Origin of the sequence: Candidatus Pelagibacter sp. HIMB1709 (assembly GCF_052047635.1) — a bacterium.
Taxonomy (GTDB): domain Bacteria; phylum Pseudomonadota; class Alphaproteobacteria; order Pelagibacterales; family Pelagibacteraceae; genus Pelagibacter.
This window is the reverse complement of record NZ_JBNAJW010000001.1, coordinates 57,672-112,565: the sequence shown is the minus strand read 5'-3', so window position 1 is coordinate 112,565 and position 54,894 is coordinate 57,672. Positions and strand designations below refer to the sequence as shown.

69 protein-coding genes and 5 tRNA genes (2 of these 74 running past the window's edge) are annotated in these 54,894 nt (G+C 30.5%); 17 read left to right on the top strand and 57 right to left on the bottom strand.

Going from position 1 to position 54,894, the window contains the following annotated elements:
• The 4 genes in view from plsY to ACTTAR_RS00645 are tightly spaced (at most 37 nt apart) and all read left to right on the top strand, a layout consistent with a single transcriptional unit that may run on beyond the window.
• Nucleotide 1, top strand: a 1-nt sliver of a protein-coding gene (plsY, locus tag ACTTAR_RS00660; protein WP_440697425.1) for a glycerol-3-phosphate 1-O-acyltransferase PlsY. Its footprint begins 578 nt before the window's first position; just 1 of its 579 coding nucleotides falls inside the window; its start codon lies beyond the left edge, outside the window; the stop codon is cut by the window's left edge — 1 of its three bases falls inside, at nt 1.
• Nucleotides 2-38: 37 nt separating this feature from the next.
• Nucleotides 39-2,624, top strand: a complete 2,586-nt coding sequence (gene topA / locus ACTTAR_RS00655) for a type I DNA topoisomerase (RefSeq protein WP_440697424.1) — start codon at nt 39-41, stop codon at nt 2,622-2,624.
• A complete protein-coding gene (locus ACTTAR_RS00650) occupies nt 2,621-2,908 on the top strand; it encodes a hypothetical protein (RefSeq protein WP_440697423.1) in 288 nt (95 codons plus the stop codon). The genes topA and ACTTAR_RS00650 overlap by 4 nt, the downstream gene beginning before the upstream one ends.
• Nucleotides 2,908-3,369: a RidA family protein gene (locus ACTTAR_RS00645; protein ID WP_440697422.1), complete on the top strand. Its 462-nt coding sequence runs from the start codon at nt 2,908-2,910 to the stop codon at nt 3,367-3,369. The genes ACTTAR_RS00650 and ACTTAR_RS00645 overlap by 1 nt, the downstream gene beginning before the upstream one ends.
• Nucleotide 3,370: 1 nt before the next feature.
• On the opposite strand, the gene ACTTAR_RS00640 is transcribed toward ACTTAR_RS00645, so the two are convergent.
• Both ACTTAR_RS00640 and ACTTAR_RS00635 read right to left on the bottom strand, forming a co-directional pair.
• Nucleotides 3,371-4,669, bottom strand: a complete 1,299-nt coding sequence (locus ACTTAR_RS00640; RefSeq protein ID WP_440697421.1) for a UDP-glucose dehydrogenase family protein — start codon at nt 4,667-4,669, stop codon at nt 3,371-3,373.
• A complete protein-coding gene (locus ACTTAR_RS00635) occupies nt 4,666-5,481 on the bottom strand; it encodes a sugar phosphate nucleotidyltransferase (protein ID WP_440697420.1) in 816 nt (271 codons plus the stop codon). Before ACTTAR_RS00635 ends, ACTTAR_RS00640 begins: the two co-directional genes overlap by 4 nt.
• A gap of 34 nt (nt 5,482-5,515) precedes the next feature.
• Here ACTTAR_RS00635 and ACTTAR_RS00630 point away from each other — a divergent pair, with 34 nt between their 5' ends.
• Nucleotides 5,516-6,331 (top strand): pantoate--beta-alanine ligase, encoded by an 816-nt coding sequence (locus tag ACTTAR_RS00630; RefSeq protein WP_440697419.1) that lies wholly within the window; start codon nt 5,516-5,518, stop codon nt 6,329-6,331.
• Here ACTTAR_RS00630 and mgtE read toward each other — a convergent pair.
• Nucleotides 6,328-7,701, bottom strand: a complete 1,374-nt coding sequence (gene mgtE / locus ACTTAR_RS00625) for a magnesium transporter (protein WP_440618349.1) — start codon at nt 7,699-7,701, stop codon at nt 6,328-6,330. The genes ACTTAR_RS00630 and mgtE overlap by 4 nt on opposite strands.
• A gap of 61 nt (nt 7,702-7,762) precedes the next feature.
• On the opposite strand from mgtE, the gene lipB reads away from it, so the two are divergent.
• Complete coding sequence (lipB, locus tag ACTTAR_RS00620; protein WP_440697418.1) at nt 7,763-8,380, top strand: lipoyl(octanoyl) transferase LipB; 618 nt, start codon at nt 7,763-7,765, stop codon at nt 8,378-8,380.
• On the opposite strand, the gene ACTTAR_RS00615 is transcribed toward lipB, so the two are convergent.
• From ACTTAR_RS00615 to ACTTAR_RS00410, 42 genes are all read right to left on the bottom strand, one after another.
• Nucleotides 8,358-9,275, bottom strand: coding sequence for an RluA family pseudouridine synthase (locus ACTTAR_RS00615; protein WP_440697417.1), 918 nt, complete (start codon nt 9,273-9,275; stop codon nt 8,358-8,360). The two genes, lipB and ACTTAR_RS00615, sit on opposite strands and share 23 nt — an antisense overlap.
• A gap of 10 nt (nt 9,276-9,285) precedes the next feature.
• Entirely contained in the window at nt 9,286-9,729 is a 444-nt protein-coding gene (gene rplQ, locus ACTTAR_RS00610) for a 50S ribosomal protein L17 (protein ID WP_262589113.1), read from the bottom strand.
• A complete protein-coding gene (locus ACTTAR_RS00605) occupies nt 9,729-10,757 on the bottom strand; it encodes a DNA-directed RNA polymerase subunit alpha (RefSeq protein ID WP_075506787.1) in 1,029 nt (342 codons plus the stop codon). The genes rplQ and ACTTAR_RS00605 overlap by 1 nt, the downstream gene beginning before the upstream one ends.
• A complete protein-coding gene (gene rpsK, locus ACTTAR_RS00600; protein WP_440680705.1) occupies nt 10,757-11,206 on the bottom strand; it encodes a 30S ribosomal protein S11 in 450 nt (149 codons plus the stop codon). Before rpsK ends, ACTTAR_RS00605 begins: the two co-directional genes overlap by 1 nt.
• Nucleotides 11,207-11,208: 2 nt before the next feature.
• Nucleotides 11,209-11,592, bottom strand: coding sequence for a 30S ribosomal protein S13 (rpsM, locus tag ACTTAR_RS00595; RefSeq protein ID WP_075506789.1), 384 nt, complete (start codon nt 11,590-11,592; stop codon nt 11,209-11,211).
• Between the two features lie 55 nt (nt 11,593-11,647).
• Nucleotides 11,648-12,211 carry an adenylate kinase gene (locus ACTTAR_RS00590; RefSeq protein ID WP_440656745.1) on the bottom strand — a complete coding sequence of 188 codons (564 nt, stop codon included), beginning with the start codon at nt 12,209-12,211 and terminating at the stop codon, nt 11,648-11,650.
• Complete coding sequence (gene secY, locus ACTTAR_RS00585; protein WP_075506791.1) at nt 12,212-13,492, bottom strand: preprotein translocase subunit SecY; 1,281 nt, start codon at nt 13,490-13,492, stop codon at nt 12,212-12,214.
• Nucleotides 13,493-13,501: 9 nt separating this feature from the next.
• Nucleotides 13,502-13,954 (bottom strand): 50S ribosomal protein L15, encoded by a 453-nt coding sequence (rplO, locus tag ACTTAR_RS00580; RefSeq protein WP_075506792.1) that lies wholly within the window; start codon nt 13,952-13,954, stop codon nt 13,502-13,504.
• Nucleotides 13,954-14,469 (bottom strand): 30S ribosomal protein S5, encoded by a 516-nt coding sequence (gene rpsE, locus ACTTAR_RS00575; RefSeq protein ID WP_075506793.1) that lies wholly within the window; start codon nt 14,467-14,469, stop codon nt 13,954-13,956. Before rpsE ends, rplO begins: the two co-directional genes overlap by 1 nt.
• A gap of 2 nt (nt 14,470-14,471) precedes the next feature.
• On the bottom strand, nt 14,472-14,828 hold the full coding sequence (gene rplR, locus ACTTAR_RS00570) for a 50S ribosomal protein L18 (RefSeq protein WP_262589109.1): 357 nt from the start codon (nt 14,826-14,828) through the stop codon (nt 14,472-14,474).
• On the bottom strand, nt 14,828-15,367 hold the full coding sequence (gene rplF, locus ACTTAR_RS00565; protein WP_262589108.1) for a 50S ribosomal protein L6: 540 nt from the start codon (nt 15,365-15,367) through the stop codon (nt 14,828-14,830). The genes rplR and rplF overlap by 1 nt, the downstream gene beginning before the upstream one ends.
• Nucleotides 15,367-15,762, bottom strand: a complete 396-nt coding sequence (rpsH, locus tag ACTTAR_RS00560; RefSeq protein ID WP_428080012.1) for a 30S ribosomal protein S8 — start codon at nt 15,760-15,762, stop codon at nt 15,367-15,369. Before rpsH ends, rplF begins: the two co-directional genes overlap by 1 nt.
• An 11-nt stretch (nt 15,763-15,773) precedes the next feature.
• Nucleotides 15,774-16,079 carry a 30S ribosomal protein S14 gene (gene rpsN / locus ACTTAR_RS00555; RefSeq protein ID WP_075506797.1) on the bottom strand — a complete coding sequence of 102 codons (306 nt, stop codon included), beginning with the start codon at nt 16,077-16,079 and terminating at the stop codon, nt 15,774-15,776.
• Between the two features lie 2 nt (nt 16,080-16,081).
• Nucleotides 16,082-16,636: a 50S ribosomal protein L5 gene (gene rplE / locus ACTTAR_RS00550; protein ID WP_262589106.1), complete on the bottom strand. Its 555-nt coding sequence runs from the start codon at nt 16,634-16,636 to the stop codon at nt 16,082-16,084.
• Complete coding sequence (gene rplX, locus ACTTAR_RS00545) at nt 16,636-16,881, bottom strand: 50S ribosomal protein L24 (RefSeq protein WP_262589105.1); 246 nt, start codon at nt 16,879-16,881, stop codon at nt 16,636-16,638. Before rplX ends, rplE begins: the two co-directional genes overlap by 1 nt.
• A gap of 1 nt (nt 16,882) precedes the next feature.
• Complete coding sequence (gene rplN / locus ACTTAR_RS00540; RefSeq protein ID WP_008544079.1) at nt 16,883-17,251, bottom strand: 50S ribosomal protein L14; 369 nt, start codon at nt 17,249-17,251, stop codon at nt 16,883-16,885.
• Entirely contained in the window at nt 17,251-17,487 is a 237-nt protein-coding gene (gene rpsQ, locus ACTTAR_RS00535) for a 30S ribosomal protein S17 (RefSeq protein ID WP_428080011.1), read from the bottom strand. The genes rplN and rpsQ overlap by 1 nt, the downstream gene beginning before the upstream one ends.
• The gene (rpmC, locus tag ACTTAR_RS00530; protein WP_440697416.1) at nt 17,480-17,671 is read right to left on the bottom strand and encodes a 50S ribosomal protein L29; all 192 of its coding nucleotides are present in this window, start codon (nt 17,669-17,671) and stop codon (nt 17,480-17,482) included. The genes rpsQ and rpmC overlap by 8 nt, the downstream gene beginning before the upstream one ends.
• On the bottom strand, nt 17,672-18,082 hold the full coding sequence (gene rplP / locus ACTTAR_RS00525; protein ID WP_075506803.1) for a 50S ribosomal protein L16: 411 nt from the start codon (nt 18,080-18,082) through the stop codon (nt 17,672-17,674).
• Nucleotides 18,082-18,762, bottom strand: a complete 681-nt coding sequence (gene rpsC / locus ACTTAR_RS00520; protein ID WP_440697415.1) for a 30S ribosomal protein S3 — start codon at nt 18,760-18,762, stop codon at nt 18,082-18,084. The genes rplP and rpsC overlap by 1 nt, the downstream gene beginning before the upstream one ends.
• Nucleotides 18,746-19,144, bottom strand: a complete 399-nt coding sequence (gene rplV, locus ACTTAR_RS00515) for a 50S ribosomal protein L22 (protein WP_075506805.1) — start codon at nt 19,142-19,144, stop codon at nt 18,746-18,748. Before rplV ends, rpsC begins: the two co-directional genes overlap by 17 nt.
• A 2-nt stretch (nt 19,145-19,146) precedes the next feature.
• The gene (gene rpsS / locus ACTTAR_RS00510) at nt 19,147-19,437 is read right to left on the bottom strand and encodes a 30S ribosomal protein S19 (protein WP_075506806.1); all 291 of its coding nucleotides are present in this window, start codon (nt 19,435-19,437) and stop codon (nt 19,147-19,149) included.
• Nucleotides 19,437-20,276, bottom strand: coding sequence for a 50S ribosomal protein L2 (rplB, locus tag ACTTAR_RS00505; protein ID WP_075506807.1), 840 nt, complete (start codon nt 20,274-20,276; stop codon nt 19,437-19,439). Before rplB ends, rpsS begins: the two co-directional genes overlap by 1 nt.
• A gap of 3 nt (nt 20,277-20,279) precedes the next feature.
• On the bottom strand, nt 20,280-20,573 hold the full coding sequence (rplW, locus tag ACTTAR_RS00500; RefSeq protein ID WP_262589101.1) for a 50S ribosomal protein L23: 294 nt from the start codon (nt 20,571-20,573) through the stop codon (nt 20,280-20,282).
• A 1-nt stretch (nt 20,574) separates the two neighbouring features.
• Nucleotides 20,575-21,198 carry a 50S ribosomal protein L4 gene (gene rplD, locus ACTTAR_RS00495; RefSeq protein WP_262589100.1) on the bottom strand — a complete coding sequence of 208 codons (624 nt, stop codon included), beginning with the start codon at nt 21,196-21,198 and terminating at the stop codon, nt 20,575-20,577.
• Nucleotides 21,198-21,908, bottom strand: coding sequence for a 50S ribosomal protein L3 (gene rplC / locus ACTTAR_RS00490; RefSeq protein ID WP_428080010.1), 711 nt, complete (start codon nt 21,906-21,908; stop codon nt 21,198-21,200). Before rplC ends, rplD begins: the two co-directional genes overlap by 1 nt.
• 2 nt (nt 21,909-21,910) lie before the next feature.
• On the bottom strand, nt 21,911-22,219 hold the full coding sequence (rpsJ, locus tag ACTTAR_RS00485) for a 30S ribosomal protein S10 (protein ID WP_023853699.1): 309 nt from the start codon (nt 22,217-22,219) through the stop codon (nt 21,911-21,913).
• Nucleotides 22,219-24,297, bottom strand: a complete 2,079-nt coding sequence (gene fusA / locus ACTTAR_RS00480) for an elongation factor G (protein WP_440676382.1) — start codon at nt 24,295-24,297, stop codon at nt 22,219-22,221. Before fusA ends, rpsJ begins: the two co-directional genes overlap by 1 nt.
• A gap of 6 nt (nt 24,298-24,303) precedes the next feature.
• Nucleotides 24,304-24,774 (bottom strand): 30S ribosomal protein S7, encoded by a 471-nt coding sequence (rpsG, locus tag ACTTAR_RS00475; protein WP_075506812.1) that lies wholly within the window; start codon nt 24,772-24,774, stop codon nt 24,304-24,306.
• A complete protein-coding gene (rpsL, locus tag ACTTAR_RS00470) occupies nt 24,774-25,145 on the bottom strand; it encodes a 30S ribosomal protein S12 (protein ID WP_075506813.1) in 372 nt (123 codons plus the stop codon). The genes rpsG and rpsL overlap by 1 nt, the downstream gene beginning before the upstream one ends.
• A gap of 169 nt (nt 25,146-25,314) precedes the next feature.
• Nucleotides 25,315-29,487, bottom strand: a complete 4,173-nt coding sequence (rpoC, locus tag ACTTAR_RS00465; protein ID WP_440680704.1) for a DNA-directed RNA polymerase subunit beta' — start codon at nt 29,485-29,487, stop codon at nt 25,315-25,317.
• Nucleotides 29,487-33,572 (bottom strand): DNA-directed RNA polymerase subunit beta, encoded by a 4,086-nt coding sequence (gene rpoB / locus ACTTAR_RS00460; RefSeq protein ID WP_440680703.1) that lies wholly within the window; start codon nt 33,570-33,572, stop codon nt 29,487-29,489. The genes rpoC and rpoB overlap by 1 nt, the downstream gene beginning before the upstream one ends.
• A 57-nt stretch (nt 33,573-33,629) precedes the next feature.
• Nucleotides 33,630-33,995, bottom strand: a complete 366-nt coding sequence (gene rplL / locus ACTTAR_RS00455; protein ID WP_262589092.1) for a 50S ribosomal protein L7/L12 — start codon at nt 33,993-33,995, stop codon at nt 33,630-33,632.
• Nucleotides 33,996-34,000: 5 nt separating this feature from the next.
• Nucleotides 34,001-34,519, bottom strand: a complete 519-nt coding sequence (rplJ, locus tag ACTTAR_RS00450; protein ID WP_440680768.1) for a 50S ribosomal protein L10 — start codon at nt 34,517-34,519, stop codon at nt 34,001-34,003.
• Between the two features lie 5 nt (nt 34,520-34,524).
• Nucleotides 34,525-35,214: a 50S ribosomal protein L1 gene (gene rplA, locus ACTTAR_RS00445; protein WP_440680701.1), complete on the bottom strand. Its 690-nt coding sequence runs from the start codon at nt 35,212-35,214 to the stop codon at nt 34,525-34,527.
• Complete coding sequence (gene rplK / locus ACTTAR_RS00440) at nt 35,214-35,639, bottom strand: 50S ribosomal protein L11 (protein ID WP_440680700.1); 426 nt, start codon at nt 35,637-35,639, stop codon at nt 35,214-35,216. The genes rplA and rplK overlap by 1 nt, the downstream gene beginning before the upstream one ends.
• Entirely contained in the window at nt 35,639-36,169 is a 531-nt protein-coding gene (gene nusG, locus ACTTAR_RS00435; RefSeq protein WP_440680699.1) for a transcription termination/antitermination protein NusG, read from the bottom strand. Before nusG ends, rplK begins: the two co-directional genes overlap by 1 nt.
• The gene (gene secE / locus ACTTAR_RS00430; RefSeq protein ID WP_440680698.1) at nt 36,169-36,360 is read right to left on the bottom strand and encodes a preprotein translocase subunit SecE; all 192 of its coding nucleotides are present in this window, start codon (nt 36,358-36,360) and stop codon (nt 36,169-36,171) included. Before secE ends, nusG begins: the two co-directional genes overlap by 1 nt.
• A gap of 16 nt (nt 36,361-36,376) precedes the next feature.
• A tRNA-Trp gene (locus tag ACTTAR_RS00425) sits at nt 36,377-36,452 on the bottom strand.
• 10 nt (nt 36,453-36,462) lie between these two features.
• Entirely contained in the window at nt 36,463-37,653 is a 1,191-nt protein-coding gene (gene tuf, locus ACTTAR_RS00420; RefSeq protein WP_440697414.1) for an elongation factor Tu, read from the bottom strand.
• A 44-nt stretch (nt 37,654-37,697) separates the two neighbouring features.
• Nucleotides 37,698-37,771, bottom strand: a tRNA-Gly gene (locus tag ACTTAR_RS00415).
• Between the two features lie 46 nt (nt 37,772-37,817).
• Nucleotides 37,818-37,903, bottom strand: a tRNA-Tyr gene (locus tag ACTTAR_RS00410).
• Nucleotides 37,904-38,033: 130 nt separating this feature from the next.
• Here ACTTAR_RS00410 and rlmB point away from each other — a divergent pair.
• Nucleotides 38,034-38,777, top strand: a complete 744-nt coding sequence (rlmB, locus tag ACTTAR_RS00405; protein WP_440697413.1) for a 23S rRNA (guanosine(2251)-2'-O)-methyltransferase RlmB — start codon at nt 38,034-38,036, stop codon at nt 38,775-38,777.
• A 33-nt stretch (nt 38,778-38,810) separates the two neighbouring features.
• Nucleotides 38,811-38,886, top strand: a tRNA-Thr gene (locus ACTTAR_RS00400).
• 9 nt (nt 38,887-38,895) lie between these two features.
• Here ACTTAR_RS00400 and ACTTAR_RS00395 read toward each other — a convergent pair.
• The 6 genes from ACTTAR_RS00395 to ACTTAR_RS00370 form a co-directional block, all read right to left on the bottom strand.
• On the bottom strand, nt 38,896-39,033 hold the full coding sequence (locus ACTTAR_RS00395; RefSeq protein ID WP_440680696.1) for a hypothetical protein: 138 nt from the start codon (nt 39,031-39,033) through the stop codon (nt 38,896-38,898).
• Between the two features lie 5 nt (nt 39,034-39,038).
• Nucleotides 39,039-39,809, bottom strand: a complete 771-nt coding sequence (locus ACTTAR_RS00390) for an NAD kinase (RefSeq protein WP_440697412.1) — start codon at nt 39,807-39,809, stop codon at nt 39,039-39,041.
• A 4-nt stretch (nt 39,810-39,813) separates the two neighbouring features.
• Nucleotides 39,814-39,899: transfer RNA gene (locus tag ACTTAR_RS00385), tRNA-Leu, on the bottom strand.
• 44 nt (nt 39,900-39,943) lie between these two features.
• On the bottom strand, nt 39,944-41,236 hold the full coding sequence (locus tag ACTTAR_RS00380; protein ID WP_440697411.1) for an NAD(P)H-dependent oxidoreductase: 1,293 nt from the start codon (nt 41,234-41,236) through the stop codon (nt 39,944-39,946).
• Between the two features lie 5 nt (nt 41,237-41,241).
• Entirely contained in the window at nt 41,242-41,643 is a 402-nt protein-coding gene (locus ACTTAR_RS00375; RefSeq protein WP_440697410.1) for a gamma-glutamylcyclotransferase family protein, read from the bottom strand.
• Nucleotides 41,643-42,392 (bottom strand): competence/damage-inducible protein A, encoded by a 750-nt coding sequence (locus tag ACTTAR_RS00370; protein WP_440697409.1) that lies wholly within the window; start codon nt 42,390-42,392, stop codon nt 41,643-41,645. Before ACTTAR_RS00370 ends, ACTTAR_RS00375 begins: the two co-directional genes overlap by 1 nt.
• 20 nt (nt 42,393-42,412) lie before the next feature.
• On the opposite strand from ACTTAR_RS00370, the gene sfsA reads away from it, so the two are divergent.
• Genes sfsA through grxD form a run of 9 tightly spaced genes read left to right on the top strand, consistent with a single transcriptional unit; the run spans nt 42,413 to nt 49,632 of the window.
• Entirely contained in the window at nt 42,413-43,111 is a 699-nt protein-coding gene (gene sfsA, locus ACTTAR_RS00365; protein ID WP_440697408.1) for a DNA/RNA nuclease SfsA, read from the top strand.
• A complete protein-coding gene (map, locus tag ACTTAR_RS00360) occupies nt 43,104-43,874 on the top strand; it encodes a type I methionyl aminopeptidase (protein WP_440697407.1) in 771 nt (256 codons plus the stop codon). Before sfsA ends, map begins: the two co-directional genes overlap by 8 nt.
• A 3-nt stretch (nt 43,875-43,877) precedes the next feature.
• Nucleotides 43,878-45,170 carry an adenylosuccinate lyase gene (gene purB / locus ACTTAR_RS00355; protein WP_440697406.1) on the top strand — a complete coding sequence of 431 codons (1,293 nt, stop codon included), beginning with the start codon at nt 43,878-43,880 and terminating at the stop codon, nt 45,168-45,170.
• Nucleotides 45,170-45,955, top strand: coding sequence for a phosphoribosylaminoimidazolesuccinocarboxamide synthase (gene purC, locus ACTTAR_RS00350; RefSeq protein ID WP_440680688.1), 786 nt, complete (start codon nt 45,170-45,172; stop codon nt 45,953-45,955). Before purB ends, purC begins: the two co-directional genes overlap by 1 nt.
• Nucleotides 45,952-46,194, top strand: coding sequence for a phosphoribosylformylglycinamidine synthase subunit PurS (gene purS / locus ACTTAR_RS00345; RefSeq protein WP_435117575.1), 243 nt, complete (start codon nt 45,952-45,954; stop codon nt 46,192-46,194). The genes purC and purS overlap by 4 nt, the downstream gene beginning before the upstream one ends.
• Before the next feature lie 3 nt (nt 46,195-46,197).
• The gene (gene purQ / locus ACTTAR_RS00340; RefSeq protein WP_440697405.1) at nt 46,198-46,881 is read left to right on the top strand and encodes a phosphoribosylformylglycinamidine synthase I; all 684 of its coding nucleotides are present in this window, start codon (nt 46,198-46,200) and stop codon (nt 46,879-46,881) included.
• Nucleotides 46,878-49,070: a phosphoribosylformylglycinamidine synthase subunit PurL gene (gene purL, locus ACTTAR_RS00335; protein ID WP_440697404.1), complete on the top strand. Its 2,193-nt coding sequence runs from the start codon at nt 46,878-46,880 to the stop codon at nt 49,068-49,070. Before purQ ends, purL begins: the two co-directional genes overlap by 4 nt.
• Nucleotides 49,070-49,300 carry a BolA/IbaG family iron-sulfur metabolism protein gene (locus tag ACTTAR_RS00330; protein ID WP_440680685.1) on the top strand — a complete coding sequence of 77 codons (231 nt, stop codon included), beginning with the start codon at nt 49,070-49,072 and terminating at the stop codon, nt 49,298-49,300. Before purL ends, ACTTAR_RS00330 begins: the two co-directional genes overlap by 1 nt.
• The gene (gene grxD, locus ACTTAR_RS00325) at nt 49,300-49,632 is read left to right on the top strand and encodes a Grx4 family monothiol glutaredoxin (protein ID WP_440680683.1); all 333 of its coding nucleotides are present in this window, start codon (nt 49,300-49,302) and stop codon (nt 49,630-49,632) included. Before ACTTAR_RS00330 ends, grxD begins: the two co-directional genes overlap by 1 nt.
• Nucleotides 49,633-49,641: 9 nt before the next feature.
• Here the strand turns inward: grxD and rpsD are convergent, their stop codons facing one another.
• The 6 genes in view from rpsD to nadE are tightly spaced (at most 45 nt apart) and all read right to left on the bottom strand, a layout consistent with a single transcriptional unit that may run on beyond the window.
• Nucleotides 49,642-50,259 carry a 30S ribosomal protein S4 gene (gene rpsD / locus ACTTAR_RS00320; RefSeq protein ID WP_440633469.1) on the bottom strand — a complete coding sequence of 206 codons (618 nt, stop codon included), beginning with the start codon at nt 50,257-50,259 and terminating at the stop codon, nt 49,642-49,644.
• A gap of 40 nt (nt 50,260-50,299) precedes the next feature.
• Entirely contained in the window at nt 50,300-51,013 is a 714-nt protein-coding gene (locus tag ACTTAR_RS00315; protein ID WP_440680682.1) for an RNA methyltransferase, read from the bottom strand.
• Nucleotides 51,013-51,876, bottom strand: coding sequence for an urea carboxylase-associated family protein (locus ACTTAR_RS00310; RefSeq protein ID WP_440697403.1), 864 nt, complete (start codon nt 51,874-51,876; stop codon nt 51,013-51,015). The genes ACTTAR_RS00315 and ACTTAR_RS00310 overlap by 1 nt, the downstream gene beginning before the upstream one ends.
• A 2-nt stretch (nt 51,877-51,878) precedes the next feature.
• Nucleotides 51,879-53,480, bottom strand: coding sequence for a citramalate synthase (cimA, locus tag ACTTAR_RS00305; protein WP_440680680.1), 1,602 nt, complete (start codon nt 53,478-53,480; stop codon nt 51,879-51,881).
• Nucleotides 53,477-54,832: a cysteine--tRNA ligase gene (gene cysS / locus ACTTAR_RS00300; protein ID WP_440697402.1), complete on the bottom strand. Its 1,356-nt coding sequence runs from the start codon at nt 54,830-54,832 to the stop codon at nt 53,477-53,479. The genes cimA and cysS overlap by 4 nt, the downstream gene beginning before the upstream one ends.
• A gap of 45 nt (nt 54,833-54,877) precedes the next feature.
• Nucleotides 54,878-54,894 carry the final stretch of an NAD(+) synthase gene (gene nadE / locus ACTTAR_RS00295; RefSeq protein WP_440680678.1) on the bottom strand. The gene runs 721 nt beyond the window's last position, so only the last 17 of its 738 coding nucleotides appear in the window; its start codon lies beyond the right edge, outside the window; it ends in the stop codon at nt 54,878-54,880.

Below are 54,894 nucleotides of genomic sequence, written 5' to 3'. Positions count from 1 at the left end.
ATTTGACTATCAAACACTTTTAAGTAGTTTGTTAAATTATGAATCTAGTCATAGTTGAAAGTCCTGCAAAAGCTAAAACCATCAACAAATACCTTGGTGATAATTATACTGTTTTAGCTAGTTATGGTCATATAAGAGATCTACCATCAAAAAATGGATCGGTTGACCCTGATCATAATTTTAAAATGGAATGGGAAGTTGATAGTTTTTCAAAAAAATATTTAAAAGAAATAACTGATGTTGCAAAAGAATCCTCTAAAATAATACTTGCGACTGACCCTGACCGTGAAGGTGAAGCTATAGCATGGCATGTTAAAGAATATCTTGATGAAAAAAAACTTTTAAAAGATAAAGAAATTGAAAGAGTTGTTTTTAATGAGATAACAAAAAAAGCCGTAATTCATGGTATTGAAAATCCACGACAAATCGAACCTTTGTTAGTGGATGCCTACATGGCAAGAAGAGCTCTTGATTACTTGGTTGGTTTTAACATTTCTCCTATACTTTGGACTAAACTACCAGGGTCAAAATCAGCTGGAAGAGTTCAGTCTGTAGCTTTAAAATTAATCACTGAAAGAGAGCATGAAATAGAATTATTTAATCCTGAGGAATTTTGGACACTTACTCTTAAATTTGGAGATGATAATAAAAACACTATTACTGCAAGCATCTCACAATTAAATGGTAACAAAATAGAAAAATTTACTTTTAGAGACAAGAATAGCATTGAAAAAGCAATCAAAGAAATAAAAGAGAAAAAATTTCAAATAACAGATATTTCATCAAAAGTTGTAAAAAGAAACCCCTCTGGTCCATTTACAACTTCAACATTACAACAAGTTGCATCTAGTAGATTAGGTTTTGGAGCTTCAAGAACAATGCAAATTGCACAAAAATTATATCAAGGTGTTGAGATTGATGGAGATACTGTTGGATTGATTACTTATATGAGAACTGATGGAACTAACTTATCAGCTGATGCAGTAAATGATTTTAGAAATTTTATTAAAAGTGAGTATGGTAGTGAATATTTGCCTGTATCTGCAAATAATTATTCTGGTAAAAAAGCTAAGAACGCACAAGAAGCTCATGAAGCTATTAGGCCTACAGATATAAATAGAGCACCAGACACTTTAAAAAAATATTTAAGCAATGATCAACAAAAACTATACAATTTAATTTGGTCCAGAGCTTTGTCCTCACAAATGGAAGTTGCCCAATTTGATAGAAATACCATAACAATAGAATCTGAAGATAAACAAACAATATGTAAGGCAAGTGGCTCTGTACTTAAATTTGATGGTTTTTTAAAAGTTTACTCAAATACAAGTAAAGATGATGATGAAGAAATTTTACCAGAAATGTCTAAAGGGCCAGTTAATATTGAAGCATTAATGGATGAACAACATTTTACACAGCCACCTCCAAGGTATTCTGAAGCAAGTTTAGTAAAAAAATTAGAAGAATTGGGAATCGGTAGACCTTCTACTTATGCAAGTATAATTTCAACTATAGCTAATCGTGGTTATGCAGAAATAGTAAATAAAAGGTTTTTTCCAACTGATCGTGGAAAACTTATCTCTGCCTTTTTAGAAAAATTATTTTCTAAATATGTAGATTATAACTTTACTGCAGGTTTGGAAGATCAATTAGATGAAATTACAACTGGTAAAGAAAGCTGGATAAAAGTTTTAGAAATTTTTTGGAAAGATTTTAATAATAACGTTTCTGAGGTTAAAGAGAAAAGAACTAGAGAAGTTTTAGATCTTTTAAATGAAAGTTTAGGTGCTTTAATTTTTGATACTGATAAAGATGGAAACGTTGTTCGAAAGTGCCAACTATGTGATACGGGTTCACTAAGTCTTAAAAATAGTTTTAGAGGTGGAGCTTTTATAGGATGCTCAAATTATCCAGAGTGTAAATTTACTAGACCCTTGTCTAAAGCAAAAGCAGCAGCTCAATCGCAGTTAGCAGAACCTAAATTTTTAGGAAAACATGAAAATGGTAATGATATATATCTGAAAAATGGAAGATTTGGTCCCTATCTTCAATATGAAAAACTTGAGGAAGAAAAATTAGATGAGACAAAAACTAAAAAAAAGAAAAAAACCAAAAAATCTAAACCGGATGTTAATGAATTAATTAAAAATGTTTCTATACCAAAAGGTTTAGAGTTAGAAAATATAGACTTAGAAAAAGCTCAGTTTTTATGTTCTCTTCCAAAATCAATTGGTGTTAACCCTGATAATCAAAAAGAAATAATTTTAAATACTGGAAGATTTGGTCCTTATCTTAAGTGTGAAAACAAATCCGCTAGAATAGAGAACATTGATGAAATTTTCTCTATAGGATTAAATCGAGCAATTACTCTTATTGCTGAAGCAAAACCAGGAAGAATGTCTTCTTCAATTATTAAGGATTTAGGAGAACACCCAGAAGATAAAAAACCAGTTAGAGTTATGAAGGGACAATATGGTCCTTACATTAAATACAAATCTTTAAATGCAACAATTCCTGAAGAAAAAGATCCAACAGATCTTACAATGGAAGAGGCTTTAATCTTAATTGAAAAAAGAAGAGAATACGACAAAAACAAAAAAGGCAAAAATAAAAAGAAAAAATGAGAAAAATATTTATAATTTTTATAATTTTTTTTTTCAAAAGTACCTTTTCATTTGCAGAAGAAAATAAATGTAGTGAATTTAAAAAATTATCTAAAGAGTACTTAGCATGTAATGCAAAAAAATTAAAAGAAGCAAGTTCAAAGAAAGCTAAAGAATTAAAGGATGGAACATCAAAAAAAACTCAAGAATTAAAAAAAGGGACATCTAAAAAAGCCAAAGAACTGAAAGAAAATCTTGTAGAAATTGGAGATAAAGTTAAAAATAAGATAAAAAAAATAGAATAATGAATTTTAATAAAAAAATAGAAGAATTAAAAATAGAACTTCCAGAGGCGAAGGCTCCTGTTGGATCTTATGTAGCAACAAAAAAGTCTGGAAATTTACTTTTTATTTCTGGTCAAATTTCGATTAATGAAAATGGAGAATTAATTAAGGGAAAAGTTGGAAAAGATTTAAGTACAGAACAAGGTTATGAAGCTGCAAAAAGATGTGGATTAAGTTTAGTTGCTCAAGCAAAAGCTGCTTGTGATGGAGATTTGTCTAAAATAAAATCATGTATCAAATTAACTGGATTTGTTAATTCAACAAATGACTTTACTGAACAGCCAAAAGTAATTAATGGAGCTTCAGATTTAGTTGCATCAATATTTGGAGATGCTGGCATGCATACAAGAGCTGCGGTAAGTACTAATAGTTTGCCACTAGGAGTTTCTGTTGAAGTTGATGCAATATTTGAGCTAAACTAGACTATCTTCCAATACCAAAATAATTGATATTTAATTTTTTCATTTTTGAAGGAGAATACATGTTTCTCATGTCATAAATTTTAAAATTTCTCTTTTTTACTAATTTTTTAAAGTTTAATAATTTAAAATCATTCCATTCAGTATGTAAAATTATTAAATCACTATTCAAGCATGCAGCTTTTATATTATTAAAATGCTTAACATTTTTTAATTTTTTAAATTCCTCCTTCTCACCAGTCGGATCAAAGTATCTAATTTTACAGTTTTTTTTGTTAAAATACTTAATCATAGGTATGCTAGAGGCTTCTCTCATATCATCTGTATTTGGTTTAAATGTTACTCCAAGAAATGTAATTGTTTTATTTAAAAGTTTACTATTTAAAATTTTCTCAACTCTTTTTATTGATAAAAATCTACGTTTATCATTCGATGAAACTACAGTTTTAACGATAGACAAATCTGTATTAAATTTTTTACCTGTATCAATTAAAGCTCTGGTATCTTTTGGAAAGCATGATCCTCCATAGGCTGGTCCTGCTCTCAAAAATCTATCACCAATACGCTCATCAGATCCCATACCAAATGAAATATCTTTTACATCTATACCCGCTTTTTCACAAAGATTTGCAATCTCATTAATAAATGAAATTTTTGTAGCTAAAAAAGCATTTGAAGCATATTTTATTAACTCAGCACCTCTTCTAGAGGTATTAAAATATCTACTATTTTTCTTTATTATGGGCATGTAAAGTGACTTTAAAATCTTGTTGGCTTTTTTACTATCAGTTCCAATAACTACTCTATCTGGATAGATAAAATCTCTTATGGCCTCACCTTCTCTTAAAAACTCAGGATTAGAAACGATATCAACTAATTTTCTTTTTTTTAAATTTTTTAAAATATTTTCAATTTTATCACCAGTAGTAACTGGGACTGTAGATTTAGTTATTATTATTTTATAACTTTTAATTATCTTTTTTAATTCTTTTGCAACACTAAAAACATATTTTAAATCAGCTGAATTGCTATTTTTTTTAGTTGGGGTTCCAACACATATAAAAATTATATCTGAACTTGAAACTGCTTTTTTTAAATCTGTAGTAAATTTCAAACGATTTTGTTTATAATTTTTTTTTAACATCTCTTCTAAACCAGGCTCATAAATAGGAACATTGCCTTTATTCAATTCTTCTATTTTTTTTTTATCTTTATCTACACAGTAAACAATATTACCAACATCAGAAAAACAGACACCACTAACCAAACCAACATAACCTGTACCTATCATGCAAAGTTTCATATTTTTCCTATTTCTTTGTTTGAATTAATAAATCCTTGCATCGTCCCACAATCTAAATATTTACCTGAAAAATTATGTGCAATAAATTTTTCACCTTCTTTAATTAAAGTCTGAATAGCATCTGTTATGTGTATTTCACCACCATTACCAGGTTTTTGCTTGGATAGTTTATTAAATATTGTTTTAGGAAGAATATATCGTCCAATTACTGCTTTATTGGAGGGAGCATTTTTAATTGAAGGTTTTTCAACCACTCCATCAATGTAATAATCATTTTTTGATATTTTTTTGTTTAAACTATAGATGCCCCATCTTGAAACTGTTTTGGAATTAACTTTCATACTGGCCATTACAGAAGATTTATGTTCATGATGAACTTTAATCATGTCTTTGGAGCAGTTTCTTTTTATTATCAAATCATCTGGTAGCAACATTAAAAAATATTTATCTTTTATATATTTTCTTGTTTTAAATACAGCGTCACCTGTTCCTTTTGGTATATTTTGATAAACAAATTTTATTAGTTTTTTATATTTTAATATTTTTTTATACTCAGCAATTATTCTAGGATCTTTTTTCTTTTTAATAATTTTTTTATAAAAAGCGTCACTATAAAAATAGTTTTTAATCATTTTTTTTTTATTTGATATGATGAAAACAATTTCTTTTATACCAGCCTCAATGCATTCATCTAAAATATATTCAATTCCTGGCTTTCCATTTATTGGAAGTAGTTCTTTTGCAAAAACACTTGTTAAAGGCAAAAGTCTAGTTCCTTGACCTGCTAGAGGAATAATTGCTTGTTTAATCATATAAATGTTTTACTTATCTAGTTTTCTAATTCAAATGAAAATTTTATTAAATAATAATTCATTATTTAAAGCTTTAAGGCCATTTAATGATATTGGTTTTGTTCCTACAATGGGAAGTATACATGAGGGTCATTTATCACTTATAGAAAGATCAAATCGAACTTGCAAAAAGACAATAGTAAGTATTTTTGTCAACCCCAAACAATTTAACAATAAAAAAGATTTCAAGAACTATCCCACAAATATTAATGAAGATATTAAAATTTTAAAAAAAACTAAAAAAGTAGATTTCTTATACATCCCAAAATTTAAAGACATTTATAATAATAATAAAAAATCAAACATAAAAATCGCAAATAAATACAAAATTTTATGTGCTAAATATAGAAAAGGGCATTTTGAAGGAGTTCTAGATGTAATGGGAAGATTAACTAATTTAATAAATCCAAAAAAAATATTTATGGGTAAAAAAGATTATCAACAATATTTCTTAATAAAAAAATATCTAAAAAATAAATGTAAAGCTTCTATTATTCCATGCAAAACAATCAGAAATAAAAGCAAAATAGCTTTGTCTTCAAGAAATAATCATTTAGATTTAAATGGAATTAAAAAAGCAAGTTTTTTGAGCAAAAATTTAATTAAATTAAAAAGAAATTTAGCAAATAGTAAAAAAATAAAACAAAAATTAAAAATTCAAATGAAATATTTTGAGAAGTTTTTAAAAATTAAAATTGAATACTTGGAATTAAGATCAATTAAAAATCTTAAAATATCTAATGCTGTTAAAGGCTCACGTTTATTTGTTGCTTACTATATTGATAACATAAGATTAATTGATAACTTTTAAAGAAAGTAAGCCCCAACACCTAAAAATGACACAAAACCTATTACATCAGTAATGGTCGTAACAAAAACACTAGATGCAATTGCGGGATCAATATTCATTTTTTTTAATGTAAAAGGAACAAGAATACCAAACAGTCCAGCTATAATCATAGTTAGTACCATTGATATTGAAATAATTATTGAAAGAATACTATCTTGAAACCAAATTTGAACAATTAAAGCACTTATAGCGGCAAATATAATTCCATTTAATATACCAATTGAAAATTCTTTAAAAACATTTGATGAAAAATTATTTTGGGTTAAGTCATTAGTTGCAATTGTTCTGACTGTAACAGCTAATGTTTGCATTCCTGCATTACCGCCCATTGAAGCAACAATTGGCATTAGGAAAGCAAGAACAACCATTTGCTCGATAGTTGCTCCAAACAGACTAATACACCAAGTAGCTAAAAAAGCGGTAAATAAATTCAGTAAAAGCCAGTTAAATCTTCTTTTGGTTTTTGTAACAACACCATCTGTAATTTCCTCATCACCTACACCTGCAAGTCTTAATGCATCTTCCTCAGCCTCTTCTTTTAGGACTGTAAGAACATCATCGTTCATAATCATTCCTACCAATTTATTATTTTTATCAATTACAGCTGCTGAATTTAGATTATAATTTTCAAATAGATTAGCCACCTCCTCTTTGTCCATATCAACAGGAACTAATAGTTGAGACTCTGACATGATGCTTGCCATTTTTGTGTCTCTTGGTGAAGTAAGCACTCTTGATGATGGAACTGTTCCAATAGGTTTAAATTCTTCATTAACAATAAAAATTTCCAAAAATTCTTCAGGCAAATCTTTATTTTCTCTCAAATAGTCAATTGTTTGACCTACAGACCAGTTGCTTGGTATAGCTGTAAACTCACGCTGCATAAGTCTAGCAGCAGTATCTTCTGGATAGCTTAAGCTTTCTAACAGAGCAAATCTGTCTTTAGGCGGTAATGAGCTTAATATAGTATTCTTGTCTTCTTCAGGTACATTTTCTAAAATCGAAATAGCATCATCTGACTCTAAGTTAGTAAGAATAGTTACAATTGAATCTGAAGATAAATATTTAATTATTTCTGTTTGTATAGACTCATTTAATTCTACAAAAACCTCTGCATCAATATTAAAATTATTTAGTTTAATTAAACTTTCTCTATCGCTAATACTTAAGTGTTCAATTATGTCTGCTGCATCAGCAGGGTGCATTTCATTGAATGAATCGTTAATAAATTTTGCATCATTGTCAGCTATTTTAGAGGTAACAACTCTCAAATATTCTTTATTGAATTCAAAATTTACTTTTTTATCTTTAGTTTTTTTAATTAAAGACATAAATGTACCTATAATTTAGTTGTGCACTATTAATACATAATTAAAATATTACAAATTTTAAATGGATATAGAGATCAAAAAGTCAATAAAACCGGTAAATTATTTTGAGGCAATTGATTTATTAGAGTCTAGATTAAAAAATATTACAGCTAATAAAGAAAAAGAATTAATTTGGATTCTAGAGCATCCTGAAATTTTTACCGCAGGTACATCGTATAAAGAAAATGAAATAATTGATAAGTCAATTGATCTATTAAAAACAAACAGAGGTGGAAAAATTACATATCATGGTCCAGGTCAATTAATTTGTTATTTTGTTATTGATCTGAGAGAAAAAAAAGACATTAGAAAATTTATTACAACTATTGAAAATACAATTATTCAAAGTTTAAAAAAATATAATATTGAAACCTTTCCTGATAAAGAAAATATTGGAATATGGTATAAAGACAAAAATGAAATTCAAAAAATTGCTGCGATAGGTATTAGAGTGAGTAAGTGGATTGCATATCATGGATTTGCAATAAATGTTGATAACAACCTAGAAAATTATAAAAAAATAGTACCTTGTGGAATTTTAGATAAAGGTGTGACAAATTTAAAAAAAATTTCAAATCAAGATTATTCTAACTTAAATAATGAAATTATTGAAAATTTTATTTCAAATTTGAAAAACTAAGTCTTTTTGATTTTAACAACTTTTTAAAATATTCTGGCAATAAAGCTGAATAAGTATGCTTCATATCATTTATTTTAAATTTAATTTGATACGAGTGCAGCATAAGATTTTTATTTATACCTTTGTCTGACTTAGATAGTTTGTATTTCGTATCACCAAATATAGGATTTCCAATTGCAAAAAGTTGTTTACGTAACTGATGTTTTCTTCCAGTTATTGGTTTTAACTCTAATAAAGATGCTTCAGAATTTTTATCTATTACCTTGAATATAGTTTTTGCTTTTTCTACTAATTTTTTATCTCCATCATATCTTATTAAGTCATCATCCCAAACACCTGAGTTTTTATTTATTTCTCCTTGGCATATGGCAAGATAAGTTTTATGTACTTTTCGTAATCTAAATAATGATGTTAGTAACTGTGCGCTCTCTCTATTTTTCGCCATTATGAATACACCAGATGTATCTTTGTCTAATCTATGAACAGAATAAGGTTTTGTTCCTTTAAAAATTTCACTCTTTGCGAAAATATCAACTAAGTTTTTTTTAGATTTTGTACCACCTTGTACTGATATTCCTGATGCTTTATTTAATACAACAAAATTATCATTATCATCAATTATTTGATCTTCGTTTGATTTTATTATTTCTTTAGTTGGTAAAAATTTTATTTTTTTTTGTTCTACTCTTTCTTTAAATTCAATATTAAAGATATTTATTTGATCTCCTTTTTTTATTTTGTGAGAACTTTTAACTTTTTTTTTGTTAATTTTAATTTTTCCTGTCCTAAGATATTTTTCAATTAAACCTTGAGGTATTTTTCCAATATTTAATCTCATCCATCTATCAATACGCATATCATTACACGTTGAATCAACGATGTATGACTTGTTCATGACTTAGGATTTAAGCTGTAGCTTGTTTATTTTCTTCTGTTTTTGGAGCTTCTTTTGACGTATCTTTTTTCTTCTTATCTACTCTTTTGGCCTCAACATCTCTATCTACAAATTCTATGATTGCCATTGGAGCATTATCACCATATCTAAAACCCGCTTTAATAATTCTAGTATAGCCACCTTTTCTATTTGAATATCTTTTAGAAAGAGTTTTTTTTACTTTATTAGCTGATTTAATATCCTGCAATTGAGACACAAGCATCTTAGTTGTTTGCAATGTATCTTTTTTACCTAAAGTAATAATTTTGTCAGCTTGAGGTCTTAAAAATTTTGCTTTGGGTAATGTAGTTTTGATCTGTTCATATTTTATCAAAGAATTTAACATATTCTTTAACAGAGCTTTTCTATGCTCAGAAGTTCTATTTAATTTTTTATTGGCTAAGCCGTGTCTCATTAAATTGCTTCCTCTAATTTTTTAGACATTTCTGCAATATTATCTGGTGGCCAGTTAGGTATTTCCATGCCTAAATACAGAGACATTCCAGTTAGAACTTCTTTAATCTCATTTAAAGATTTTCTACCAAAATTTGGTGTTCTTAACATTTCACCCTCAGATTTTTGAACTAAATCACCAATATAAATTATGTTGTCATTTTTTAAGCAATTCATTGATCTTACAGATAGCTCTAGTTCATCAACTTTTCTTAATAAATTCTTATTAAATTCAGGCTCAGATGAAACTTCTTTTACTGGAGCTTCGACAGGTTCATCAAAATTAACAAACATTTTCAACTGGTCTTGAAAAATTCTAGCAGAATACGCAACAGCATCTTCTGCTGAAATTGAACCATTAGTTTCTACTTCCATTGTTAATTTGTCATAATCAAGAGCTTTTCCTTCTCTTGCTGTGCTAACAGAATAAGAAACTTTTTTTACAGGACTATACAAAGAGTCAATGGCAATTAAACCTAATGGTGGCTCCTCTGGTTTATTTAGCTCAGCTGGAACATAACCTTTTCCAGTGTTTACATTCATTTCCATGTGAAAAGTAGTATTTTCATCTAAGTTACAGATTACTAACTCAGGATTTAAAATTTCCACATCAGTCACAGGAGCAATGTCTGAAGCTTTTATTTCACCCGGACCTTTAGCGTCTAAAACTAATTTTTTTGTACCTTCAGAATTACATTTTAATGCTAGAGATTTAACATTTAACACTATGTCTGTTACATCTTCTCTTACACCTTTAATTGATGTAAATTCATGTAGAACACCATCTATTTGTATAGAAGTAACCGCAGCTCCTCTGATTGAAGAAAGCAAAATTCTTCTTAAAGAGTTTCCTAAAGTTAATCCGTAACCCTTTTCTAAAGGCTCAGCTATAATCTTAGCATGTGTTAAGTCATCACTAATTTGAACATCTAATTTAGATGGTTTAATCAAAGATTTCCAATTTTTAACATTAACGTTTTCTACTTCCATTAAACTCTCCTTTTTTTTGGTGGTCTAGTTCCGTTATGAGGCATCGGTGTTGTGTCTTTAATTGACAAAATTTTAAAACCTCTTGCTTGTAAAGCTCTTAATGCTGTTTCTCTTCCTGAACCAGGGCCTTTTACCTCAACAGATAAAGTTTTCATTCCATACTCTAATGCTTTTGATGCTGCGGAGTCCGCTGCTATTTGAGCTGCATAAGGTGTAGATTTTCTTGATCCTTTAAATCCTTTCTGTCCAGCAGATGCCCAGGATATTACATTTCCATTTGTATCAGCAATTGAAATTATGGTGTTGTTAAATGTCGACTGCACATAAGCAATTCCATTTAAAATATTCTTTTTTATCTTTTTCTTTTTTGAATAAGAGCTCTTTGCACTTTTTTTAGAAGATTTTTCTACCTTCTGATCTTTATTGTCAGTTTTTTCTATTTTTGCCATTATTATTTTTTAGTTGGTGTTAATTTCTTCCCTGCAATAGCGATTGCTTTTCCTTTTCTTGTTCTTGCATTGCATCTTGTTCTTTGACCTCTTACAGGTAATTTTTTTCTATGTCTTGTTCCTCTATAACATGCAAGATCTATTAATCTTTTAATACTTAAAGAATAATCTCTTCTAAGATCTCCTTCCACTTTAAAATTTTGATCAATGTATTCTCTTATTTTTAAAATTTCATCATCAGTTAACTCATTCACTCTTTTGGCTCTTGGAATTTCTAGAGAAGAACAAATTTGTTGTGAGAATTTATCTCCAATTCCGTAAATATATGTTAGTCCAATGTGGACAAGTTTATTTTGTGGAATGTTTATACCTGCGATACGAGCCATAATTTTTGTGATAAATTGTGCCTTTTATATAAGAAGATTAATCAAAGTCAACGTCTTAAACATTTATAAAAGTGTCTATTTTCCTTGTTATTTCGTCTATTTCTAAGCTCCCATCAATTTCCTTAAATTTAGGATTCTCTGAGTAGTAATTAAGAACTGGCTCTGTGGTGTTCATGTATGTGTCAAAACGTTTTAGAATAGTATTTGTTTCATCGTCTGATCTATTTTCAATAATTTTTCTTTTCTCTAGTCTTTTTACCACTGTATCTTTATCAACTTTAAGATACAAAATTAAATCTATCTTTTGATTTGATGCCTCGAGTAAGATATCTAAATTTTTTGCTTGGCTCAAAGATCTAGGGTATCCATCAAATATTAGTCTATTTTTTTTTTGAGGGTCAGAAACTAAATTTTCAATAAGCTTATTTACAATTTCATCACTTACAAATTTACCATTTTTCATGTCATTGGTAATCATCTTACCAATATCCGAATTTTTATAAATTTCTTCTCTTAAAAGTTCGCCAGTTGAGATCTGAAAGGAATTTAATTTCTTTACTAAATATTTAGCTTGAGTACCTTTACCAGCACCAGGCGGTCCAAACAAAACTATATTCACTTACTTTCCAAATTTAGTTTTTTTAATTAATTGTTCGTATTGAGAACTCATTAGTCTTGTTTGAATTTGAGTTACAGTATCAATAGCCACAACAACAACAATTAAAATAGAAGCACCACCCAAATAAAAGGGAATTGGATAATTAGCTATTAAAAATTCTGGCATTAAACATACAAGAGTCAAATATAGAGCACCTATTGTAGTAAGTTTAGTTAAAATATTTTCAATATATAATGCTGTACTTTCACCAGGTCTAATTCCTGGAACAAAGCCACCATATTTTCTTAAGTTTTCTGCTGTTTCAGTTGGGTTAAATGTAATTGAAGTATAGAAAAATGTAAAAAATATTATACCAGATGCATATAGCAACATGTACAAAGGTTGACCTTGAGTAAAATAAGAACTCAAGTTTAAAAAAGTTTCATTATTTGAAAAAGAAAAATTAGAAAAAGTAACAGGTAACAATAATAAAGCAGATGCAAAAATTGCTGGTATTACTCCTGCTTGGTTAATTTTTAATGGCAAATGAGAGGACTCTCCACCATACATTTTATTTCCCATTTGTCTTTTAGGATAATTGATAAGAATTTTTCTTAACGCTCTCTCCATAAAAACTACAAATAAAATAGTTAATATTAATAGAACAAAAATTGCTAGGATCATGAAAGTTGACACAGCTCCTGTTCTACCTAATTCAAAAGTTGTAACTAAAGCTCTAGGTATTTCGGCAACAATACCAGCAAAAATAATTAAAGAAATTCCATTACCAATTCCTCTTTGAGTGATTTGTTCTCCTAGCCACATAAGAAAAATTGTACCAGCAACAATAGTTGTCACTGTTGTAATTTTAAAAAATGCTCCTGGATTAATTACCAAATCTGCAGAAGATTCTAAACCTACCGATAAACCATAACCTTGAACTGTAGCAAGTAAAACTGTTCCATATCTTGTTATTTGAGTAATCTTTGCTCTACCTGTTTCTCCCTGTGCTTTTAAATTCTTAAAATAATCTGAAACCCCTGTTAACAACTGAACTATAATAGCAGATGATATGTATGGCATTATACCAAGAGCGAAAATTGCCATTCTACTAACTGCTCCTCCAGCAAAAACATTAAACATACCAAGTAACCCTTTTTGATTGCCATCCATCATGATTTTTAATTGTTCTGGATCAATTCCTGGTAAAGGAACAAATGTACCAAATCTATATACTGCAAGAATTGCTATGGTAAAAATTATTCTATTTCTTAGATCATTTGTTGAAGATGATGCACTCATTTAAACAAATTATTTTTTTAATTGAATAGATCCACCAATTTTTTCTAGTTTTTCTATTGCTGATTTTGATGCTAAGTCAGCCTCAATATTAATTTTATCTTTTAACTCTCCAGTACCTAATATTTTTAATTTTGTAGAGTTTTTGTTTATTAATTTTAATTTTTTTAGAGATGAAGAATTAAGCACTTCATTTGGATTAATATTTTTTTTATCAATATAAGACTGAATTTTTTCTAAATTTAAAATTGCTATGTTTTCTCTGGAAATTGGATTAAAGCCTCTTTTAGGTAATCTTCTATACAAAGGCATTTGACCACCTTCAAAACTTTTAATTGCTACACCAGATCTAGATTTTTGACCTTTAACACCTCTCCCAGATGTCTTACCTTTTCCAGAACCAATACCTCTTCCTACTCTAATTTTAGGTTTATTAATTTTCTGTCTTGTATTTAATGTAATCATTATCCTCTTTTTTCAATAATTTCTGATATTTTTTTATTTCTTATTGCTGAAATTTGTTTTGGTGAATTTTGTTTCATTAAAGCTTTCATGGTTGCTCTAATCACATTGTGTGCATTTGATGTGCCCATTGATTTAGCAACAATATCTTTTACACCCAATACCTCGCATACTGCTCTAACTGGACCACCTGCAATAATACCTGTACCTTTTGATGCTGCTCTTAAAACTATTCTACCAGAGCCATCTTTAGCTTTCACATCATGATGAATTGTTCTTCCTTCTCTCAAAGGTATATGTGTTAATTTTCTTCTCGCCATTTCATTAGCTTTTTTAATTGCATCTGGAACCTGTTTTGCTTTAGCGTGTGCTATTCCAATTTTTCCAGCCTGATTCCCTACAACTACAAGAGCTGAAAAACCAAATCTTCTTCCACCTTTTACAACTTTTGTAATTCTGTTGATATGAACTAACTTTTCTAAAATATCGTCTGTTTTTTTATCTTTGTTATTTTCCATAATTAAAATTCCATCCCATTTTCTCTTAACGTGTCTGCAAATGCTTTAATTCTACCATGATATTTATAAGATCCTCTATCAAAATAAATTTTTGTAATATTTTTTTCCTGAGCTTTTTTTGCAAGCTTTTGGGCAACTAATTTTGAAAGCTCTGTTTTGTTAATTTTATCAGATGATTTTAAATCTTTCTCAATGGATGAAGCTGATAACAAAGTTACTTTTTTTGTATCATCAATGATTTGAGCTGAAATATTTTTGGCAGATCTTGAAATACTTAATCTAAATCTATCTTTTGGAGCAACTTTTTTTACTTTATTGCTAACTCTAAATCTTTTTCTAATACTAGTGTTTAGTTTCATTATTTTTTCTTACCTTCTTTTTTAAGAACATATTGGCCTTTTTCTCTAACACCTTTACCCTTATATGGCTCAATTTTTCTAAATGTTTTAATTTTTGATGCAACTTCACCAACTAATTGTTTGTCAGATCCAGTGATCTTAAGTGTAGTTTGTTTTTCTACAGCAATTTTAATTCCTTCTGGAATGTCAAAATCAATATCATGACTGTAGCCTAATTGTAAATTTAGCTGATTTCCTTTTAATGCCGCTCTATATCCAACACCTACAAGCTCTAACACTTTTTCATAGCCAGTGCTTGAACCAATTACAGCATTATTAATTAAACTTCTGTTCATGCCCCAAAGTCGTTTAGAATTTTGGTCAATTTTTTTTGGTTTTATTGAAATTTCTTTTCCTTCTTTGATATCCAAATTAAACATATCCAAATCAATATTTATTGATTTCTTTCCTAATGGCCCTTCTATATTTATAATATTGCCAGCTAAAGCCACTTTAACTTTTTCAGGGATTGATATATTTATTTTTCCAATTTTAGACATTAAAATACCTTACAAATAATTTCGCCACCAACACGTTGTTTTCTGGCGTCAATATCAGTCATTACACCTTTTGGTGTAGAAACTATTGCAATACCAAGACCGTTATTAATTTTAGGTAAACCTTCTGCACTAGAAAAAATTCTTCTTCCTGGTTTAGAAACTCTTTCAAATGCACTGATAACTGGGTTACCAGAGTGATATTTAAGTTCTAAAGACAATGTTGGTTTATTATCCTCTGAACTGATTTTAAAATCTTTTATAAAACCTTCATTTTTAAGTATATCTGCAATTTTAGATTTAAAGTTTGATGATGGCAGATCTACTTTTTTATGATTTCTCGCTTGAGCATTCTTAACTCTAGCTATCATATCTCCTATTGGGTCACTTAAACTCATAATTTTCCTTCCTACCAGCTCGACTTAACTAAGCCAGGTATTTTTCCTTGTAATCCTAATTGTCTAAGAGCAATTCTTGATATTTTTAATTTTCTATAAACACCATGTGGCCTACCTGTTATTTCACATCTATTCATCACTCTTGTTTTAGCTGAATTTCTTGGCAATTTTGATAATTTCTGCTGTGCCTTAAATCTTTCCTCTAATGGAAGTTTTTTATCCATTATTATTTTTTTCAAATTTTGTCTTTTCTTGAACATTTTGTCTGAAAGTTTAATTCTTTTTTTGTTTTTATTTACAGCACTAAGTTTAGCCATTTTTAATTGTCTCCTTTTTTAATAAATGGAAAATTCATTTTTTCTAATAATGCAAAGCTGTGCTCTTTGTTAATTGCTTTTATAACAATAACGATATCTAAGCCTCTAACTTTATCAGCTCTATCAAAACTAACTTCGGGAAATATGATATGTTCCTTTATGCCAAAAGTATAATTTCCGAATTTATCAAAACCTTTCGGTGATAATCCTCTAAAATCTTTAATTCTTGGAAGAGCAATATTAACCAATCTGTCTAAAAATTCATACATTTTGTTCTTTCTTAAAGTAACTTTTAAACCTGCATTAGACCCTTTTCTTGTCTTAAAGTTTGCTACAGATTTTTTAAATTTTGTAGTTACAGGTTTTTGGCCTGTTATCTTAGCCATATCCTCTTCACATGATTTAAGAATTTTAGAGTCTGAACCATCTAAACCAAGACCCATGTTCAAAACAATTTTCTCAATTCTTGGAGCCATGTAAATATTTTTGAAGCCAAATTGATCTTTTAAAGCTGGTTGTATTTCTTTATTAAAAATTTCTTTTAATCTTGGAGTCATTATTTCTTAGCCTCTTTTTTCTTTTCTGCTTTTTCATCTATTAATTTTAAATTTGATAAATGAATAAAACCTTCTTTTGAAAAAATACCACCTTTTTTCTCTTTTGTTGTTTTAACGTGTTTTTTAACCATATTAATTTCTTTTACTTTGGCTCTATTGTTTGCTCTGTCGATTTCGATAACTTCACCTTCTTTTTTTTTGTCTTTTCCAGTTAGCACTCTTACTTTTAGACCTTTTTTAATCATCTTATAAAACCTCCGGTGCTAGTGAAATTATTTTCATTTGCCCTCTACTTCTTAATTCTCTAGTTACAGGGCCAAATATTCTAGTACCAACTGGTTCACCCTTATCATCAACTAATACTGCTGCATTATTATCAAATTTTACTTTTGATCCATCGTTTCTATGAATCCCTTTTTTAACTCTTACTACTACAGCTTTATGAACAGTTCCTTTCTTTACTTTGCCCTTAGGGATAGCCTCTTTCACAGCAATTACAATTGTATCTCCAATGCTGGCATATCTTCTCTTAGATCCACCCAATACTTTGATGCACTCTATTCTTTTTGCACCTGTGTTGTCAGCAACTTGTAATTCTGTCTGTACACCAATCATTATTTATTATTCTCCATAACTTGAAACTTTTTATTTTTTGAAAATGGTTTGCTTTCAATAATTGAAACTTTATCACCTGTTTTAAATGTATTATTTTCATCATGAGCATTGTAATTTTTTCTGACTCTAATGACTTTTTTCAATACAGGGTGTGAATATTTTCTCTCTACCATAACTGTAATTGTTTTATTAGGTTTGTCGCTTATCACCACTCCTGTTAATATTTTTTTAGGCATTTGTTTTTCCTTTTAAAATTGTTTTCAATCTTGCAATTGTTTTTCTTGTTTCTCCAATTTTTGCAGGATTAGTTATTTGAGAATTCATTTTTTGAAATCGAAAATTAAATAAGTCTTTTTTAAGCTTATCAATATTTTTGATAACCTCATCTTTACTTAATTTTTTAATCTCTTGTTTTTTCATTTATGCAAATCTCTTTATTGTCTTTGTTTTTATTGGTAACTTTGCTGAAGCTTTATAAAGTGCCTCTTTAGCAATTTGTTCAGAAACACCATCAACTTCAAATAAAATTCTTCCAGGTTTTACTCTACAAGCAAAATATTCTGGTGATCCTTTTCCTTTACCCATTCTAACTTCTATTGGTTTTTTAGAAACTGGAATATTTGGAAAAACTCTTGTCCATACTCTTCCTTGTCTTTTCATGTGTCTAGTTAAAGCAACCCTAGCAGCCTCAATTTGTTTTCCAGTAACTCTTTCAGGCTGTAATGCCTTCAAGGCATATGCACCGTAATTAATAGTACTTGCTCTAGTAGCATTACCATGAATTCTTCCTTTATGAGCTTTTCTCCATTTAGTTCTTACTGGCTGAAGCATTATTGTTTACCTTCCTTTGGAGTGACTTTGTTTGTTTCCTGGCTAAATTCTTTTGCAAAAACTTCACCTTTATAGATCCAAACCTTAATTCCAATAATTCCATATGTTGTAAGAGCTTCCGCTTCTGCATAATCTATATCTGCTCTTAAAGTGTGTGATGGTATACTACCATCTCTTAACCATTCGGTTCTAGCGATCTCATTACCGCCTAATCTTCCACTTACTGAAACTTTAATCCCTTTTGCACCTAGTCTGATACATGATTGCATGGCTCTTTTCATGGCTCTTCTGTATGAAATTCTTTTTACTAACTGTTGTGCAATGTTTTCAGCAACTAAATATGCATTTGTTTCTGGTTTTTTAACCTCTTTGATATTTAAGTTAACTTCATTTGTCGTAAATTTTGATAAGTTATTTTTAATTTTATCAATATCACTACCTTTTTTACCAATTACAAATCCAGGTCTAGATGTGTAAATTGTAACGTAACATTTGTTTGATGTTCTCTCTATCATCACTTTAGATACACCTGAATTAATTACATTTTTCTTGATGTATTCTCTTATTTTAAAATCTTCAATTAGATAGTTGCCAAAATCTTTTTTCTTAGCATACCAAACAGAGTCCCAACCTCTGTTTACACCTAATCTAAAACCTACAGGATTAACCTTTTGTCCCATGTTTCTCCATTTGTTTTGCCTCTGATAAAATTATAGTTACTGTTGACCAAGGTTTTAAAATTGGTGCCGCTCTACCTTTTGCTCTTGGTCTAAATCTTTTCATAACAATTTTTTTTCCACAATACGCTTCTTTGACAATTAAATTGTCAATATCATATTGAAAGTTATTTTCAGCGTTTGCAACAGCTGAGCTAATTGTCTTTCTAATATCTCTTGTAACTCTTTTTTCAGAAAACTGCAGGTCTCTAATAGCTACATCAACCTTTTTACCAACAATACTTTTTAAAATTGGATTAATCTTTCTTACGCTTGATCTAATTCCATTGTTTATAGACTTTACAGTCTTATCGTTATTTTTATCAATTTTCTTTTTCTTGCCCATAATTATTTTTTCTCTGCTGGTTTAGCTTTCTTATCAGCTGGTGTGTGTCCAAAAAAAGTTCTTGTTGGAGCAAACTCTCCTAATTTATGACCCACCATATCCTCTGAAACTGTTATTGGTATAAATTTCTTACCGTTATATATTTGAAAAGCTACCCCTACAAAATCTGGAAGAATAGTAGATTTTCTAGACCAAGTTTTAATTGGAATTTTCTTCGGATCATCTTTGTACTTGTCTACTTTTTTCATCAAGCTTTCTTCAACAAATGGTCCTTTCCATACAGCTCTAGCCATTACTTAGTATCCTTCCTTTTATTTCTTCTCTTAACTATAAATTTATCTGTTCTCTTATTATCTCTAGTTTTTAAACCTTTTGCTGATTGTCCTGTTGGAGACACTGGATGCCTTCCTCCTGCTGACTTACCTTCACCACCTCCATGTGGGTGATCAACTGGATTCTTAACAACACCTCTAGTATGAGGTCTTCTTCCTAACCATCTTGATCTACCAGCTTTTCCAATTTTAATATTTTTTTGATCAGGATTACTTAAAATTCCAATAGTAGCTAAAGCTCTAGAATCTATTTTACGTACTTCACCTGAAGCTAATTTAATTAAACTATAATTTCCATCTAATCCACTAATCGTAACTGAAGAACCAGCTGCTCTAGCTATTTTACCGCCACCACCTGGTTGAATTTCAACGTTATGAATATTGATACCAACAGGTATATCTTGTAACGGCATGCAATTTCCAATTTTAATTTCTTTTTTTGATCCACTCTCAATCTTATCTCCAACTTTAATTTTTTGAGGAGCTAAAAAATACGAATGTGTTCCATCTTCAAATTTAACCAACATGATGTAGCAAGATCTATTCGGATCGTATTCTATTCTTTCAACAGTAGCCTCCATGTCAAATTTTTTTCTATAAAAATCAACATGTCTATACATTTTCTTATGACCACCCGCTCTGTTAATTGAAGTGATGTGTCCATTATTATTTCTACCCTTCATAGCATTTTTTGGGGAAACAAGAGTTTTAAAAGGTTTGCCTTTCCATAGCCCTGTTCTATCTACTAAAATAGTACCTCTAGTAGATTTTGTGTATGGTTTAAAAGTTTTTAATGCCATTTTTTAAATTCCTGTTGTTAGATCAATGCTTTGACCTTTTTTTAGAGTTATGATTGCTTTTTTGTATCCTGAAACTTTCACTTTTTTACCTCTAGTGAGTTTAGTTCTATTTTGTTTATTGATGATGTTAATTTTAGTGACATTAACTTTAAAAATTTTTTCAATATTTTTTTTAAGGTTTTTTTTATTAGCACCGTCAGGAACCTTGAAAGTAATTTTGTTCAATTCTGATAGGTTTGTTGATTTTTCAGTAACAACTGGAAAAAGAATTTTGTCGTATAAATGAATTTTATCCATATTAAGAATACCTTTTCTCCAATTCTTTTACTGAACTTTCGGTAAAAACTACTTTCTTAAATTTTATAATATCGTACGCGCTAAAATGATTTACGTCAGTAACTTTTACGTTTGGAATATTTCTCACAGATTTTTCTATCTTATCTTTTGAATTTTTATCAAGAATAATTAATGAATTAGAAATCTCTAGTTTATTAATTATTGAATTCATTTCTTTTGTTTTTTTAATTTCAGAATTAAAATCATTTAAAATTAATAAGTTCTTATTATTATTTTTTTCAGTAATTAAAGAAGCAACACTTTGTTTCTTTTCATTTTTATTTAACTTTCTTTTTTTGTAAGCTAATTCACCTTTTGGACCATGAGCTATACCACCACCAACAAAAATAGGAGCTTTTCTACTAGCGTGTCTTGCTCCTCCAGTTCCTTTTTGTGCATAAATTTTTGATGTCGGACCTTTCACTTCATTTTGTTGTTTAGTCTTAGCGTGTCTACCTTTGTAGTTGGCATTTGTTTTATATAAAACACTAGCAACTAACTTTTGATTAATCTTTGCAGAAAATATTTTATCTAACACTTCAATAGTATCTTTTTTTCCGTCTATGCTAATTTTATCTAATTTCATTATTTTTTCTTCTTATCTGGTGTTTTTTTTGCTTCCTCAGCAGCAGCTAATTTTTCACTTATTGTCATTTTATTTATATTTTTAACTGATCTTTTAACCATTACTTCAGCATTTTTTGATCCTGGAATAGATCCTTTTAAATAAAGTAGCTCATTTTCTAAATCTGTTTTTATTATTTCGATATTTTGCATTGTTCTTAGCTTATCACCCATATGACCAGCCATTTTTTTTCCTTTAAAAACTTTACCAGGATCTTGACTGTGTCCTGTTGAACCATGAGCTCTATGAGAAATAGAAACACCGTGACTAGCTCTTAAGCCACCAAAGTTATGTCTCTTCATAGCACCAGCAAAACCTTTACCAATTGTTTTTGATCTTGTGTCTACAAATTTAATATCTTTGAAAATTTCTAAACCAAATTCATTTCCTTCTTTGTAAGCAGAAGTATCGTTCACTCTAAATTCTTTTAATTTTTTCTTAGCTTCAGTGTTTTTCTTTGCAAAAACACCTTTCATTGCTTTTGTTAATTTTGAATTTTTTATTTTTCCATACCCAAGTTGAACAGCTTTATAACCTCTTTTTTCTTCCTCAATTACTTGAATAACTCTAGCTTTTTCAACTTTAAGAACTGTAACAGGCACTAATTGACCAGATTTATAAAACTCTCTAGTCATGCCAATTTTCTTACCTAATAAAGCTATCTCACTCATAATTATATTTTTATCTCCACATCTACACCTGAAGCTAAGTCTAGTTTCATTAAAGCCTCTACTGTTTGTGGTGTTGGTTCAATAATATCAATTAATCTTTTGTGAGTTCTAGACTCAAATTGCTCTCTACTTTTTTTATCAATGTGTGGAGATCTTAAAACTGTGTATCTTTCAATTCTCGTAGGAAGTGGTATTGGACCCTTTATAGTGGCTCCAGTTCTTTTAACTGTATTAACTATTTCTTCGGTAGAAGCATCTAAAACTTTATTGTCGTATGCTCTTAATTTAATTCTAATATTTTGTTTTTCCATTAACCTGCTACCTTTTTAGTTACTTCATCTTGAACGTTTTGTGGAACTTTAGAATAATGATCGAAGAACATTGAATATTGCGCTCTTCCTTGTGACATTGATCTTAGATTATTAATGTAGCCAAACATATTAGCTAAAGGGACCATTGCTGTTATAACAGTTGCATTTCCTCTTTGCTCTTGAGTGCTAATTTGGCCTCTTCTACTGTTTAAATCACCAATTACATCACCCATATAATCTTCTGGAGTAACAACTTCCACTCTCATAATAGGCTCTAAAAGCTTTAGTCCACCTTGAGTACAAGCTTCTTTAAAACATGCCCTGCTGGCAAGTTCAAATGCTAGAACGCTTGAGTCTACATCATGATGCAGACCGTCAACAATTGTTACTTTATAATCAATCATAGGAAAACCTGCTAGTATTCCACTATCAGAAACTGTCTCAATACCTTTTTCAACACCAGGGATAAATTCTTTTGGAATAGCTCCACCTTTTATGGCACTTTCAACCTCTCTACCCTTGCCTGGTTCTTGAGGTTCAACAAATAATTTTACTTTAGCAAATTGGCCAGCACCACCACTTTGTTTTTTGTGTATGTATTCAAATTCAGCTGACTTTTCTATTGTTTCTCTGTAAGCAACTTGTGGAGCACCAACATTTGCTTCAACTTTAAATTCTCTTTTCATACGATCAACAATAATATCTAGATGAAGCTCACCCATTCCTTTGATGATTGTCTGACCAGATTCCTCGTCAGATGAAACTCTAAATGAAGGATCTTCTTTAGCTAATCTTGCTAAAGCTTCACCCATTTTTTCTTGGTCACCTTTTGTTTTAGGCTCAACAGCAATTTCAATTACTGGTTCAGGGAATTCCATTGGCTCTAATAAAACAGGATTTTCTTTGTCACACAAAGTGTGTCCTGTCATTGTATTTTTTAAACCTGCCAAAGAAACAATATCACCTGCATTTGCTTCTTTAATATCTTCTCTAGAGTTTGCATGCATTAAAAGCATACGACCAACTCTTTCTTCTTTATCTGATGAAGAATTGTACACAGCTGTACCAGATTTAATTGTACCAGAATAAATTCTAACAAATGTTAATGAACCAACAAATGGATCATTTGCTACTTTAAATGCTAATCCTGAAAAAGATGATCCATCTTCGAATTTCATTTCAATCTCATCATCAGAACCAAGTTTTGTTCCTTTAATAGATCCAATATCCACTGGACTTGGAAGGTAATTAATAACTGCATCTAATAAAGGTTGGACACCTTTATTTTTAAAAGCTGAACCAGTTAAAACAGGCACAAAGCTAAAATTTAAAGTTCCTTTTCTGATACATTTAACTAAATCTTCCTCTTTAATTTCATCACCATTTAAATACGCTTCCATTAGCTTTTCGTCTTGCTCAACTGCAGACTCAATTAATTCAGTTCTGTATTTTTCTGAAATTTCTTTTAAATCATCAGGTATATCTTTATATTCCCACTCTGCGCCTAAAGCTTCATTTTTCCATACTTGAGCTTTCATTTTAACAAGATCAACAACACCAGTTAAAGAAGCTTCAATTCCAATAGGAACTTGTAAAACTAATGGTTTAGCACCCAATCTATCTCTGATCATATCAACACATCTAAAGAAATCTGCACCAGTTCTATCAAGTTTATTTACAAAACAAATTCGTGGAACTTTATATTTGTCTGCTTGTCTCCATACTGTCTCAGATTGAGGCTCTACACCAGCAACTCCATCAAATACAGCCACAGCACCGTCTAATACTTTTAAAGATCTTTCAACTTCAATTGTAAAATCTACGTGGCCTGGAGTATCGATTATGTTAACTCTGTGGTCATTCCAGAAACAAGTTGTTGCTGCAGAAGTAATTGTGATACCTCTTTCTTGTTCTTGCTCCATCCAATCCATTGTTGCAGCACCATCATGTACTTCACCAATTTTATGACTTTTTCCTGTATAATATAAAATTCTTTCTGTAGTAGTTGTTTTACCAGCATCTATGTGGGCCATGATCCCAATGTTTCTATATTTATCTAATGTATGAGTTCTAGCCATAATTTTTTACCATCTAAAATGTGCAAATGCCTTGTTAGACTCTGCCATTTTATGAACATCCTCTCGTTTTTTTACTGCAGCACCTTTTTTTTCATAAGCATCATACAGTTCGTTAAAAATTTTATCTGCCATGTGTTTGTCTTTTCTTTTTCTTGCTGAATCAACTAACCATCTTATTGCAAGTGCTTGAGCTCTTTTGCTTTTTACCTCAACTGGCACTTGGTATGTTGCACCACCTACTCTTCGTGATCTAACCTCTACAGTTGGTTTGATATTGTTAATTGCTTCATTAAAAATATTTATAGGTTCATCTTTAGTTTTTGTTTTAATTTTTTCTATTGCTTCATAAACTATTTTTGCAGCAATACCTCTTTTGCCATCATACATAATGTTGTTTATTAATTTTGGAATTATAGTTGAATTAAATTTTGGATCAGGAACTACATTTTTTTTGGGTTGAGTTTTTTTTCTAGACATTATTTACCTTTTTTTGTTCCGTATAAAGATCTTCTCTGTTTTCTATTTGCAACACCTTGTGTATCTAAATTTCCTCTTAAGATATGATATCTAACACCAGGTAAATCTTTAACCCTTCCACCTCTAATTAGTACTACAGAGTGTTCTTGTAAATTATGACCTTCGCCTGGAATATAAGCAGTTACTTCAAAACCGTTTGACAATCTAACTCTAGCAACTTTTCTTAATGCAGAGTTTGGTTTTTTTGGAGTGGTTGTATAAACTTTAACACAAACACCTCTTTTTAAAGGTTGCTTTTGTAAAGCAGGAACTTTGTTTCTAGAAACTTGTTTAACTCTTTTTTTTCTTAACAACTGATTAATAGTTGGCATAATTTTTTTTTAAAATTAATTAATTTATTTTTGAGATGAAAATAACTGACAGGTTATTTTGTGGCAGCGTTTAGTACCTTAAGAGCACTACATTCCAACCAAAAACATCGCCAAAATACTTATTAATCAGCTATTGTCAAACTAAAACTGCAATTTTTAGGTGATTTTTTTATTGATTTACTTGTGTTTCTTCAGGCTCAGAAGCTTCAAGTTTATCCTGTTCTGCTAAGAAGCTATTATCATCTTCCAAGGCCTTGTTGTTCCATCTGTTCTTGATATTACCCGTTCCAGCAGGAACTAATCTTCCAACAATTACGTTCTCTTTTAAACCGTTTAACGGATCAACTTTCCCTTTAATTGCAGCATCTGTTAATACTCTTGTTGTCTCTTGGAAAGATGCAGCAGAAATGAATGATTCTGTTTGAAGTGAAGCTTTAGTAATACCCATTAAAACTCTTTCTCCAACTGCAGGAGTTTTGCCTTCAGCAACTAATTTTTCATTAGTATTATCAAACTTGATTCTATCAACCACTTCACCTGGTAAATAACTTGAATCTCCAGATACCTTAACTTCAACTTTCTTAAGCATTTGTCTTAGAATTGTTTCAATATGTTTATCGTTAATAATTACACCTTGTAATCGATATACTTCTTGAACTTGATTAACAAAATATTCTGTTAATTCTTTAATGCCTAAAATTCTTAAAATATCATGCGGTAATGGCTGTCCATCTAAAAGATATTCACCTTTTTGAATTTTTTCACCAGGATTAAAGTTAATGTGTTTTCCTTTTGGAATTAAATAATTTGATGCTTCTGATCCGTCTTCAGGAACAATCGAAATTCTTTGTTTACCTCTAACTTCTTTTCCAAAAACAACACTTCCATCGTTTTCGGCTATAATAGCACTGTCCTTAGCTTTTCTAGCTTCAAAAAGTTCAGCTACTCTTGGAAGACCTCCAGTAATATCTTTAGTTTTCGTTGTTTCTTTAGGTAATCTTGCAATAACATCACCAGCATAAACTTTTTGACCATCTTTAATTGATAAAATTGAATCTGGTACTAAGTAATATCTAGCTTCATTATCATCTGCTTTTTTAATTACATTTCCTTTTTCATCTCTTAAAGTAATTCTTGGTTTTAAATCTGTACTCTTAGATTGACCTCTCCAATCAATCACAGATTTTGATGAAATACCAGTTGCATCATCAGTAGTTTCTTGAATTGAAACACCATCTATCAAATCAACATAACTTGCAATACCACTCTTTTCAGCAATAACTGGAGTTGTATATGGATCCCACTCACAAATTTTTGTATTTGCTTTAACTTTATCTCCATTATTAAAAAATAATCTTGATCCATAAGCAACTTTATAAACTGCTATTTGAACTCCTTTATCATCCTCAATAGAAAGTTGAGTATTTCTTCCCATAACAATTAAATTCTTTTTTGAGTCTTCTAGAATATTTGAGTTAATAATTTTTAATGTCCCATCGCTTTTGCTAATAATTTGGTTATCTTGTTTGACCGAAGCTGTTCCTCCAACGTGGAATGTTCTCATCGTTAGCTGCGTACCTGGTTCTCCAATTGATTGAGCTGAAATCATACCAATTGCTTCACCCACATGCACCATTTTACCTCTAGATAAATCTCTTCCGTAACAAGTAGCACAAACACCCTCTTTAGAACTACAAGTCATTACTGAATAAACTTTTATAGATTTAACACCTGCTGCATCAATCTTATCACATCCTGCCTCATCAATCATTTCAGACTTTTTGATTATTACTTCACCACTTAAAGGATTTTTCACCTCAGCAGCTGTAACTCTACCTAGCGCTCTTTCTGCTAAACTAACGACTACATTACCACCCTCTAAGATCTCTGATAGTTCAATAAAACCTGGTTCTTCACATTTAATTTTTGTTACTGTTAAATCTTGAGCAACATCACACAATCTTCTTGTTAAATATCCAGAGCTTGCTGTTTTAAGCGCAGTATCTGCTAATCCTTTTCTTGCTCCGTGTGTAGAATTAAAATACTCTAAAGCTGTTAAACCTTCTTTAAAGTTAGAGATAATTGGACTCTCAATAATTTCACCTGAAGGTTTTGCAATTAATCCTCTCATACCAGCCAATTGTTTCATTTGCGCTGCTGAACCTCTAGCACCGCTATCAGCCATCATAAATACTGAATTTATTTTTAAACCTTCTTCTGTTTTTTCAGTTGCAGAAATTCTTTTCATCATTTCACCCGCAACTTTATCAGTACATTTAGACCATGCGTCGACAACCTTGTTGTACTTCTCACCTCTTGTAATCAAACCTTCAGCATATTGAGTTTCATAATCTGCAATTAATTTTTTAGTATCATCAATTAACTGAGTTTTATTTTCAGGAATAATTAAATCATCTTTTCCAAATGAAATTCCTGCTTTAAATGCATGCTTAAATCCTAAATCTTTAAGTTTATCACAGAAAATAACTGTCGTTTTCTGACCACAGAATCTGAAAACCACATCAATTATTTCAGAAACAACTTTTTTTGGTAGCAATCTATCAACTAATGAAAATTTAATATTGCTATTTTTTGGTAATAGGTTGGCTAATAAAAATCTTCCTGCAGTTGATGTATATTTTTCAATTTTCTTATTTCCTTGTTCATCAACAGTTTCATATCTTGAAATAATAGTGCTATGAACGTTAATTTCACCTGAAGATAATGCAAACTCTATTTGATCAGAATTAGTAAAGTATCCAGATGGTTTATCCGTTACTGGTTCCTGTGAAAGATAATATATTCCTAAAATCATATCCTGACTTGGAACGATTATAGGTTTACCATTTGAAGGAGATAAAATGTTGTTCGTTGATAGCATTAATATTCTTGCTTCCAACTGAGCTTCTAAACTTAAAGGTACATGAACTGCCATTTGGTCACCATCAAAATCAGCATTAAAAGCTGCACAAGTTAAAGGGTGTAGCTCAATTGCATCACCTTCAATTAATTTTGGTTCAAAAGCTTGAACACCAAGTCTATGAAGTGTTGGTGCTCTATTTAATAAAACAGGGTGCTCTCTTACGATTAACTCTAATGCATCCCATACAGCATTAGTTTCTTTCTCTACTAATTTTTTAGCTTGTTTAATTGTAGATGCTAAACCTAATTTGTTTAATCTTGCGTATAAAAATGGTTTAAATAACTCCAAAGCCATTTTTTTGGGTAATCCGCACTCATGTAATTTTAAGTCTGGACCAACAACAATTACTGATCTTCCAGAGTAATCTACCCTTTTTCCTAATAAGTTTTGTCTAAATCTACCCTGCTTACCTTTAAGCATCTCTGCAAGAGATTTGAGTGGTCTTTTTCCTGTTCCAGTAATAACACGACCTCTTCTTCCATTGTCGAAAAGAGCATCAACAGACTCTTGAAGCATTCTTTTTTCATTTCTAACAATGATGTCTGGAGCCTTAAGGTCCATTAATCTTTTTAATCTATTGTTTCTGTTAATAACTCTTCTGTATAGATCATTAAGATCTGAAGTAGCAAATCTACCACCGTCTAAAGGCACAAGAGGTCTTAATTCTGGTGGAATAACTGGCACTACAGTCATAATCATCCACTCTGGTTTCTGACCAGTTTCAATAAATGATTCTATTAACTTTAATCTCTTAATTGCTCTTTCTTCATTAACTTTAGATTTAGTTTCCTTAATAAAGCTAACAAGATTTTTTCTTTCTAATTCTAAGTCAAGATTTTTTAACATTTCAAGTACAGCTTCTGCTCCTATACCTGCGGTAAAGCTTTCCTCTCCAAATTCATCTTGATATTTTGCTAATTCTTCCTCATTTAAAAGTTGATTTTTTTGTAATCCAGTTAGTCCTGGTTCGATTACTATAAAGTTTTCAAAATAAAGAACTCTCTCGATTTCTTTCAACTTCATATCAACAGCAAGTGCAATTCTACTTGGTAACGATTTTAAGAACCAAATATGTGCCACAGGTGTTGCAAGATTAATGTGGCCCATTCTCTCTCTTCTTACATTAGATTTTGTTACTTCAACGCCACATTTTTCACAGATAATACCTCTAAATTTCATTCGTTTATACTTTCCGCATAAACATTCGTAATCTTTGATTGGTCCAAAAATTCTTGCACAGAATAGACCATCTTTCTCGGGTCTAAACGTTCTATAATTTATAGTTTCTGGTTTTTTAATTTCACCAAATGTCCAAGATTTAATTTTCTCAGGACTAGCTAAAGAAATTTTTATGCTATTAAAATTCTGTGCTTCGGAAATTTCACTACCTTTAAATAAATCTGTTAATTCTTTTTTCATTAATTAAGCTCCACATTTAATGCTAATGATTTTATTTCTTTAACGAGTACGTTAAATGACTCTGGTATACCAGACTCGAAATTCTCTTCACCTTTAACTATAGTTTCGTAAACTTTAACTCTTCCAGCAACATCGTCTGATTTAACAGTCAATATTTCTTGAAGTGTGTATGAAGCTCCATATGCTTCAAGAGCCCATACTTCCATTTCTCCAAATCTTTGACCACCTAACTGCGCTTTACCACCAAGAGGCTGTTGTGTAACTAAACTATAAGGACCAGTTGATCTTGCATGAATTTTATCTTCAACCAAGTGATGAAGTTTCAACATGTAAATTATCCCAACAGTGACTGGTCTATCAAATTTTTCTCCAGTTCTGCCATCCCATAAATAAGTTTGACCAGATCCAGGTAAGTTAGCTAACTCTAACATGTCAGTTACGTTCTTTTCTTTAGCGCCATCAAATACTGGTGTTGATATTGCAATACCATTTTGTAAGTTTTCACAAAGATCTTTAAATTCGTTCTTACTTAATTTATCTACCTTTTCATTAAAAGTATCTTCTCCATAAACAGATTTTAAGAATTTTTCTATTTTTTCAGTTCTTTCTATTTTTTTGTTATTTTCATTAACTAAGTTTTTAATCTGTTCACCAAATTCTTTACAAGCCCATCCTAAATGTGTTTCTAAAATTTGACCGACGTTCATCCTACTTGGAACACCAAGAGGGTTTAAGACAATATCTACTGGTCTTCCATCTTCTCTATATGGCATGTCTTCAACTGGCACAATTTTACTCACCACTCCTTTGTTACCATGTCTACCTGACATTTTATCACCTGGTCTTAATCTTCTTTTGATAGCAACAAAAACTTTTACCATTTTCATTACACTTGGTAATAAATCATCACCACTTCTAATTTTTAAAACTTTATCTTCAAATCTTTCTGTTATGTCTTGTTTGGCTTTGTTGTATTGATCTTTAAGTTGAGCTAAAGTAGCTTCATCATTTACATTTCCAACTGTAATTTTGAAAACATCATTTATAGATAGATTGTTTATTGCATCAAAGTCTAATTTCGTACCCTCAGACAGTTCCTTGACTTTTTTAGTTAATGATGAACCTGATAATATTTGAGAGGCTCTCTGTTTAATACTTCTCTCTAAAATTTCTTCTTCAACAATTTTATCTTGTTGAACTTGTTCAATTTCAGCTCTTTCAATTGTGATTGATCTTTCATCTTTCTCAATTCCATGTCTATTAAAAACTCTAACATCTACTACTGTTCCACTAGAACCTCTAGACATTCTTAAAGATGTATCAGTAACATCGATTGCTTTTTCTCCAAATATAGATCTCAATAATTTTTCTTCAGGACCTGAGGCAGAATCTCCTTTAGGAGTTACTTTACCAACTAAAATATCACCAGCATTGACTTCCGCACCAATATAAACAATTCCAGACTCATCAAGGTTTTTTAAAGCTTCTTCATTTACATTTGGTATATCTCTCGTGATTTCTTCTTCACCAAGCTTCGTATCTCTAGCCATTATTTCGTATTCAACTATATGAACAGATGTAAATACATCATCTGTCACACATCTTTCAGAAATCAAAATAGAATCTTCAAAATTATAACCTTGCCATGGCATGAAGGCTACTGTTACATTTTTACCTAAAGCTAATTCACCTAGTTTTGTTGAAGGACCATCCGCAATGATATCACCTGATTTAACCTTGTCACCAACACGAACAAGAGGTTTTTGGTTAATACACGTATTTTGATTTGATCTTTTAAATTTTTGAAGATTGTAAATATCAACACCAGATTTACTAAAATCAGTTTCCTCAGTTGCTTTAATTACAATTCTTTTTCCGTCAATTTTATCAACTATACCGTCTCTTTTTGCAACAATAGTTACTCCTGAGTCTAATGCAACATCACTTTCTATACCGGTTCCTACAAGTGGAGACTCTGGTTTTAATAGTGGCACTGCTTGTCTCATCATATTTGATCCCATCAAAGCTCTGTTAGCATCATCATTTTCTAAAAAAGGAATTAATGATGCTGCAACTGAAACAAGTTGCTTAGGTGAAACGTCTATATAATCTATTGCATCAGGTTTTGATAAAAGAAAATTTAAATTCTGTCTGCAAGAAACTAGTTCTTCAATAATTTTTCCATTTTTGTCGAGTTTGGTGTTAGCTTGGGCAATAGTGAATTTTGTTTCTTCCATTGCTGATAAGTATTCCACTTTATCCTGAACAACACCGTCTTTAACTTTTTTATAAGGGCTTTCAATAAAGCCATATTTATTAATCTTGGCATATGTTGATAAACTATTAATTAAACCAATATTTGGTCCTTCAGGTGTTTCGATTGGACAAATTCTTCCATAATGAGTTGGGTGAACGTCACGAACCTCAAAACCAGCTCTTTCTCTTGTAAGACCTCCAGGTCCTAAAGCTGAAACCCTTCGTTTGTGTGTAATTTCAGAAAGTGGATTTGTTTGATCCATAAATTGAGAAAGCTGTGAGCTCGCAAAGAAATCTTTAAGTGAGACTGTTAATGGTTTAGCGTTTATTAAATCTTGTGGCATCGCAGACTCAACATCCAAGGTAGTCATTTTCTCTTTGATTGCTCTTTCCATTCTATAAACACCAATTCTTGCCTGATTTTCTACTAGCTCACCTACAGAACGTACTCTTCTGTTACCTAAGTGATCGATATCATCAACATCATCTTTACCATCACGTAAATCTAACATTTTATGTATGATCGCAATAATGTCATCATTTCTTAAAATTGTAATTTTATCTGAACACTCCTGATTTAGTCTCGAGTTCATTTTTACTCTACCAACGTCAGACAGATCGTATCTATCAGAACTAAAGAAAAGATTATTAAATATTTGAGTAGCTATCTCAATTGTAGGTGGCTCACCTGGTCTTAACATTTTATAAATTTCTGTAATAGCTTCGTCTTTTGAATTATTTTTATCTGCTAAAACGGTTGTTAATAAATAAGGCCCTTTATTAATTGAATTAGTGACAGATATTTGAAGAGAATAAATATTGGCATCTAAAATTTGTTGGATTATGGTGTCGTTTAACTCTGTACCAATTTTAAAAACACCATCTTCTTCTTCATTTACTTTAACATCTCTATGAAGAAATTTTCCAAAAAGAGACTCTCTCGATACCAAAATATCTTTAAGTCCATCATTAGCTAATTTCTTAGCGGTTAGAAAATTAATTTTGTCACCTAATTTTACTACAACTTCACCAGTTTTAGCATCAATTACTTCCTCAGAAAAGTTTTTGGCTTTATAATTTTCAGGATTAAATTTTGTTTTCCATTTTTCTGTCTTGGTGTCAAAAGTGTATTGTTCACTTTCATAAAACTCATCAACAATTTCCGATTTAGTAAATCCTAAAGCTAATAATAATGTAGATGCGTAAATTTTCTTTTTTCTATCTATTTTAAAATATAAAAAATCTTTTACATCATATTCGAAATCTAACCATGAGCCTCTATTTGGTATTACTCTGCAATTAAATAACAATTTACCACTTGCATGTGTCTTTCCTTTGTCATGATCAAAAAATACTCCAGGACTTCTGTGCATTTGATTAACAACAACACGCTGAACTCCATTAGTTATAAAAGTACCACTGTTTGTCATCATTGGTACTTCACCCATATAAACCTCTTGCTCTTTAGCTGATAAAATATCTTTAGTGTTGTTCTCTTGGTCTATTTCATAAACAACTAATCTTAGAGTGCATTTAAGTGCTGAAGAATAAGTCAAACCTCTAGCAATACATTCTTCTACATCAAATTTTGGCTTTTCTAATCTATAAGAAACATACTCTAAAGTTGCTTTGTCATTTAAATCTTCAATTGGAAATATACTTTTGAATACTCTATCAAAACCTTTTGTAAGTTCTGTTTCAGCATAAAATTCAGTTAATTCTTTATAAGAATTTTTTTGAACTTCTATTAAATTTGGTATTGATAAACTTTCCTTTAATTTACCAAAACTTTTTCTAATGTTTTTCTTTTCAGTAAAAGATAATTGCATCTATATTTATTAATACTGATTAAAAATTAATCAGTATTTGAATTCTTTCTAATTGTTTTATTTAAGTTCTACTTTAGCGCCAGCAGCTTCTAACTTAGCTTTGATCTCTTCAGCATCTTTTTTATTTACACCAGACTTAACTTCTTTTGGTGCACCTTCAACAAGATCTTTAGCTTCTTTTAAACCTAACGAAGTAGCTGCTCTTACTTCTTTAATAACATTAATTTTTTTATCACCCGCAGAAACAAGCATGATTGTGAAATCATCTTTTTCTTCTGCTGGAGCTGCACCACCTGCTGCTGCTGGAGCTGCTGCAGCCATTGGAGTTACACCCCACTTTTCTTCTAGTTGTTTTGAAAGTTCGGCTGCTTCAGCTACAGTCAAACTTGATAGGTCTTCAATAATTTTGTTTAGGTCAGGCATATTTATCACTCTTTAGGTTGTGTTTCAGAATTTTCTGCCGACAAACTACTCATTTTTTCTGAATGTGCAAGCAAAATACTGATTAATTTAGATGCAGAAGCGTTCAAAATACCTACAATATTGGCTCTTGCTTCATCTAATGTAGGTAGACTAGCTACATTTTGGACACCTGCTTGGTCTAAAACCTCATCGTCCATTATTCCGCCAATTAATTTTAAGTTTTTATTATCTTTTGCAAATTTTGATAGAATCCTTGCAGACATTATTGCATCCTCACCAAACGCAACTGCCGTCGGACCTGTAAATAAATTTGATAGATCTTTGCACTTAGTTTTTTCCAAAGCAAGCTTAGTAATTCTGTTTTTTGTTATTTTAAAAATAATTCCATGCTCTCTCATTTTGGCTCTTAAATCATCTAATTGAGTCATTGTTAAACCCTGGTAATGAGTAACCATTACAGCTTTACTGTTTTCAAACTTAGCTGTCATTTCTTCAATATAATTTTTCTTTTGTTCTTTATTCATCATAACTATATCGATTTCCCTAATTTAACTTTATAAGACACACCCATTGTAGATGTTGCAAATACACCTTTTATTAAATCACCTTTTAAAGTGTTGTTTGTTTTTTCTTTTTCAAGCGCATCTATAATTGCATTATAGTTTTTTATTAATTGATCGTCAGAAAAAGATTTTTTTCCAATACTTACACCAATATTTCCGTCTTTATCATTTCTTATTTCAACTTGACCTGATTTAGCGTTAGTTACTGCTTCCTTAATATTTTCTGATACAGAACCTAGTTTAGGATTTGGCATCAAACCTTTAGGTCCTAAAACTTTCCCTAATTTAGAAAGTTTAATCATCATTCCTGGTGTACAAATTAATTTTTCAAAGTTTAATTCACCAGCTTTAATTTTATCTACAAATTCATCGCCACCAACAATATCAGCTCCAGCATCTTTAGCTTCTTCTGCTTTATTATCTTCACAAACTACGGCAACCTTAACTGTTTTACCTGTTCCTCCTGGTAAATTAACTACTGTTCTAATATTTACTTCACTCTTTTTTTGTTTGTTATTGATTTGAAAACTTAAGTCTAAAGACTCATCAAACTTAGTAGTACAATTTTTTTTTAATTCAGGTAACAAATTCTCAATAGTATCTGAGTTTAAGTCTTTGGTATTTTCAGGTAATTTTTTATATCTTTTTGATGGCATTATTCTTTTACCTCGATTCCCATTGATCTTGCAGATCCTGCTATAATTTTAATTGCTTCTTCAATGTCATGTGCATTTAAATCGTTCATTTTTTCTTTTGCAATATTTTCTAATTGTTGTTTTGAAATCGATGCAACTATATTTCTGCCTGGCTCTTTTGAACCACCCTTTAGTTTAACTGCTTCTTTAATATAGAAAGACGCTGGGGGAGATTTGATTTTAAAATCAAATTTTTTATCTTTATAAACCGTTATCTCAACAGGTACAGGTTTGCCCGCCATTGATTTCGTTTTATCATTGAAGGCTTTACAGAATTCCATGATGTTTACACCACGTTGACCTAACGCAGGTCCAACAGGTGGAGCTGGGTTTGCTTGTCCACCTTTAATTTGTAATTTTATAAATCCACTAATTTCTTTTGCCATTAACTTACCTTTTCAACTTGATTATATTCTAAATCTACTGGTGTTGGACGACCAAATATAGAAACTGACACCTTAAGTCTAGCTTTTTCTTCATCAATTTCTTCAATCATACCTGTAAATGAAGCAAATGGACCATCTACAACCTGAATTTTTTCTCCTACACTATACTCAATACCAGATTTTGGTTGAGCAACTCCGTCTTTAATTTGACCTAAAATTTTTTCTACTTCCTTGTCAGATACTGGCACTGGAATACCTTTGCTTCCTAAAAATCCACTAACTCTCTTAATGTTTTTAATCATATGGTAGATATTGTTATCCATTTCACTTTTAATTAAAACATATCCAGGGAAGTACTTTTTTTTCCTTTGAATTCTTTTACCTCTTTTAACCTCAGTAACATCATGAGTGGGTACAATTATTTCCTCAAATTTTTCACTTATTTTAGCTTTGTCAGCTTCTTCTTTAATTAAAGAAGCTACTTTATTTTCAAAGCTTGAATGAGATTGAACAATATACCAATTTTTCATTAAATACTTACCTTAAGTAATAATTCTAGGAAAAATTTTAAAACCTGATCTAAAAGAAGAAAAAATAAGGACATAACTAAAGCCATTACAAATACCATTAATGCGCCTTGCAATGTTTCTTTCCATGTAGGCCAAGTTACTTTGAATGCTTCTTGTTTTACTTCTTGTATAAATTTAATCGGGTTCTTCATAATTTTAAGCTCAAATTGGCAGGAGCGGAGGGACTCGAACCCTCAGCCTCCGGTTTTGGAGACCGGCGCTCTACCAATTGAGCTACACTCCTATTTATAGAGTTACTCTATAATTTTTGTTACTACTCCTGCTCCAACAGTTCTTCCACCTTCTCTTATAGCGAAATTTAATTTTTCAGCCATAGCGATTGGTGTAATTAACTTAACGGTAAACTTAGCATCGTCACCTGGCATAACCATTTCTGTTCCTGCTGGCAACTCTACTTCACCTGTTACGTCTGTTGTTCTAAAATAAAACTGAGGTCTGTATTTAGTAAAGAATGGGGTATGTCTTCCACCTTCATCTTTCTTAAGTACATATGCCTGAGCTTCAAATTTAGTATGTGGAGTTATTGAACCAGGCTTACAAAGAACTTGACCTCTTTCAATATCTGTTCTTTCAATACCTCTCAATAAAATTCCAACGTTATCTCCAGCTTCACCAGAGTCTAAAATTTTTCTAAACATTTCAACTCCAGTACAAACTGATTTTTTAGTTTCTTTAATACCAACGATTTCAACTTCCTCACCAGTTTTAATCACACCAGACTCAACTCTACCTGTTGCAACTGTTCCTCTTCCAGAAATTGAAAATACATCCTCAACAGGCATCAAGAATGGTTTGTCCACTTCTCTAGCTGGTTGTGGGATGTGATCATCAACAGCTTTCATTAATTCTAAAATTGAATTTTTACCAATTTCATCATCTCTTTTTTCTACTGCTGCTAATGCTGATCCTTTAACAATTGGAGTTGTTTCTCCAGGATATTTATAAGAAGTCAAAAGCTCTCTGATTTCTTCTTCAACAAGTTCAATCATTTCTTTATCATCAACTTGATCAACTTTATTTAGGTAAACAACAATTGCTGGAATACCAACTTGTCTTCCTAAAAGAATGTGTTCTCTTGTTTGTGGCATTGGTCCATCTGCAGCATTAACAACTAAGATGGCTCCATCCATTTGTGCGGCACCAGTGATCATGTTCTTCACATAATCAGCGTGACCTGGACAGTCTACGTGTGCATAGTGTCTTTTTTCAGTTTCATATTCAACGTGAGCCGTTGAAATTGTAATTCCTCTTTCTTTTTCCTCTGGAGCTTTATCGATTTGATCGTATGCTACAGCAGTTCCACCTCCAGCTTCAGCTAAAACATTTGTGATAGCTGCAGTAAGAGTAGTTTTACCATGATCGACATGACCAATAGTCCCAATGTTACAGTGGGGTTTACTTCGTACAAATTTTTCTTTTGACATTTCTTTTTAACCTCAGTTTTTTTTGTTTCTAATTTTATTTTTCTTGGAGCGGGTAAAGGGAATCGAACCCTTACATCCAGCTTGGAAGGCTAGCGTTCTACCATTGAACTACACCCGCACAACCCCAAGAGTAACACTCCATTGTTAATCAAAAATTCATTGAATGGTGGAGGGGGAAAGATTCGAACTTTCGAAGACCGAAGTCAACGGGTTTACAGCCCGCCCCATTTGACCGCTCTGGAACCCCTCCTCTGGGGAAGTGTCCCCTTGTTCAATAAAACTTCAAATAACAGGCGTTTTATATATTTTATTTATCCAAATGCAACACGTGATTTATTAAGAAAATATCTTTAAAAACGTGTAAAACACTTGATAATTTTATGAATAAATCATCTTTTTTTATAGTGGGCCAACATGCTGTAATTGAAGCTTTAAGGAATCCGAATAGGAAGGTTTTAAGAGTGTTTTTGACAGAGGACGCTAAAAAAAATATTCACAAAAAAAACCCAAATAAAAATCTTCTACAAGACGTAAAAGTTTATTTTAAATCCAAAAAAGAATTGGATAAATATTCATCAAAAGATCAATTGATGCATAATGGTTACGTTGCAGAAATCGAACATCTTGACTCACTAGATTTAAAAGAATTTATTAAAGAAAAAAAAAATTTAACATTTGTTTGTTTAGATGAAGTTACTGATCCAAGAAATATAGGCTCTTTGATTAGAAGTGCAGCTTCTTTTAATATTGATGGTTTGATAATTAAAGAACGACATTTTCCTAGAGATAGTAAACTAATGTATAAATCAGCGAGTGGATGTATGGAGCATGTTAAAATATTTCAGGTATCCAATATTAATTCAACTTTGAAAAATCTTAGAGAAAAAAATTTTTGGGTTTATGGTTTTGATTCACAAGGTCAAAAAGATTTTACGGATGTAAAATGGGAAGGAAATAATATTTTGCTCTTTGGTTCAGAAGGATTTGGAATGAGACAGCATACAGGTAAATATGCAGATTTTTTTGTTAAAATTGATATCAATAAAGATATTGAAAGTTTAAATATCTCAAATAGTGCAGCAATTGTGTTTCATCATTTAAGTTATTTAAAAAAAAAGAGTTGATTATTTTATAAATAGTTAATAATTATTGCGCATGCCCTTGTAGCTCAGTTGGTAGAGCAATTGATTTGTAATCAATAGGTCCGCGGTTCGAATCCGTGCGGGGGCACCATAATTTTCTCTACCAAGCAATTAATTTCCAACACTCACCAACATTCTCGATACGAACATAGCAACCGAAAAATGACATTATTTTAAATGCAAAAAATCCTGTAATTAAAATTAGCACAACTAATACAATTGAATTAATTTTATTCATCTAATCTAACTTGTTTCTCTTCTTATTTGTTCAATTTTAATTTTTTTTTGCAAACTTCTGCTTTTGTCATAAAGTAAATTAAACTTAATTTTGTTGTTAATTTTTACAGTAATTGATTTAGCATTTCTTACTTCTAAATTATCTGCTACAGCACTTATTGGTCTCTTTGAAGGATTTAGATTTGTAATAATGATTTTTGTTTTATCATTTACAATTTTACCTTTCCATCTTCTTGGTCTAAATGCACTTATTGGAGATATAGACAATTTTTTTGAATGAAGACTTAAAATAGGTCCATGAACAGATAAATTATAAGCTGTACTCCCAGCTGGTGTTGATACTAAAACACCATCAGAGACTAATTTTTTAATTATTTGTCTTGATCCTTGCTTAATGGATAGCGAAGCTGCTTGCCTACTCTGTCTTAATACCGAAACTTCATTTATTGCTATAGATTTTTTAGTTTGATTATTTTTGTTTCTAACTGTCATTTCTAAAGGTGAAATAGAAACCATATTTGCTCTCAATAAATTTTTAATAATATTATTAGAGGAAAATTTATTCATCAGAAAACCATAGTTTCCTGAATTAATTCCATAAAATTGTTTGTTAAGGTTTTTGTTTTTTTTTAATGTTTGAAGCATAAATCCATCACCTCCAATAACAATAATTAAATTATCTTTTTGAAAATCTTTAGATTTTATTTTTTTTAATAAAATGTTTTTTATACTTAATGATTTTTTATTTTTATCTGAAATAATCTGAAGTTTGCTCATTTAGTGGTGCCCTCGGCCAGACTCGAACTGGCACTCCGCAAGCGGCAAGGATTTTAAGTCCTTTGTGTCTACCAATTTCACCACGAGGGCATTTGCGAACATCATTGTTATATCTTCAATTATTTATAACTCAACTATATTAAATTATACTGGTAATCTCTAGCTTCTAATACCTCTTTTGGTAATTTCAGTTCAACATCTTCGATTTTAATTACTTCGTCCTTTTTAATATCCTTTTTTAATATTGCATTATCAGTTAGACCTAATGGTAATATCATTTCACTTTTAGATTTGTGAGAAGTAATTAATTTTCCTCTTGCACAAAATCCTCCTTCTCCATCAAGTTTTTCACCAACTTTCAAATTTTTTTTAGCCACACTTCCCACTTCTGCATTATAATTTTTTGTATATCCTGTTGCTCGATTATCAAGCGCTATAGAATATATAGACTGTGCAAGTTCTAAGCCAATATAGTGATATGGCCTCCATATTGCAGAATAGTTCCCTGTAGAGTCAGTTACCATTCCATAATCTTTAAAACAATTTTTCACATATTCATTTTTAGCTTTAATGACAATGTATACGCCCCATCTTAAGTCATTAGGAATATCTTTTTTAGCTAAATCAATACTTGATATAACTTCTACTTGACCGTCAAAATCAATTAACCCACCATCATTTTTTGGTATTAATTTTTTTGCAATATCATAAACACCAACTGGAGGAAAAGTTAATCCATTTGAGGGACATTTTAGATTTGCAGCATTACTTACTGCACACATTTCAATTGCTGATTTATCTCCACACAAAAAACTATTAAACATTTTAGGATTCATTCCAGATTCATTTTCTGCTCTTTCCTTAGTTAAACCATAATGACCCCAAACTGTGTCAGGTGTTGAGTATTCAAAAGTTGGGTGGTACTTGGTTCCCTTTCCTGCACAAATGACTTCAAAACCATTAAGTCTCGCCCATTCAATTTGCTCTAAAATTAATGAAGGCTGGTCACCGTAAGCCATAGAGCAAATAACTCCATTATCTTTAGCTAAATCTGCTAAATATTTTCCACATGTAATATCGGCCTCAACATTAACTAAGATTAAATGTTTTTTATTTTTTAAAATTTTTGTTGCATGAACTGTTCCAGAAATTGGATTTCCAGTTGCTTCAATGAAGATTTCAATATTTCTATCTATAATTTGATCAAGAGAATTAGAGAAATTTATTTTAGATATTTCTCTCTCATTTATTCCACTTTTAAAACAATTTTTTTTTGCTTGATCAACATTTAGATCAACAATGCTATCAATCTCTATTTTATTTAAATGAGAATATTGAGATAAAAACATACTTACGAACTTCCCACATCCAATAAAAGCAACTCTTATTGGATCTTTTCGTTCCTCTAATTTTGTGTGTAAAAACATATCAATTAATAATGTAATGCCTTTATAAGAAATTTGTTATCAAGTTTGCAATCTCTATATCCTCTTTTAACTACATTAAGGTATCTTTCTGTTGGAAACTTAAATGGAGATTTTTTTACCATAGTATAGGTCATGACTTTTTTTCCATAGTAAAAAAAATAATGTTTTTTATAAAGAATTGGAAAGTCTTCATAAACATCTAATTTTTTTTCATCACTTTTTGAAATTTCAAATAATCCACCTGGTACGATTGAATTTTTTTTAGGCTCAATGTCTGCAGCTCTATACTTGCTTCTAAATGTTAATTTAAAATCTTTTAAATTTATTTTTTTTAAAAAAACACTGTCTTTACATCTTCGTTTCATTTGAAAATGATGAAGATTACTACCATAAGCAAAATACAACATTAGCGTTCAACTACCTCAATTTTTTTTTCATTTACAAATTTTAAAATTTGAGAATTACAATCATTAATTTTGTTTTGATCTTCAGATCTAATGACTATCGACACCCCTAATTTTCCAGCGTGAAAAAAAGGATAGCTTCCAATTTCAACATCTAAATTGTCATTTTGCACTTTTGTTAGTGAACTCGCTATTTCACTTTCAACAGTTCTTAAGCTTATAGTTAAGCTTTTAATTGGTTCACCACCAACTATATTATTTGTTAATCCACCTAACATTGATTTTAATATCGAAGGAACTCCTGGAAGAGAGTAAACATTTTCAACATTAAATCCTGGAGCACCACTTGTGGGGTTTAAAATTAAATTTGCATTTTCAGGCATCCAAGCCATTTTTTGTCTTCCTTCATTAAATTCTCCAGGTTGATAATAGGCCTCTAATATTTTGAAAGCTTCTTTGTGAACTTCGTATTTTAAACCAAATGCTTTTGAAACTGATTGAGCAGTTATATCATCATGGGTTGGCCCAATACCTCCAGTTGTAAAAACATAATCATATTTAGATCTCAGAACATTTAATGTTTCAACTATGGTGTTTTCTACGTCTGATATTACCCTAACTTCTTCAACTTTAACTCCAATAGAATTAAGCCACGTCGCTAATGTTGAAGTATTAGTATCTCTTGTTCTTCCAGATAAAATCTCGTTTCCAATTATTAAAATTGATGCATTAAATTTTGCTTTTTTATCCATATGAAATATATAATTTAGTAATGGAATTTACCAAGTCTTTAGTAAAAGGCAAACTAATCAAACGTTACAAAAGGTTTTTTACCGACATAAAAATTGGTAAAGAAGTTGTCACAGCTCATTGTCCTAACACTGGTTCTATGAGAGGTTTATTAGAAGAAGGTAACGATGTTTATTTGTTGCCAAATAATGATCCTAAAAGAAAACTAAAATTTGGACTTGAAGTAATTAAATCAAGAAAAAATCTAGTTGGTGTGAACACTCATATGGCTAACAAGATTGTGCATCATGGTATTAAAAATAATCTAATTAAAGAATTAAAAAATAACGATACAATTAAGCCAGAAGTCTTCTTTAATAAGGAGACTAGATTTGATTTTTTATTAGAAAAGAACAATCAAAAAAGCTTTATTGAAGTCAAAAATGTTACCTTATTTAGAAATAAAGAAACCGCTGAGTTCCCAGATGCTGTTACGTCAAGAGGATCTAAGCATTTATTAACTCTTATTGATGCCATAAATAAAGGTTATACTTGTTATCTGTTGTTTTTAGTTCAAATTCAAAATATGAAATATTTTAAAATAGCTAAAGATATAGACGAGGAATATTATAAAAATTATTTAAAAGCTAAAAAAGCTGGAGTAAATTTTTTAGCATATAGATGTGATGTAAGTTCAAAAAAAATTTTTATAGATAAAAAACTTAAAATTTTAGATGAGTGAATATAAAGAAAAATTTGAAAAAATGAGAGTTGCTGGAAAATTAGCAGCAAGAACTCTTGATATGTTGACTGAAAACATTAAGGAAGGTGTCTCGACAGACTATATAGATAAATTAGGTTACGAGTTTATAAGAGATAATGGAGGTCACTCTGCTCCACTCTACTATAGAGGTTTTACAAAATCTTTATGTACTTCATTAAATCATGTTATATGTCATGGAATTCCTTCAGATAGAATTTTAAGAGATGGTGATGCGGTTAATGTTGATGTTACTGCAATCGTAGATGAACATTATGGAGATACAAGTAGAATGTTTTGTATTGGCAAAACACCAATTAAATTAAACAATCTTATAGATGCAACGTATGAATCTATGATGAGAGCTATCAAAATATTAAAACCAGGTACAAAATTGGGTGATATTGGTTATGAAATTCAATCTTATGTTGAAGATAAAGGTTATTCTGTGGTTAGAGATTTTTGTGGTCATGGTATAAGCACAACATTTCACGAGCCACCAAATATTTTACATTATGGAAATAAAAACTCTGGCGCAGAGTTAAAACCTGGTATGACTTTTACAATCGAACCAATGATAAATTCAGGTAAATATGATGTTAAAATGTTGAATGATGGTTGGACTGCGGTTACAAAAGATAAATCTTTATCTGCTCAATTTGAGCATACGTTAGGAATTACTGAAAATGGTTATGAAATCTTTACAGAATCTGCTAAAGGTTATTCAAAGCCTCCATACTTATAATTAATGATTAAAAGATATTCTCGAAAAGAACTAACTGATATTTGGTCAGAAGAAAATAAATACAAAATTTGGTTAGATGTCGAAGTTGCAGCTGCTGAAGCGATGGAAAAACTTGGTCAAATCCCAAAAGGTGTAGCATCAGTTGTTAGAAAAAAAGCTAAAATCAATGTAAGCAGAATTCATAAGATAGAAGCAGAAGTTAAACACGACGTAATAGCTTTTCTAACCTCTGTGACTGAAAAAGTAGGTATTAAAGCTAGATATCTTCACCAAGGTATGACCTCATCAGATGTATTGGATACAAGTTTTAATATCCAAATGGTTCAATCAGGTAAAATCATCTTAAAAGACTTAGATCAAATTTTAAAAGTTCTTAAAAAACAAGCTAAGAAATACAAATTTACTCCGTGCATGGGAAGAAGTCACGGTATTCATGCTGAACCTGTTACTTTTGGATTAAAATTGGCTTCGTTTTACGAAGAATTTAAGAGAAATAGAAAAAGATTAGTAGATGCAATAGATGAAGTATCCACTTGTGCAATATCTGGGGCTGTTGGAACCTTTGCAAACATTAATCCTAATGTTGAAAAACACGTTGCCAAAAAATTGGGTTTAAAAGTTGAGCCAATTTCAACTCAAGTAATACCAAGAGACCGACATGCTTTTTATTTCTCAATATTAGGAATTATTGCTGGATCAATAGAAAGAGTTGCAGTTGAGATTAGACATTTACAAAGAACTGAAGTTTATGAATTACAAGAATTCTTTTCAAAAAATCAAAAAGGTTCTTCAGCGATGCCTCATAAAAAAAATCCAATATTAAGTGAAAACTTAACTGGTCTTGCAAGAATGGTTAGAAGTGCAGTCATTCCTGCTTTAGAAAATATTGCTCTATGGCATGAAAGAGATATTTCTCATTCTAGTGTTGAGAGAAACATCGGGCCTGATGCAAACATTACAACTGATTTTGCTCTTGTGAGACTAACAAATATTTTAGATAACATGATTGTTTACCCTAAAAAAATGTTAGAAAATTTAAATATAACCAAAGGATTGATTTTTTCACAAGAAGTAATGCTAGAGCTAACAAAATCTGGATTAAGTAGAGAGCAATCTTACCGAATGGTTCAAAATTACGCTAAAAAATGTTTTGCAGAGGATTTAGACTTATTTGATGTTATTAGTTCTGATAAGTTAATTATGAGTAAAATTACTCCTAAAAAACTAAAATCTATATTTAGTTACGCAAAACACTTTAAAAATGTAAATTTGATCTTTAGAAGAGTTTTTAAATAATGAAAAAAGGAAAAAAACTATACGAAGGAAAAGCTAAAATCATTTATGCAACTAATGATAAAAATTTAGTCATTCAGTATTTTAAAGATGATGCAACCGCATTTAACAATCAGAAAAAATCTACTATTGAAGGAAAAGGTGTTTTAAATAACAGAATTTCAGAACACATCCTCTCCAACCTTTCTCAAATTGGAATTAAAAACCATTTAGTAAAAAGACTTAATATGAGAGAACAGGTTATTAAGTTAGTTGAAATTATTCCAATTGAATTCATTGTAAGAAATGTTGCAACTGGATCTATTACCAAAAGATTAGGAATTGAAGATGGTACAGTTTTAAAAGAGCCTCTAATTGAGTATTGCTTAAAGGATGACAAATTAGGCGATCCATTAATTGCAGAAGAGCATATCTTAGCTTTTGATTGGGCTACTAAAAATGAAATAGATAAAGTTAAAAAAATGATTTTAAGAATTAATGACTTTATGATCGGTATGTTTAGAGGCGTTGGAATTAAGCTAATTGATTTTAAATTAGAATTTGGAAGAATAAAGGCTAACGGTAAAGATGAAGTGATATTGGCTGATGAAATTAGCCCTGATACTTGCAGACTTTGGGACAGTATAACAGACAAAAAACTAGATAAAGACAGATTTAGAAAAAATTTAGGTGATCTTATTCCAGCATATACAGAAGTTGCAAAAAGACTGGGGATACTTCATGAGCAATCAAACGTTTCAGCGGTTAATGTTACCAAGCTATCGTCTGTTAAAAGGAAACGTAAATGAAAATTTCAGTAATCATTACTCTTAAAAAAGATGTGCTAGATCCTCAAGGTAAGGTTATTCACCAAACTTTAGATGGAATGGGCTTTAATGACATTAATGAAGTAAGACAAGGTAAGTATTTCGAAATCGATACCAAAGAAAGTGATCCAAAAAAAGCTAAGGATAAAGTTGAAGAAATGTGCAAAAAACTTTTAGCTAATCTTGTTATTGAAAATTATAAAATTATTGATGCACAATAATTAATGAAATCATCCGTTATTACATTTCCAGGATCAAATTGTGATAGAGACATGGATGTGGCTCTTAAAAAATTTGGGTTTAAAAATAAGATGGTTTGGCATGATGATGTTGAATTACCTAAAAGTGATTTAGTCGTATTACCTGGTGGGTTTTCATATGGTGATTATTTAAGATGTGGAAGTATGGCCTCTAAATCTAAAATTATGAAATCAGTAATCAATTTTGCTAACTCTGGTGGTATGGTAATGGGAATTTGCAATGGTTTTCAAATACTAGTTGAGACAGGTTTGGTTCCTGGTGTGTTGTTAAGAAACAAATATCTAGAATTTATTTGCAAAAATGTGTTTGTAAAAATTAATAATAAATCAAATAATTATTTTAATAATATTAAAAATGATGTTTTAGAATTTCATATTGCTCACAATGAAGGAAATTATTTTTGCACGAAAAATCAATTAAAAGAAATTGAAGACAATGAGCAAGTTGCAATAAATTATTGTGACGAAAATGGAAAAGTAGAAGATGGTTTTAACCCAAATGGTTCAGTTAAAAATATCGCTGGTATATTTAATAAAGAAAAAAACGTTTTAGGTATGATGCCTCATCCTGAAAGAATGATTGATAATTGTTTATCTGGAGAAGATGGTTCAATTTTTTTTAATAATTTAATTAATAATTTAAAATGATTGTAAACGAACAGGTAGCTATTGATCATGGTTTAAAGAAAGATGAATATGCTAAAATTTGTGAATTATTAAAAAGAACACCAAATATTACTGAATTAGGTATCTTTTCTGCAATGTGGAATGAGCATTGCTCTTATAAATCCTCAAGACTTCATTTAAAAAAACTTCCTACAAAAGGAAAAAAGGTAATTCAAGGACCAGGAGAAAATGCTGGTGTTATTGATATTGAAGATAATGATGCCATTGTATTTAAAATTGAAAGCCACAACCACCCATCTTTTATTGAACCCTATCAAGGTGCTGCGACTGGTGTTGGCGGGATTATGAGAGATGTGTTCACAATGGGCGCAAGACCTATTGCTAACTTAAACTCAATTCATTTTGGTTCGCCTCAGCACAAAAAGACAAAAAACCTACTAAGAGGTGTTGTTCATGGAATTGGAGGATATGGAAATTGTATGGGTGTTCCAACAGTTGCAGGGCAAACTAGTTTTGATAGCTCATATAACGGAAATATCTTAGTTAACGCTATGACGCTTGGCTTGGTCAAAAAAGACAAGATTTTTTATTCAAAAGCAGCAGGTTTAAATAAACCTGTCATCTATGTTGGTTCAAAAACAGGAAGAGATGGAATTCATGGTGCCAGTATGGCTTCAGCAAGTTTTGATGACAAAATAGAGGAAAAGAAACCCACTGTTCAAGTTGGAGATCCATTTACTGAAAAACTATTACTTGAGGCTTGTTTAGAATTAATGGCTGGAGACTCGATTATTGCTATTCAAGATATGGGAGCAGCAGGATTAACCTCATCAAGCATTGAAATGGCTTCTAAAGGAAATCTTGGAATTGAAATAAATCTTAACAAAGTTCCTTGTAGAGAGGCAAAAATGACTCCCTATGAAATTATGCTGTCTGAAAGCCAAGAGAGAATGTTGATTGTTTTAGAAAATGGAAAAGAAAAACAAGCAAAAAAAATATTTGATAAATGGAATTTAGATTTTGCTGTGATTGGTAAAACAACTAACTCAAAAAAAATACAACTTTACTTTGATGATGAAATGGTGGCTGACATCCCTGTAAATACTTTAGTTGAAAATTCACCGATGTATGATCGAAAATGGAAAAAAGCAAAGCTTCCTAAAAAAAATAAAATTAAAAAAGAAGATTTAAAAAATTTCAAAATTATTGATGTTCTTAAAAAAGTTTTAGCAAACCCAAATATTTGTAGCAAAGAATGGATTTGGCAACAGTATGATCATACGGTTATGGGTGACACCATTCAAAAACCAGGTGGTGATGCTGGGGTTGTGAGAGTACATGGAACGAATAAAGCTGTAGCAGCATCAGTAGACAGTTCTGCAGTTTATTGTTGGGCCCACCCTCTTACTGGTGGAAAACAAGTTGTTTGTGAAAGCTTTAGAAATTTAATTGCTGTTGGAGCAAAACCTATTGCTATTACCAATTGCTTAAATTTTGGAAGCCCAGAAAATGAGGAGAATATGGGTGAATTTGTTGAATGTGTTCAAGGAATTGGTGAGGCAAGTGAATATTTAAAATTCCCAGTAGTTTCAGGAAATGTATCTTTTTACAATCAAACTAAGGATGAAGGTATCAAGCCGACCCCTGCTATTGGAGGTGTCGGTTTAATAAAGGACTATAATAAAATGATCACTATGGATTTTAAAGAAATTGATAATGTGATTTTAGTTATTGGAAAAACAGAAGGTCATTTGGATCAAAGTTTATTTGCAAGAAACATTTTAAATGAAAAAAATGGTCCACCACCAGAAATAAATTTGTTTAATGAAAAAAATAATGGAGAAACTTTGTTAAAACTCATTGAGAGTAATCTCATTAAAAGTGCACACGATGTTTCTGTGGGGGGTATTATTACTGCAGTTGCTAAAATGTGTATCAAAGGTAAAAAAGGAGTTAATCTAAATAAACCAAAATATTTAATTAATGAAATGGAGTATTTCTTTGGTGAAGATCAAGGACGTTACATTATTGAAGTTAATAAAAAAGATTTAAAAAAAGTCACAGATATATTGAATAAAAATGCAGTTCATTTTGATGAACTTGGTACAATCAATGAAAATGAGCTATTTATTAACGATAAGACAAAAGTTACAATTGACGAACTTACAAGTTCAAATACAAAGTGGCTTTCAGATTATATGAATAACTAATGGCAATGGATTTAAAAGAAATTGAGAATTTAATTAAAGAGGCAATGCCTGATGCAATTGTTGAAATTCAGGATTTAGCAGGCGATGGAAATCATTATTCAGCGACTGTGACCTCTTCTCAATTTTCAGGAAAAAGTAAAATTGAACAACACAAAATGGTATATAATTCTCTAAAAGGACGAATGGGAAATGAATTACATGCCCTAGCAATTAAAACAAAGGAGCAATAATGGACGAAAATACAAAAAATACAATTCAAGATCATATAGACAACAATGATGTTTGTTTATTTATGAAAGGAACTCCAGATGCTCCTCAATGTGGTTTTTCAATGGCTGTATCAAACATGTTAAAAATTCTAGAAGTAAATTTTAAAGGAGTAAATGTTTTGGAAGATCAAAATATTAGAGAAGGAATTAAAGTTTACAGTGACTGGCCAACAATTCCTCAATTGTATATTAAAAAAGAATTTGTTGGTGGATGTGATATCGTAAAAGAAATGTACGAAAACGGAGAACTTAAAAAAGTTCTTGAGGATAAAGGTATTAATTTTAAAAATTAAATTTAGAAATTATCTAGAGTAATATTCAATTACAAGATTGGGTTCCATTATTACTGGATAAGGAACTTCTTCAAATTTTGGAACTCTTACAAATTTTAATTTTTTATTTTTCTCATCCATTTGGATGTATTCTGGTGTTTCTCTTTCTTTATTTGCTAGAGCGATATCAATGATTGCTAATTGCTTAGATTTGTCTCTAATTTCTATTGTATCTTCCTCTTTTACTAAATAGCTACCAATATTTACTTTCTTGCCATTAACTCTTACATGACCGTGGTTAATTAATTGTCTTGCTGAGAAAATAGTAGTTGCAAATTTTGCTCTATAGATAACTGCATCTAATCTTCTCTCTAAGAGACCAATTAAATTTTCACCTGTATCTCCTTTAAGCATAACTGCTTTTTTATAAATATTTCTGAACTGTTTTTCATTAATATTTCCATAATAAGCTTTTAGTTTTTGTTTAGCTTGTAACTGAATTCCGTAATCTGAAGGTTTAGATGTTTTTGTTTGACCGTGTTGACCAGGTCCGTAAGCTCTAGTATTAAAAGGACTTTTAGGTCTACCCCATAGGTTAACCTTTAATCTTCTGTCTACTTTATGTTTAGAGTTTAATCTTTTTGTCATTTAATAGTGGGCTTTATAAACTTACTCTTACTTTTGTCAATCAACGTTTTTTACCTAAACTCGCAAATACACCAGATAAAATGCGTGTTTCTTTAGTTGATAATTCCATTCGGTAAAAAATATTTCTTAGGTTTTCTAGCATTATTGGCTTCTTCTCTTTTGATTTGAAGAAACTAATCTCCTCCAGATTCTGGATACATAAATTTGCCATCGCAACTATCTCCTTTTTAGAGGCTGATTTAACTTTGTTTGATTTATTAAAAGAGCTTACTTTTGAACTAATGATGCTAGATACATATTGAGCAATAATTATCAAACTATGAGATAGGTTTAACGACTTAAAATCTGGATTTGTTGGTATTTGAAGTGTGTAGTTGGCATAACTAATTTCATTATTAGATAAACCTGATGCTTCTGATCCAAATAAGAAGGCGACTTTTTTTTTATAATTAATTTTTTTTAAATCTTCTAATTGAATGTGCTTTATATTTTTATTTCTAAATCTTGCAGATGTCGCAATAACAGTATCAATATCCTTTAAAGACTTTTCTAAATTTTCATAACTTTTTGCTTTGTTGATAATATTTTTAGCACCAACTGATGTTGCTAAAATTTTATCATTTGGAAATATTGGTTTAGGATCAACAACAATTAATTTTTTAAAATTGAAATTTTTCATTCCTCTGGCGCAAGCTCCAATATTTTCTGAAAGCTGAGGTTTGTGTAAAATAAAAGAGATATTGTTAACAGACATTAATCAATGCCATGATTTCTGTTATAGCTAGAAATAGCAGAAGGTTTGATATTGTTTAAATATTTAGGATCTGCTGACCAAATAGAAACTTTTAAAGGATAACATTTTGCAACATCAGAGGAATGTTCAGATCCACAATCTCCTCCTGGACAAGCAGAAAGAGCTCCTAAAATATCTGTTTCAGCAAAAAACTCTAGATAATCCCCTGGTCTAACTGGACTAGCTTTCATAAAGTATTGTTTAGTATCATTAGTAAAACCAGTAAGCATAAATACATTTAATACATCATGAACTATTTTTTCAGCATAATCTAATTGAATATTTTTTTCTTTAACTAGTGCTCTTGTTAGATTTGAATGACAACAATAGTGGTAATCATTATCGCTTAAAAGTTTTGAAGTATAAGGATCACATCTGGTACCAATTACATCATGAACAGAGCCACCGTCTTTATCATAATCATACCAATCCAAAGTATCCCAAGTTATTGTCGCTAAAGATCTAAGGTATGGAAAGCTGCTAAACATTTTGTCTCCAACTGATAGATGTGTCCCATATAAAGCCCTTGTTTTTCCTGAATAAAATTTTTCCTCTAAATTATTTAAATTAAATAAATTTAAATCGCCTACTTGTGGGCCATCTACACTTTCAATTCTAAAAAACTCACCAAATTTTACCTCGAAAGTTCTTGCATCCCTTGGAGGAATAATTACTTCATCTTTTTTAACTAAATGCGCTCTAGCTGAGTGCAGAATGTTTAAATTTTTATCTTCAATTGTGGTATTTGGATAACAAACAATAGGCTTTGCCCCTATTCTACTATCGATATCTGTAGGTTTTTCTGAAAATTTTTTAATTTTCATTTTTATAAACTTCCAGGCGCTTTATCCTTAAATAATTTGTAATCTAAACTATCCACTAAAGCTTTAAATGAAGCATCAATTATATTAGGTGATACCCCGATTGTGAACCAGTTCACTCCTTTTGCATCCGTGCTTTCAATACTAACTCTTGTAACCGCTTCTGTACCTGTGTTTAAAATTCTAACTTTATAGTCAACAAGCCTTAAATCTTTCAAATACTCAGAATATTTTGCAAGTTTATTTACATTCTTTCTAATTGCATTATCTAAAGCATTAACAGGTCCATTTCCTTGTCCTTCACATAAAATTTTGTCTCCATCAACTTCTAATTGAGCTTTAGCATATGATATAATCTCTCCAGTTTTATCTTTCTTTACAGAAACATCGTATTCATTGATTGATATATATCTTGGTATTTCACCCATTAGTCTTCTAGCTAATAATTCAAAAGAAGCGTCAGCACCATCGTAACTATATCCAATGAACTCTCTATCTTTAACTTCATCTAAAAGTTTTTTAATTTTTGGGTCACTTTTTTCAACGTTAATTCCAATTGAATTTAATCTAGATATTATGTTTGATTGTCCTGATTGATCTGAAACCACAATATTTCTAGAATTTCCAACCTCTTCAGGATTTATATGCTCATAAGTTTTAGGGTCTTTTTGAACAGCAGATACATGCATACCACCTTTGTGCGAGAAAGCTGAGGCACCAACATAAGGCAAATGTTTATTAGGTTTTCTATTTAATATTTCATCTAGCAATCTTGAGCATTGAGTTAAATTTTTTAAATTTTCTCTTTTAATACTAAGTTCAAATTTGTCTGAAAAATCTTTCTTTAAAAAAAATGAAGGGATTAATGACATTAAATTTGCATTACCACATCTTTCTCCTAATCCATTAATAGTTCCTTGCACTTGTCTTACTCCTGCTTGAACTGCAGCAAGACTATTAGCTACTGCATTTTCAGTATCATTATGTGCGTGTATTCCTAAATTTTCTCCCGGAATTTGTTTGCTTACTTCAGTTACAATTTTAGAAATTTCATGTGGAAGTGTTCCACCATTAGTATCACATAATACAATCCATCTAGCTCCATTATCATAAGCAGCTTTCAAACAAGACAATGCGTATTCTGGGTTAGATTTATAACCATCAAAGAAATGTTCTGCATCAAACATAAATTCTTTTCCAGATTTAACAATATGTTTGGTACTTTCGCTTATGTTGGTTAAATTTTGTTCATTAGTAATTCCTAAGGCAACTTTAACTTGGAAATCCCATGATTTTCCAAATAAACAAACTGCTAAGCTTTTTGAATTAATTAATGATGATAACATTGGATCATTTTCTGCACTATGTTCTGATTTTTTTGTCATGCCAAACGCGGTTAATTTAGCTGATTTAAAATTATGATCTTTATTAAAAAATTCTGTATCTGTTGGATTGGCGCCTGGCCAACCTCCTTCTACATAATCAACTCCCAACATATCTAATGCTGATGAAATTTTCTCTTTATCATCAATGGAAAAATCAACACCTTGTGTCTGTGCTCCATCACGTAATGTTGTATCAAAAATATAAAGTTGTTCTTTGCTCATTTAAATTTCCAAGTCGTTTTACCATCTTTATCTTCTATTAAAACACCTTTGTCTAAAAGCTCATTTCTAATTTTGTCAGCTTCTTCGTAATTTTTGTTCTCTCTAGCTTTGTTTCTTTCGTTAATTTTCTGCAAAATTTCTTTTTCTGAAATAGAAGCTTTGCTTATTTTAAAACTTAACCACTCATCTTTACTTTGGTTTAAAAGTCCAACAAACCGACAAGCAGAAACAAATATAGCTTTGTCATTGTCATTACCTTTTTGAGCTTTTTCATATAAATGGTGCAAATTAGCTATGTAACCTGGTGTATTTAAATCATCATAAAGTGGTTTAAGAACTTCGTGAGAAATATTTTCAATGTCGTTATTATCTACATAAACGTTGTACCATTTGTTAATTGTATTTTGGCAATCTTCTAAAAGTTTATCATTCCAATCTAAAGGTTGTTTATAATGAGCACTCATTAAAGCTAATCTTAAAACCTGACCACTGATCTTATTTCTAAAATCTTTTATTTTTAGAATGTTGCCTTGAGATTTGGCCATTTTTTCATTGGACATAGTAATAAAAGCATTATGTAGCCAAAAATTAGCAAATATTTTTGTGTCATTGGCACATCTCGATTGAGCTATTTCATTTTCATGATGTGGAAATATTAAATCAATACCACCTCCATGGACGTCAAACTCATCTCCCAAAAACTTTTTTGACATTGCTGAGCATTCTAAATGCCATCCAGGTCGACCTTTTCCCCATGGAGACTCCCAAGAAGGCTCATCACTTGCTGATGGTTTCCATAGAACAAAATCTTCTGAGTTTTTTTTATTTTCACTGACCTCAATTCTAGATCCAGCAATTAAATCTTCTAATTTCTTATTAGAGAGTTGACCGTAATCATTAAATTTTTTAACTTCAAAATAAACATGGTTGTTGTTTTCATAAGCAAAACCTTTTTTGATTAATTCAGAAACCATTTCGATCATCAAATCAATATTTTCTGTTGCTTTAGGTTGATGAGTTGGTGTTTCACAATTTAGATAACTACAATCTTCACCAAAACTTTCTGTTACTTTGTTTGTTAATTCTGAAATTGAAATATTATTTTCTTTTGAAGATTTAATAATTTTATCGTCTACATCCGTAATATTTCTAACATAAGTAACCTTAGAATAATTTTTTTTAAAAATTTTATATAAAATATCAAAAACAACTATTGGTCTTGCATTACCGATATGAGGATCATCATAGACCGTTGGTCCACAAACATACATTCTTATATTTTGTTCATCTATTGGAACAAATTTTTCTTTTTTGTTTGTTAGGTTATTAGTTAAAAAAATATCGTTATTCATAATTTTAGAAATATACTTAAAATCTAGATTTGTGAATCTATTTGATTAATTTGGAATTTTGC

What these genes read in the sequence shown, in the direction of transcription:
- rplX (WP_262589105.1), bottom strand. Translation starts at nt 16,881, where the DNA reads ATGATTAAAAAAGGTCTAAAAGTAAGAGTGCTAACTGGAAAAGACAAA.
- rplD (WP_262589100.1), bottom strand. Translation starts at nt 21,198, where the DNA reads ATGAAATTAGATAAAATTAGCATAGACGGAAAAAAAGATACTATTGAA.
- rpoC (WP_440680704.1), bottom strand. Translation starts at nt 29,487, where the DNA reads ATGAAAAAAGAATTAACAGATTTATTTAAAGGTAGTGAAATTTCCGAA.
- rpsH (WP_428080012.1), bottom strand. Translation starts at nt 15,762, where the DNA reads ATGAGTTTAAGTGACCCAATAGGAGATATGATAGCTAGAGTTAAGAAT.
- ACTTAR_RS00315 (WP_440680682.1), bottom strand. Translation starts at nt 51,013, where the DNA reads ATGTCTGTTAACAATATCTCTTTTATTTTACACAAACCTCAGCTTTCA.
- sfsA (WP_440697408.1), top strand. Translation starts at nt 42,413, where the DNA reads ATGGAATTTACCAAGTCTTTAGTAAAAGGCAAACTAATCAAACGTTAC.
- purL (WP_440697404.1), top strand. Translation starts at nt 46,878, where the DNA reads ATGATTGTAAACGAACAGGTAGCTATTGATCATGGTTTAAAGAAAGAT.
- nusG (WP_440680699.1), bottom strand. Translation starts at nt 36,169, where the DNA reads ATGAAAAATTGGTATATTGTTCAATCTCATTCAAGCTTTGAAAATAAA.
- ACTTAR_RS00310 (WP_440697403.1), bottom strand. Translation starts at nt 51,876, where the DNA reads ATGAAAATTAAAAAATTTTCAGAAAAACCTACAGATATCGATAGTAGA.
- purQ (WP_440697405.1), top strand. Translation starts at nt 46,198, where the DNA reads ATGAAATCATCCGTTATTACATTTCCAGGATCAAATTGTGATAGAGAC.
- rpsQ (WP_428080011.1), bottom strand. Translation starts at nt 17,487, where the DNA reads ATGCCTAAAAAAATATTAACAGGAGTGGTGATAAGCGACAAACCTAAT.
- secY (WP_075506791.1), bottom strand. Translation starts at nt 13,492, where the DNA reads ATGAGTGCATCATCTTCAACAAATGATCTAAGAAATAGAATAATTTTT.
- rplQ (WP_262589113.1), bottom strand. Translation starts at nt 9,729, where the DNA reads ATGAGACACGGCTTAGCCAATAAAAAATTAAATAGAACTTCTGAGCAT.
- ACTTAR_RS00630 (WP_440697419.1), top strand. Translation starts at nt 5,516, where the DNA reads ATGAAAATTTTATTAAATAATAATTCATTATTTAAAGCTTTAAGGCCA.
- lipB (WP_440697418.1), top strand. Translation starts at nt 7,763, where the DNA reads ATGGATATAGAGATCAAAAAGTCAATAAAACCGGTAAATTATTTTGAG.
- rpsD (WP_440633469.1), bottom strand. Translation starts at nt 50,259, where the DNA reads ATGACAAAAAGATTAAACTCTAAACATAAAGTAGACAGAAGATTAAAG.
- ACTTAR_RS00605 (WP_075506787.1), bottom strand. Translation starts at nt 10,757, where the DNA reads ATGGAAGTAGAAAACGTTAATGTTAAAAATTGGAAATCTTTGATTAAA.
- rpsM (WP_075506789.1), bottom strand. Translation starts at nt 11,592, where the DNA reads ATGGCTCGTATCGCAGGTATAAACATTCCACAAAATAAACTTGTCCAC.
- purS (WP_435117575.1), top strand. Translation starts at nt 45,952, where the DNA reads ATGAAAATTTCAGTAATCATTACTCTTAAAAAAGATGTGCTAGATCCT.
- rplP (WP_075506803.1), bottom strand. Translation starts at nt 18,082, where the DNA reads ATGCTTCAGCCAGTAAGAACTAAATGGAGAAAAGCTCATAAAGGAAGA.
- map (WP_440697407.1), top strand. Translation starts at nt 43,104, where the DNA reads ATGAGTGAATATAAAGAAAAATTTGAAAAAATGAGAGTTGCTGGAAAA.
- rplB (WP_075506807.1), bottom strand. Translation starts at nt 20,276, where the DNA reads ATGGCATTAAAAACTTTTAAACCATACACAAAATCTACTAGAGGTACT.
- rplJ (WP_440680768.1), bottom strand. Translation starts at nt 34,519, where the DNA reads ATGAATAAAGAACAAAAGAAAAATTATATTGAAGAAATGACAGCTAAG.
- secE (WP_440680698.1), bottom strand. Translation starts at nt 36,360, where the DNA reads ATGAAGAACCCGATTAAATTTATACAAGAAGTAAAACAAGAAGCATTC.
- grxD (WP_440680683.1), top strand. Translation starts at nt 49,300, where the DNA reads ATGGACGAAAATACAAAAAATACAATTCAAGATCATATAGACAACAAT.
- fusA (WP_440676382.1), bottom strand. Translation starts at nt 24,297, where the DNA reads ATGGCTAGAACTCATACATTAGATAAATATAGAAACATTGGGATCATG.
- ACTTAR_RS00370 (WP_440697409.1), bottom strand. Translation starts at nt 42,392, where the DNA reads ATGGATAAAAAAGCAAAATTTAATGCATCAATTTTAATAATTGGAAAC.
- ACTTAR_RS00390 (WP_440697412.1), bottom strand. Translation starts at nt 39,809, where the DNA reads ATGAGCAAACTTCAGATTATTTCAGATAAAAATAAAAAATCATTAAGT.
- rplO (WP_075506792.1), bottom strand. Translation starts at nt 13,954, where the DNA reads ATGATTACATTAAATACAAGACAGAAAATTAATAAACCTAAAATTAGA.
- rplV (WP_075506805.1), bottom strand. Translation starts at nt 19,144, where the DNA reads ATGGGCAAGAAAAAGAAAATTGATAAAAATAACGATAAGACTGTAAAG.
- cysS (WP_440697402.1), bottom strand. Translation starts at nt 54,832, where the DNA reads ATGAATAACGATATTTTTTTAACTAATAACCTAACAAACAAAAAAGAA.
- rpmC (WP_440697416.1), bottom strand. Translation starts at nt 17,671, where the DNA reads ATGAAAAAACAAGAGATTAAAAAATTAAGTAAAGATGAGGTTATCAAA.
- rplW (WP_262589101.1), bottom strand. Translation starts at nt 20,573, where the DNA reads ATGGATAAAATTCATTTATACGACAAAATTCTTTTTCCAGTTGTTACT.
- rplA (WP_440680701.1), bottom strand. Translation starts at nt 35,214, where the DNA reads ATGCCATCAAAAAGATATAAAAAATTACCTGAAAATACCAAAGACTTA.
- rplC (WP_428080010.1), bottom strand. Translation starts at nt 21,908, where the DNA reads ATGAGTGAGATAGCTTTATTAGGTAAGAAAATTGGCATGACTAGAGAG.
- rpsG (WP_075506812.1), bottom strand. Translation starts at nt 24,774, where the DNA reads ATGTCTAGAAAAAAAACTCAACCCAAAAAAAATGTAGTTCCTGATCCA.
- rplF (WP_262589108.1), bottom strand. Translation starts at nt 15,367, where the DNA reads ATGTCTAAAATTGGAAAAATAAATATATCAATCCCTGAAAAAGTTAAA.
- rpsS (WP_075506806.1), bottom strand. Translation starts at nt 19,437, where the DNA reads ATGGCTAGAGCTGTATGGAAAGGACCATTTGTTGAAGAAAGCTTGATG.
- ACTTAR_RS00615 (WP_440697417.1), bottom strand. Translation starts at nt 9,275, where the DNA reads ATGAACAAGTCATACATCGTTGATTCAACGTGTAATGATATGCGTATT.
- ACTTAR_RS00395 (WP_440680696.1), bottom strand. Translation starts at nt 39,033, where the DNA reads ATGAATAAAATTAATTCAATTGTATTAGTTGTGCTAATTTTAATTACA.
- rplK (WP_440680700.1), bottom strand. Translation starts at nt 35,639, where the DNA reads ATGGCAAAAGAAATTAGTGGATTTATAAAATTACAAATTAAAGGTGGA.
- rpsJ (WP_023853699.1), bottom strand. Translation starts at nt 22,219, where the DNA reads ATGGAAAAACAAAATATTAGAATTAAATTAAGAGCATACGACAATAAA.
- rpsL (WP_075506813.1), bottom strand. Translation starts at nt 25,145, where the DNA reads ATGCCAACTATTAATCAGTTGTTAAGAAAAAAAAGAGTTAAACAAGTT.
- rplE (WP_262589106.1), bottom strand. Translation starts at nt 16,636, where the DNA reads ATGACTCCAAGATTAAAAGAAATTTTTAATAAAGAAATACAACCAGCT.
- mgtE (WP_440618349.1), bottom strand. Translation starts at nt 7,701, where the DNA reads ATGTCTTTAATTAAAAAAACTAAAGATAAAAAAGTAAATTTTGAATTC.
- topA (WP_440697424.1), top strand. Translation starts at nt 39, where the DNA reads ATGAATCTAGTCATAGTTGAAAGTCCTGCAAAAGCTAAAACCATCAAC.
- ACTTAR_RS00375 (WP_440697410.1), bottom strand. Translation starts at nt 41,643, where the DNA reads ATGTTGTATTTTGCTTATGGTAGTAATCTTCATCATTTTCAAATGAAA.
- ACTTAR_RS00650 (WP_440697423.1), top strand. Translation starts at nt 2,621, where the DNA reads ATGAGAAAAATATTTATAATTTTTATAATTTTTTTTTTCAAAAGTACC.
- ACTTAR_RS00645 (WP_440697422.1), top strand. Translation starts at nt 2,908, where the DNA reads ATGAATTTTAATAAAAAAATAGAAGAATTAAAAATAGAACTTCCAGAG.
- purC (WP_440680688.1), top strand. Translation starts at nt 45,170, where the DNA reads ATGAAAAAAGGAAAAAAACTATACGAAGGAAAAGCTAAAATCATTTAT.
- ACTTAR_RS00380 (WP_440697411.1), bottom strand. Translation starts at nt 41,236, where the DNA reads ATGTTTTTACACACAAAATTAGAGGAACGAAAAGATCCAATAAGAGTT.
- rlmB (WP_440697413.1), top strand. Translation starts at nt 38,034, where the DNA reads ATGAATAAATCATCTTTTTTTATAGTGGGCCAACATGCTGTAATTGAA.
- rpoB (WP_440680703.1), bottom strand. Translation starts at nt 33,572, where the DNA reads ATGCAATTATCTTTTACTGAAAAGAAAAACATTAGAAAAAGTTTTGGT.
- ACTTAR_RS00640 (WP_440697421.1), bottom strand. Translation starts at nt 4,669, where the DNA reads ATGAAACTTTGCATGATAGGTACAGGTTATGTTGGTTTGGTTAGTGGT.
- cimA (WP_440680680.1), bottom strand. Translation starts at nt 53,480, where the DNA reads ATGAGCAAAGAACAACTTTATATTTTTGATACAACATTACGTGATGGA.
- rpsN (WP_075506797.1), bottom strand. Translation starts at nt 16,079, where the DNA reads ATGGCTAAACTTAGTGCTGTAAATAAAAACAAAAAAAGAATTAAACTT.
- rpsE (WP_075506793.1), bottom strand. Translation starts at nt 14,469, where the DNA reads ATGGAAAATAACAAAGATAAAAAAACAGACGATATTTTAGAAAAGTTA.
- rplN (WP_008544079.1), bottom strand. Translation starts at nt 17,251, where the DNA reads ATGATTGGTGTACAGACAGAATTACAAGTTGCTGACAACACAGGTGCA.
- ACTTAR_RS00330 (WP_440680685.1), top strand. Translation starts at nt 49,070, where the DNA reads ATGGCAATGGATTTAAAAGAAATTGAGAATTTAATTAAAGAGGCAATG.
- rpsK (WP_440680705.1), bottom strand. Translation starts at nt 11,206, where the DNA reads ATGGCAAAAATAGAAAAAACTGACAATAAAGATCAGAAGGTAGAAAAA.
- rplR (WP_262589109.1), bottom strand. Translation starts at nt 14,828, where the DNA reads ATGAAACTAAACACTAGTATTAGAAAAAGATTTAGAGTTAGCAATAAA.
- rpsC (WP_440697415.1), bottom strand. Translation starts at nt 18,762, where the DNA reads ATGGGACAAAAGGTTAATCCTGTAGGTTTTAGATTAGGTGTAAACAGA.
- purB (WP_440697406.1), top strand. Translation starts at nt 43,878, where the DNA reads ATGATTAAAAGATATTCTCGAAAAGAACTAACTGATATTTGGTCAGAA.
- ACTTAR_RS00635 (WP_440697420.1), bottom strand. Translation starts at nt 5,481, where the DNA reads ATGATTAAACAAGCAATTATTCCTCTAGCAGGTCAAGGAACTAGACTT.
- rplL (WP_262589092.1), bottom strand. Translation starts at nt 33,995, where the DNA reads ATGCCTGACCTAAACAAAATTATTGAAGACCTATCAAGTTTGACTGTA.
- tuf (WP_440697414.1), bottom strand. Translation starts at nt 37,653, where the DNA reads ATGTCAAAAGAAAAATTTGTACGAAGTAAACCCCACTGTAACATTGGG.